Below are 56,814 nucleotides of genomic sequence, written 5' to 3'. Positions count from 1 at the left end.
GATAATGCATTTAGCTATTTTAGAATGGGCTATGCTTCGGCAATGGCGTGGATTTTGTTTCTCATTATTCTAGTACTAACGAGTCTTGTCTTCTGGAGTTCAAAAAAATGGGTTCACTATCAAGGTGATTGAGGAGGAATGAGAAGTGGAAGCAACTGCAAAGAAGCGTTTTAAAAAGATTTATGCACATACTGTTTTAATAATCGCGTCCATCATCTTTCTCGTTCCATTTATTTGGATGGTGTCAACGTCGTTTAAACCGATCACACAAGTATTTAGTTTTCCACCTGAATTTATCCCTCGTCCTTTTCAATGGGAAAATTATATAGAAGCGACTCAATACATCCCATTTTGGACGTACACATATAACACCGCAGTGATCACAGGATTAAGCACATTAGGCGTAGTCATTTCTTGCCCAATTGTTGCTTATAGCTTCGCAAAGTTACGCTGGCGTGGACGCAACGTGATGTTCGCCATTACCATTGCTGTCATGATGATACCAGCTCAAGTAACAATGATTCCGTTATTCTTACTTTTTAATCAATTCGGTTGGGTAGGAACGAATTTACCTCTTATTGTGCCAGCATTTTTTGGGGTTCCGTTCTCTATTTTCCTTTTACGTCAGTTTTTTAAAGGATTGCCAGATACATTAAGAGAAGCAGCAAAGATTGATGGAGCAAGTGAGTGGCGAATTTACTGGCAGATTATGTTTCCGTTAGCGAAACCAGCCATTCTAGCTATTGCGTTGTTTCAATTCATGGCTTCATGGACAGATTTTCTTGGACCGCTCATTTATTTAACAGAAGAAGCATCTTACACACTATCATTAGGTTTACAACAATTTCAAAACCAACAAGGGTCTCAATGGCATCTAATGATGGCGGTTTCCACCATGATGACATTACCGATTATCGTTCTTTTCTTCTTTATGCAAAAAACGTTTATTAATGGCATTACCTTTACAGGAATAAAAGGATAGTAAAAAATAAAAGACGAATGCCCAAGATTTAATAAGTTCCTTCCAGTGTCTCACTTTTTTACGTGTCGACTAGATAGGAAACTGTTCATGGGAATCATTCGTCTTTTTGTTGTATTCTAAGCATTTGATTTACTTTGTTTTAAAGCTTAAGAAGCCATCGTCAACCGGAATGGTTTGACCGTTTACAGCATTGGCTGCGTCTGTAAATAAAAACGTAACGACATTTGCGACTTGCTCAGGTTTAATTAATTGTTGTCGCATGTGTAGTTGGGCAAGTTGTTCTTTCGCCTCATCTGAGTCACCTAAAATGGGGGTATCAATAAATCCTGGTGCAACGCCAACAGAACGAATGCCATAATCAGAAAGTTCTAAGGCTGCTGATTTTGTCATCATCACAACGGCTGCTTTCGCTGCATTGTAATTAAAACTGCCTAAGGCAGCAATAGAGCCGTAAATGGATGCTGTATTCACAATTGTTCCTTTTACACCTAATTCAACCATTTTCTTCGCAGTATAGTAAATACCGTAATAAACACTATGCTGATCAACGTCTATGACTTTATGATAAGATGCAGGATCTAGTTCAAGCAGTGGCTTTACAAGCCCGATACCGGCATTGTTAAAAATACCATTAATTGTATTGAATTTTTCTACGGTCCAATGAACCATTGCTTCTACTTCTTCTGCTTTTGAGACGTCGACTTTATAAGAAACAACTTTATCTGCAAGATCCATTTCTGTTGCGAGTGATGCTGCCGCTTCACTGTTAAAATCAGCAATCACAACTGACGCTCCCTTAGCTGCAAGTTGTTTAACGGTTTCTTTACCAATACCACTCGCGCCACCTGTTACGATAATTGCTTGTCCTTCCATTTCCATAAGAATCCCTCCTATATCGTTAGCGATTGCACGCTTTACTAAGCTTACCTTGATTGAAGCTCATTATACGCTTTCCAATTTAAGCCGCAAGTAGGCACCTTCATGTGACTTAGTAGCATGAAGGATAGTGAGCATAAGAAAATAGGGTCGTTATAAATATGAAGCATAAAGCTGTACAAATCTTTTTCTTTTTATTATAGTTATTAAAGAGTTATTATATCTATTATTTAGGGGGATAAAAAATGAACAATCGGATCCAACGTAAAATAGCAAATTTAGAAGGGTTACAACGGTTTCCTGCTGAAGACTTATTTTCGTACTTTACAATTAATAAAAAGGATACGATTTTGGATGTTGGTACCGGAACAGGCTATGTGGCTCGTGCCGTGGCAACTAAAGTCGACAAAGTGTACGCACTTGATTCAGACAAAGACATTTTAGCGTATCTCATGAAAACAAGTGACGAAAGCGGCATTCATAACATTGAACCTATTGTTGGAGATTTTAAAACAATACCAATTCCCAAAGATCATGTCGATACAGCGATTGCCTCTATTTCTTTACATGAAGTGAAGCCGTTATCTGTTGTGTTAGACCAAATTCGATCAACTCTAAAGCAAGGTGGAGTATTTGTCTGCATTGATATAGAGAAAACGGAAAACGTGTCAGGACCAAGAGTCTTCTCTGGAGAAATGGAACAGGAAATGATGAATGCTGGGTTTACCATTGTTACTAAATCATTTCCTGCAATGAAGCTAGGTAAGGAGCCACTTTATGTAATTGTAGGCAGAAAATGAAGAAGAAATGCATGTAAGCGTGGTGGGCTTCATAACGAATCCACTTCGCTGTTTACATTCAATGAAGGGCATTGGAAAACGGAAGTGGATTAACGGGTACAGTAGCTTCTTTTGTCATGGTACAATGAAAAAAAAGGAGGAGATGCTTGATGAATTTGCCAAGTTGTTGGTCGTGTCAATATACTTACTCCTATAAACAAGCGTACGTATGTACATTTGCAAAAACTAAATGCCCATCCTGCGGAGAGAAGCAGTACCAGTCAAAGCGAAGTAAGCTAAATTTTGGTTTGATCTTTCTTATGGCATTTATTCCTTTGTTTATTGTTAGGACGTTTACCGCTATTTCATTTCTAGCGTATATAGGTATGATGTTGCTCTTGTTTGTCGTTGTTTCTTTTCTTTTGCCTTTTTGTTATCGCTTTACAGAGGAGCAGAAAAGTTATTTTTAGAATGGAACGGGCTGCTTGACTGGAAGCGTTTTATTAGAGGAGACGTTGCGAATGAAATATATTGAGTGTGGGTGGGGGAATCGTTGGTTGTTGCGAACCGAAGTCGAGTATAGAGATGGAACCGAAATGGAATATAGGGGCTGAAAAGGCCCGGTATCGGTTCGCTCTCTCTATTTGCGACTATGGGTTGGTCACACCATTCTCATCCTAGATAGCAAAGAAGGGGTAAAGAAGCAACAAAAGACGCAATCGCGATTTAAATGTGTAGTTGGACTTGTGAGTGAGTAGAAGAATTTAAATAGAACCCTTGTGGTTCTATTAGTACATTTAATGACCGGTATCAGCTTTAGAATGTGCGTCTATAGGAGCATCAACAAGCTCACCGATACTTGTGGTTGAGGAAAAAGAAAAGAACAATATGGTTAGTAAGGCTATGGGAGCCCATTTTTTCATATTAATCAACCCCTAATTTTAATAGGTTTTTCTTTGAAGAATAAGCTTCGCGTAAATATTTTAGAGAGAGATCAGTTTGCTTCTGTTTTTCAAAATAGATCGCTAATTCATCTGCCATTTCTTCAATTTCGAAGTGTAGGTCATGGTCTTTTAACATTTGGAGAGACCGGTCAATGAGATAATGGTTCTCGTCAACGTACAAGCCCTTTAATATGGAACAATTTGCAATGAATTCTGTCATATTAAAATGCTTTGCCTCTTGTAATCCTTCTTTTAAGAAAATAACTGCGGTTTCCATTTCATTAAGCTTGAATAGCGTTAAAGCTAAATTATATTTTGTTTTTGTGATGAGTGGGTTTGTTTGTGTCCCCATCTTTTCTAAGACCTTCTCATAATATCCTCTTGCGGCAGAATAGTTTTTGTAACGATATTCATTAATACCGAGCATACGAAGAACAATGACTTCAGCAACGGGGTAGTTACGTGCACTTACAAGATTTTCTTGCAAGATGTCATGTGCTTTTTCGTAATTATCTGTTTCAGAAAATAAACCAGCTAACAAGTTATAACTGAAAATGGTTTTTTCTGTGTACTGAAGACGTTTGAACGTAACAATTGCATCTTCTAAGTATGAGCTAGCAAATACATATTGATTTATTCTGTATAAACTTGACCCCATGTAATAATGAAATTCTGCCTCTTCTGCGTCATCTTTTACATATTCTAGCAACCGCTCTGCTTTACGAAATAATTTAATTGCACTGCGATAATGCTCTTGAAGAAATTCATGCTGACCACTAATAAAATAATAGTAATAATGTAGGAGATTATCCATGGAGCTTTTTACAATAGGGTCAATGCGATTAAACATTTCGTCGCCTGCTTCTCTATCTGTTGTTTGATCCATCATCATGTTAAAGCGGTACTCGACAAGGGAGTAATAAGCAAGAATTTGGTCACTTTCCTCCATTTTTTTAAGCATGTCCTTAATTTCAGCTTGCAGATGAATCGCTTGATCAACGGATCGAGCAATAATGCAACTGTACCATTCTACAATCTTCGCCCCGACAATTTCTGAGCGAATGAAGTCCGACATATGTAACCCCCTCCTTTCTTCGTATATGGTTTATTTTACTAATAAAAGGGAATTCATGTAAGAACTATTTGATATTTCCCAATACGCTATTTGTTTATTTTTAGGTAACGTGTATTCATAAAAATACACCACCAGTAACTGCTCGACAGCTACCGATGGTGTTAGACGCGTTGTTCAGACATTCGTAGTGATTTTCTCATATACAGCCGATCTAGCAACCCAATGATGTGAGGCTTGTTCAACCAATTCATGATCTGCCTCTTCTTCAATAAAGGGTAATGGCAGCGTCGGAACTGGCTCATAGCGACGCAGGCTAGGATTGGTAATCGGTATGGCAGCCAACAAATTTTTTGTGTAAGGGTGGTGGGGGTGTTCGAAAATCCTTTTTGTCGATCCCATTTCGACTATTCTCCCCTTGTACATAACAGCGACGCGATCGCAAAATTGCTGGACCATCGAGAGATCATGGGCAATAAAGAGATATGTTAGCCCAAGCTTCTGTTGAAGGTCTTTGAGTAGCTCGATCATTTGGGTCTGAATGGATGCATCGAGTGCAGAAAGAATTTCATCACACACAATAAGCTTTGGTTGAACTGCCAGTGCCCGCGCAATGCCAATTCGTTGTCGTTGCCCACCTGAGAATTCGTGAGGGTAGCGATAAGCCATGTCACGGTCTAAGCCTACTAATGTCAGGAGTTCAACGACACGGGTGTAACGCTCTTGCTTCGTCTGTACTAATTGATGCAAATCAAGTGCTTCGCCAATACTATCAATAATTTTCAGGCGTGGATCTAATGAGGCATATGGGTCCTGAAAGATAATTTGAATATGGCGACGCATGTGTTTTAATTCGTTTGGTGTCAGATGCCCTAGGTCAAAGCCTTCATATAGAACTTCTCCACTAGTCGGTTTATGCAAATGAAGCAGCGAACGACCAGTTGTTGATTTTCCAGATCCAGATTCACCGACAAATCCAAATGACTCGCCTTCATAAATGGTAAAGGAAACATCGTTGACTGCTTTCGTTACATGCCCTTTTGCTAATTGAAAATACTGTTTTAAGTTGCGAACTTGAAGCAGCGGCTTGTTATCTGAAAAAGTAGGTTCTTCTTTATCCGTCATCATCTTAGGAAAAGCATCCAGTAAGCGCTTCGTATAAGGATGTTGTGGGTAATCAAAGATGTCTGTTGCCTGATTTTCCTCTACAATTTCTCCTTCTTTCATTACGATTACTCGATCACACAGTTCTGCTACGACACCGAAGTCGTGTGTAATAAGCAAAATGGATGTACCTGTCTCAGCTTGAATGTCTTTTAATAAATCTAATAGTTGAGCTTGCACCGTTACATCGAGTGCGGTAGTTGGTTCATCTGCAATAAGGAGGCGAGGTTTGCATGCAAGAGCGATGGCAATAACGATGCGCTGCCTCATTCCGCCTGAAAATTCATGAGGGTACTGTTTAAATCGCTGTTCAACTTCTGCAATGCCGACTTTTTCCATTAGTACCAATGCTTCTTGTTTAGCTTTATGAGGGGGAAGCTTCTGATGTTTCCGAATGCTTTCTGTTATTTGTTTGCCAACTGTCTTAGTCGGATTTAAAGATGTCATTGGATCTTGGAACACCATTCCAATTTCTTTACCACGAATACGCTGCATCTTTTTCTCAGGTAAATCTAGTAAATTAGTTGATAAGAATTCAATTTGACTGTCATCACCATAGACAGCAGAAGGAGAAAGTAGTTGCATAATCGCTTTCGCTGTGACGCTCTTGCCACTACCTGATTCTCCAACGATGCCAAGGGTTTCTCCTTTATTAATTGTGAAACTTATCTGTTTGACCGCTTCAATATAATCATCACCATTTATAAAGCCAACTGATAAGTCTGAGATGCGCATTAATTGCTCCATTGAAAATCCTCCGTTTACGTTCTTTTTCTTATCATAAAATTAAATCCCGATTAAATCAATATACTTAATTGACTTAACAGACAAGCGATGCTATATTCATACATACATTTATAGATTTTTTTATAGTTGGAGGTGATGAGAGATTGTCCACGTTGCGAGTCACAGCCTTTATCGCTTCTCAATATGATAAAGCGATGCAGCAACCATCGTATCGTTTTTTACTGTTGTTGCTCGGATTACCACTACATATCATTCGGTTGGTCGTTGTGCTAGTACAACCTTCGACAACAACTGTTTTTGCGGAATCCGAACGTCGACGGCAAGAATTAGTTGATCAAGAAAAGAAAAAACAAGCTTTTTTTAAGCAAGAGAAATCAGTACAAGTAACAAGCCAAATTGTGGATGCACGACTTAAACAAGAATTAAGTGGCCAAAACGAAGGAGAGCTGCTTCAACGACTACGAAGAGATGTGTCAACTTTTTTAACAAAGCCAATTGGCTTTACAGTAGGACTTGTTCTTGCATTGCCTATGTACGTACTGCTTATGATTTATGCGAATCCATACGTTAAATACATTGCTGAGTGCTTGCTAATGATGGTGTACGTCGTCTTCGGCGTAACCGCACTCGTATTTACGATCCTTTATTTATCACCATTTGATCCAGCAATAAATTTATTAGGGGAGCAAGCATCACGAGAGCAAATTGAAGCATTTAATCGGGTTTATGGGCTTGATCAATCATACTTTACTCAGCTGTGGCAAGCGGTTCAAGGCGTATGGACATTTGATTTAGGCCAGTCGTACGAAGGAAATGAAGAGGTTGTTCAAACCATTTTTCGCAGGTTTCCGGTGACGTTACAATTAACACTTCTATCCCTTATTTTAGCCATTGTAATTGCGGTACCTGCTGGTATCTATGCAGCCGTAAAACGACATTCGTTTTATGATCAGTTCTTTATGTTTGTGGCATTAATTGGACTTTCAATTCCTAGTTTTTGGCTAGGTCTAGTCATGATATTGCAGTTTTCGATTCAACTAGGCTGGCTCCCGGCAACATATAGTAGCACAAACAATCTTTCGTTGCTCATGCCAGCAATTGTGCTTGGAACGAGTTTAACAGCTGCGGTTGCGCGAATGACACGTTCCTCAACACTGGATGTCATACAGGAAGATTATATGTTGCTAGCAAAAGCAAAGGGACTGTCTGGCTGGACGGTTATCGTAAAGCACGCAGTACCGAATGCGTTAATTCCTGTTGTCACCATCATTGGTCTTCAATTTGGTGGAATGCTTGGTGGTGCTGCCGTTGTGGAGAAGGTCTTCAACATTAGTGGATTAGGTAGTTATATTGTGGATAAACAATTTATTCCTGATATACCAGCTGTACTTGGCGGTGTTATTTATATAGCGATTGTGATTTCGATTATTAATTTATTGGTTGATTTACTTTATGCATTCCTTGATCCACGGATACGAGCAAAAATGAAAGAATACTAGTTAGGAGGTGAGCGTGTGGATCGAGCTAGAAAACAGTTTACATTTCGTCAGGTTCGCTTCTTCTTCTTTTTATCGACTGGATTTTTTCTTCTGTTAACGTTAGTGAATCTAAACGGTAGGGGCGAATATGGTGGCTTCTTTCTTTATACATCTATTCAATTTATCATACTGATGTTACACGGCTTCCTTCTTTTTCTTGTTCATAAACGTCGCTATAAAGACAATGAAAGAGATGGCGTTAGCAAAGGCTTAGCGTGGGTACTGTTATTCGGTGTTTTTACAGGGAATGTCTTTGCGTCATTAGCTGCATTCTATGTCGTGAAAGAAAAACGAACTGCAACGACGATTCTTGCCTTTTATATGATTCTTGCAGATGTGCTCGTCATTCTTGTGTCGTTAGTGAATTTATTTAAGCCCTACGTGGCAAATACATTTATCCCATCTATGATTCTTTTATTTAGTGTATTGCTTATACACCTGTTGTTCTTTTTTGCACTTCCATTCATTCAGAAGTCAACGAGGAATAGAAAGCGGGGTCTAGGTATTCTCCTGTTACTAACAGTTGTAACAGGAAATCTATTCGTCTTAATCGTTCTCTATACAATGTTCATTCAAGAACAACAGAAGAGAGGGCTACTAGAAAAATTAATTTCTTACCCAGCGCCGATGATTGGATTATTTTTCATTCTATTTTTATTTATGATATCTGTTAGTAGTTATGGTGTTTTTGATTACGGAGATGCTATTACCAATAATTACAGTACGATTCTAGCTGAACCAAGCCTTGCCCATCCGTTCGGCACAGATAATTATGGTCGTGATGTATTTTCACGCGTCATATTTGGGGCACGGATTTCTTTAATTGTAGGGTTTGTTGCAACCCTTGTTCCGTTTGTCATTGGAGGGATTTTAGGAGCTATTTCCGGTTATTTCGGCCGTCGTTCAGATAATGTGATTATGCGTTCTCTCGACGTTTTGTATGCTATTCCTGATATCCTGCTTGCGATTACCATCATAGCGGCATTCGGTGCAAGTACAGTCAATTTAATTTTGGCTTTAAGTGTAGGGGCCATTCCCGGTTATGCACGAACGATGCGTGCCAATGTATTACAAGTATCCAATCTTGAATATGTTGAATCTGCACGTGCTTTAGGAGCAAATCATGTAAAGGTTTTAGTGAAGCATGTCATTCCAAATGCCATGTCTCCAATGATAATTCGGTCGACATTAACAGTTGGCACCGCGGTTTTGGCAACAAGCAGCTTAAGCTACCTTGGTTTAGGCGTTGAACCACATATACCAGAATGGGGCAATATTTTAAGACTAGGAAGCTCCTATTTAGAAAGCCAGCCTCATCTTGCTTTATTTCCAGGTCTAGCAATCATTTTACTCGTATTGTCGTTTAATTTTTTAGGAGACGGCTTACGAGACGCAACCGATCCACGTTTATCGTAAAACAAATCTAAGGGGGATGTAACATGAAGAAACAATGGGGACTAACACTCGCGGCTTTTGCTTTGGTGGCACTAAGTGCTTGTAATGTCACAACACGTGACGATGTGGAGGGAGAGGCATCAGACGTTGAACCGCCAGCAGAAGCAGTTGACATAGAATTACTGGCAATGAGTAGCAACGAACAAGATATTAACATCTTACGTGATCAGTTAACGTCTAATGGATTTACGGTTTCAATTAACCAACAGCCTGATTATGGCAGCTTTGTTTCGCAGCGAGATGCTGGCAATTATGATATTGCTATCTCTAGCTGGACGACAGTGACAGGAAACCCAGATTATGCGATTCGTTCATTATTTAAATCAGATGGTGACAATAGTTTAATAGACGATGCCGATATTGATGCACTTATTGAACAAGGTTCAACCGAATCACCAGAAGAGTATACCGATACGTATCGTGAATTAGAAGAAACTCTAGTAACCGAGAATGCCTATATCGTTCCACTCTATACGTCTATGAAAAACCAGGCGTTTAATCAAGATGTGCTACAAGAGGAATCGGTTCGTCTATCAAAATCACGCGCATTTGCTTGGGACAGTGTTCGATATGTAAATGAAGAAGAGCAAGGAGAAAGACCGCTAGTACTGACTCAAGCGATATCAGAATTAACATCTCTTGACCCAATTAAAGGGAATGACGGTTCCATTAATCAACTGAACACGAATATGTATGTTCGCTTAGTGAATCTAACCGATGATGATGCTATTACAGCGGATGCCTCTCTTTCATATGAATACGCCATTGCAGAGGGAAATGAGGATTACTATTTCGTTTTACGAGATGATCTCTTCTTTGCGGCGGTAGAGGGAGAAGATGTGGTAGAAACAGAGGAGCGTGTTGGAATTGAGGACGTTATTTTCTCTTTAGAGAGAGCGTCTGATCGCGATTCTGTGCCAGATCATCGGACGTATACCCTTCATGAACATATCGGTGAGGTGACGGCTGTCTCCGATCTAACTGAATTAGAAAACGCGACATTGGCTGGAAGCTCAGATTCAATTCTTGAACAGTTGGAATCTGGTCTTGATCAATCGATTGATTCCCTTGTCACAGACAAGGATGCTGCGAATTCAGAGGAGGGGGCTTATCAAGTTGTGAAATTGACGACAACTGAGCCGTTCCCTCAAGTATTAAATTACTTAGCTCATCAATCAGCTGGCATTGTATCGAAGTCACAAGTCGAATCAGTGAACACCTATAACGTTGAAGAGTTTGATGTTAATACAGACATTCCTTATGGCGATCAGCGTTTAGTGACAGAAGGCAGTGGTTTAGAGAATAGTTTGTATGCAAGCGGTCCGTATATCATGACGCATAAGAACGACTATGAAGCAGTATTTTTGAAGAACCCAGGTTATCAAGCAGGAACAGAGTATGAGCCAGCAATTGAAGAAGTACGGGTTCGATTTATAAGTGACTCTGATTCAGCACTTTCGGCTTTACGTAGTGGGGAAATTGATATGTATTATGGCGTACCGGAAAATAAAATGGATCTTGTTGAAGGTGATGAAAAGCTTCAACTACAAAGTATTCCAAGTAACGGTGTAACGTATCTCGCGTTCAACACTTCTAACCGCGATGTAGCAGAAAGCGTTGATTTACGAAAAGCGGTTCTTTATGCAATTAATCAGGATGAAATTATTCAAGTATACAATAATGATAAATTGCCAGCGTACTCAACGCTCAGCCCACTCGTTGATACAGGGAATAAGCTTGAAGCAGATCAAAACAAAGTCTATGAGCATTTAAATGCTTATCTTGAAAGCAAGGATGAATAAAAAAACGAGCCTTTCAGTCGGTAAAGATGAAGTGCTAAAGCGTAAAAGAGGCTGGGACATAACGAAAAGTAGTAGTTGAAAAGACGAATAGTCTAAACTATGCTGAGTAGCACCGCTACAGGAGAATCCTTCGCTTTCCGGGGACACGGCCTCAGCCTCCTCCGTGGAAAACCGCCACTCCAGAGTCTTCAGACACGTGCTGATCCCCCAGGAGTTTTCGGATTCTCCTTCCGCTAATGTTCATAGAAAACAAACGACGAACGTTCCTATTTTCAGGAATGTTCGTCATTTTGGTCTTTCTATCTACTTATGTCCCAGCCTCTATTTTTTAAAAATTCTTTAGGACTTTAGATGCAACGATAACCTTGTTTTACCAATATGCTTATGGTATGTTTTAATGTGTGGGAATATTATGATTGTTTTTAAAAAAATATTCATTTAATCGTTTTAAAAGAATTAATTTAGATGAATGTACAGAACTATACAAACTAATAGGGGGCAACGATCTTACAAATGAAGTATACGAAATTACTGAACACAACATTGGAAAAATATAAAACAAATGGAGCGGAAGACGCCTATCACTATATTTCTAAACATGCGAATGAGGTTGAAGGAAACCATGCTCAAATTTACAACTTTCAGTACGCTTTGGCTGCTGCATCTGGACACGAAGATGAAGCCTTAGCAATAATGAAAGAGGCGATCATTGAGAACGGTCATTGGTATTCTTATACCTACCTTTTGGAAGATGAGGACTTGGATTCCCTTCGTAAGAACGAGGAATTTCAATACATGATTGATCTATGTAGAAATAGAGAAGAAGAAGCGAAAAAAAATGCTGAATCGACATTGGAAGTGATTGTTCCAGATAAAGGTCGTACGAAAGAGGGTTTATTCATCGCCCTGCATGGAAACCAAGAAAACAATTCGTTTACAAAAGTCAATTGGCAAACGGTTACATCAAATGGTTTCGTATTAGGATTGCCACAGTCTTCTCAGATAGAATTCTCAGGTGGTTATAATTGGGATGATTTAGAAAAAGGATCAATGGAGTTGCAAACTCATTATGAAACAATGAAACAGAATGTTCAGGTGAATCATGGACCTATCATTCTTGGAGGCTTCTCTGCTGGGGCAGGTGTTATTTTAAACACCATCTTAAAACGTGATATTCCAGTACAAGGGTTTATTTTTGTGGGACCTTGGTTACCAGATCTTGAGCAGTATGCTGATGAATTAGCTATGATGGCAGACAAAGGCATAAAAGGGTACATTATCTGTGGTGATCAAGATGAAGATTCTCTTGACTGTACGAATACGTTTATTAAATTGCTAGAGAAAAAGAACGTAAAGCATGTGTTTGAATTAGTAAACGAATTAGACCATGATTATCCTGAACATTTTGATCGGTTCTTGAACAAAGCGATTGACTATTTAACAAACCATCACTAAATCTTCGAGAAAAACAACAAGCAACTTGGAGCTGGCATAAGGAAAAAGCCAATTCCTCGTAAGCCATTTTCGTTTTGGACTTTATTGACTAAAACCCCAACGATAAGCTGGTTAGCGTTGGGGTTTTATCTTAGGTCTAAGAGCTTTGAAGCAAGGGTACCGTTCATTAGGATTTCGATGTTTCCGTAATTTCAACATGTGTGACATTTTCAGAGCGCACGAGTACTTCGTCTTCTTTCATGACTCCGAATGAAACAATCTTGTTTTCTGTTAGTGCACCATCAATCGATTTAGCTGCTTTATTCACGTCTCCATCATCCCTTATTGATTCATAAATGGGCTGTTCTCTACCTATAACATAGACTTTGATGTGATACGGCATGTACATTCTCCCCTCAATTCATTAGAAATGTCTACTACAGAAAAGATAACCGTTAAGGCTAGATGTAAAACTAAAATACGAAGAATTTTTCCGGGAAACTTGATAAGAGTCAGCCTGTGAAGAGAAACACGAAAAACACTCTCGTTCATGAGAGTGCTTTTGCTTCTTACACGACGCCAATAATAATAGCGATTACGACCATGACAATACTGAAACCCCAAAACCAGAAGAAGGAGTAACGAATGTATTTACCCATATCGATCCCTGCAAGTCCAACAGCTAGCCAGACAGCCGGAGCTAATGGGCTTACAAATGTACCAACCACGTTTCCGATCATCATCGCGTACGCCGTAGAGGCACTAGCCACGCCGACTTCAGATGTAATACTCTCTACAATTGGCATAAGAGCAAAATAGTAAGCATCCGTGCTCGTGATGATATCAAACGGGACTCCAAACAAACCTACTATGATATGAAGAACGGGTAGAACGGCAGCAGGTAAAATTGCAATGCTGTCAACTGCGATCGATTCTAACATACCGGATCCATCTAATACCCCTAAAAATGTACCCGCGGACAAAATGACCGCAGCCATTAACAATGCACTAGGAGAGTGTTCTTTAATACGATCCATTTGTGTTTGAACATTGGGATAGTTAATCATAAGTGCTAACACAAGTCCAATCATAAAGATATAGGCAGATGGAAGAGGGTTCCAAATTAATACACTAAGCAATGAAACAAATAAAAGTGCATTTGGCCAAATAAGATGATAGCGCTTTAATTTAGGATCTCCAGAATTACTGATCGAATCCAGTGCTTCTTTCATATCCGCATCGGTCATGGCTGTTGCCGCGGCTTCAGAATGAGCAGTTCTTTGAATTCGTTTCTTCTCTCTTACTCCTAAGATATATCCGAGAATCAACACGAGAACAACGCCAATGATTTGCATTGGAATAAGTGGTAGCCATACATCAACGGGATCACCGCCAATCACACTAGCTACTCGACCTGTGGGACCAGCCCAAGGAACCATATTCATAATACCTGCACTTATACCAACAAGCATCACGAGTAAATAGGGACTCATACCAAGACGCTTGTACAACGGTAGTAATGCTGGAATAGTTAATAGAAAAGTCGTTGCACCGGCACCATCGAGATGAGCAATTGTACCAATTGCAGCTGTCCCAACCGCGACAGTAACGACGTTCCCTTTAGTCAGTCGAACCATCCCACGAATAATAGGCTCAAAAAAACCAGTATCTTGTAAAACACCGAAGAACAGAATCGCGAAGATGAACATAATGGCTACACTGAGTACCCGGTCAATTCCTATCTCAAAGAACTCCGTAATTTCAGTAAATCCAAAACCTGCAACAAGTGCACCAACAAGGGGCACAATAATCATGGCAACAATTGGACTTGCTTTTCCCCATATAAGTAAAGCAACAGTAATAAGAATAATGGATATACCAATAATACTTAACAAGCTAAACCCTCCTGATGTAAAAAGAAAATGTTTACGCTTACATAATCTTATATTTTGATAAGCCTATCACAATAACTTAGTCAACGGAGGTTTTGGTGATAAAGAAAATTACGTTCATATTGTTCATAGAGATAAGGTGGAGTAGAGAAATGCGTAAAAGAAATAGAGTGGGAGAGATAGTGACAACTGTGCAGGAGTCTTGAATAAAGCAGAAATAGACTCAGCCCCTTTTTATTATAGAGGCTGTTCGTCTTCTTTCAATTCAGCAATAATCGTTTGAATAGGGATAAAGGTAAGGTGACTAGGTTTCGCTTGTTTTAAGTATTGGATTTTCGTTTCATCTCGATAGACAAGAACATATTCCCATTCGACATTGGGAATATGTTTTTCTCGTGCTGCTCGTTTTTTAAAAGAAGTATACGTCCGATTCATCCAGTGTTCAATTTGGTTGGAAATCGTAGAACGGTGATCACTGCTCTCATGGTGATCTGAAAAGTTTGGGTGTTCATCAGGTTGAATACAAATCTCGCAATGAATATAGCGCCATGAAGCGTCTTGTTGATGCTGAATAGCTAGAAGGTCGTATTGATTCTTTTCACCTTTCATAGTAAAAAAGCCTTGCTGATTATACCAATATTCAACTAATTTATTTGTAGGTAAAGTCATTACATCCCCTCCCTAGAAGCTTTTGAACTCTTTTATTATAGCAATCATTTCATAAATAAACGAACAATTAGATGTAGGAAAAAAGAAATTATCCCTTTCATAAAGCGAATCATAGGATGATCGGTTTATGAATCGGTGAATCCAAATTTAACTAGTCTTTGCCGTCGTTTCATTTGGAAAGATATGATACGCTCAATTAAAAAGTTCCGTTATGTGGTTTTATTAACCGATTAGTGGAACTGTAGGAGTCGATCAGATGAGTTTATCGAACGGACCGCTAACAGGTATTCGTCTTGTTGATGCTTCAACTGTGTTAGCGGCCCCTTTTGCGGCAAGTTTGTTAGGGGATATGGGGGCAGAGGTGATTATACCGATTGGGTTATTCAAAAGAACGTATTACTAAGCTGAAAGAAAGCGGGGTCGTGTAAATGGAAAGACGGTATCTAGAAGAAGTGACGATATGGGAAGTATTACCGAGAGATGGATTCCAAATGGAAACATGGGTGGAAATCGAGACAAAAATTAAGCTCATCAAAGCTTTGGCAGCATGTGGTATTCGTCATATCGAAGCGACTTCTTTTGTTCACCCACGGGCTATTCCTCAACTGAAAGATGCAGAAGCGGTTGTAAAGGGCATCCAAAGCTTAACAGACGTTTCATTTCGAGCGCTCGTACCAAATCTGAAAGGAGCTGAGCGTGCAATCGGTGTTGGGATCAATCAAATAAAATTGCTTTTATCAGCAACGGATTCCCATTCATTAGCGAATTCAAATTGTACCCGTGAAGAAGCAGTGGAGAAACTGCTCCCTGTTGTAGAGCTTGCTAACCAAAAAAATGTGTATGTTGGCGGCGCATTAACGGTGTCATTTGGGTGTCCCTATGAAGGCGAAGTGAACGAAGAAGAACTGATTAAGCGTTTCTAACGGGTGCGATTTATTATGAAAGCGATGTAATTATTGAGGGAGGGATAGTATGAAACCGCGATTACCCATTTCTTTGGCATTGTTTATGTTGGTACTAGTTGTCGTTGGTTTTAGTAATGAGGGGACGGTGGATACTGAATCAACAGAATGGAAGCCTGAGAAACTAGTTGAAATGGTGGCGCCTGCTTCTGCTGGAGGTGGGTGGGATACATTCGCCAGAGTTGTATCGAACGCGATTATGGAACATGGTTAATGGATCAAACGATTGGAGTGGTTAATAAGCCTGGTGGAACAGGGGCTGTAGGATGGGCGTACATACAAAATGTAAACGATCCCCATCATATTTTTTCAACATCAACGACAATGGTTTTTTCAATTGCTTGCCGGTAATTCTGATTACAACTGGGATGATATGACTCCTATCGCTAATCTTGCAGCTGACTATGGCATTATCGCTGTTCGTGCAGATGCTCCGTGGGAAACATTAGATGAGTTTTTACAAGATTATAAAGAGAACCCTGAATCTAATACGATAGTTAGCGGGAATACGCCAGGTGGCTTTGGATGTCACTCATCCTCATCATCTTTTTAGCGGCTACATGGAATATCTGCAATATGTAAGAAAATTACCTGCTTTAGGTATTGATAAAACCGTTCCTTTTTTCGATCTCATGGTTCAGGAGTTCCGGGTGCATCGATTTAAGTATGTAGAGCATTTACACTCAATGATTAATTTAAGAGGCTAGAAAAGAAAAAAACAAAAGCTCTTCCAAAACGGTTGAATTTTTTATAAAAGAGGCGACTTTTTTACAAACAACTCAATTGTTTTAAGTCAACATCTTCAATCCCCGAATTGATTCCGTTCCCCTAAAAGGAAAAGAATATAAGAAATACCAGATCAATCCTTTCAATGCCGCTCTGAGTTTAAGGAGAGAGTAAGAAGAAGTCAATCAGCTCGATGAAACCCTTTTCTTTTTTTTATGAAAACGGTTGACAAAAGTGTGAACGGTTGATAAGATCCGTAATAGATATAACATAGATCTAAGATAGATTCATGGTGGTGAAGGAAAATGAGTAGATTAACGTTAGGGTTTTATGGTGATGATTTTACTGGTTCAACGGATGCGATGGAAGCGCTTGACCAGTATGGTTTAAAGACTATTTTATTTTTAAGAATTCCAGATAAAGAAATGCTAGCAAGATTTGAAGGTGTCGATTGTATTGGTGTAGCTGGTACAGCGCGTGCGAAAGGAAAAGTAGGGATGAAAGCAGAGCTTGAGCCTGTGTTTTCCTTCTTACAAGAAATGAATCCGTATTTTGTCCATTACAAAGTATGTTCGACTTTTGATTCTTCTCCAGAAACAGGGAGTATCGGGTTTGCAAGTGATCTTGCAAGACAATACTTTATGACAGGAAGTTACCCGCTTTTAGTCGCTGCACCGAAGTTAGGCAGATTTACAGTGTTTGGTAGCCATTTTGCAAAATTCAAAGAGGATGTTTATCGTCTTGATCAGCATCCGGTTATGTCGAAGCACCCTGTAACGCCAATGAACGAAGCCAATTTGGCAACTCATTTACAAAAGCAAACGAAACAGACGATCGGTAACGTGACGGTACAGTCGCTAGATAGCCAATCAGCAGCTACGATCATAGAGGAAGAACCTGAGAGCGATATTGTCGTTTATGATGCGCTACAAGCGAGTCATATGGAAAAGGTGTCTGAAGTTCTGTGGGCTAAAAGAAAAGAAGAGACACAATTTCTCTTAGGGTCTTCTGGTGTAGAATATGCAATTGGTGACGCGATGAAGCGTGAAGGGCTAGTAGACAGAAAAGAGCGAGAGAAAAAGTCAACACAAGTAGACCAAATCTTTGCTGTTTCTGGAAGTGTATCTGAAGTGACGAAAAGTCAGCTCATCGCCGCGGAAGATGCAGGCTTTCATTCAATTAAGATTTCTGTCGACTTGTTTACCGATGAGCAAAAAGCAGAAGCTTTCTTAAGAGAAACTATGGAACAATTGAAATTAAAAAAGAAAGTGGTTATTTATACTGCGAAAGGTGCCGATGATCCTGCGATTCAAGAAACGAGAGATCATTTAGCACAGGCAGGAATAGAGAAAGAGAATATCGGTATTTTCATTGGTGAGAAATTAGGAGCATGGACAAAACACATCCTTGATCATACAAATCTAAGACGTGTCATCATTTCAGGAGGAGATACATCAGGCTTTGTTACCTCGAATCTTGATATTTATGGTTTAGAAGTTCTAGATTCTGTTGCACCTGGGGCTCCTTTATGTTTAGGATATTCTGAGAGTGCGAAATATGATGGACTGGAACTTGCCTTAAAGAGTGGTCAGCTAGGTGGCGAGCATTTCTTCGAGAAGGTCTATCAATCCGGCGCTAAATAAACTAAAGGAATGGTAGAGAGCATGTTATTGAAAGATGTGGCGTATGAAAAGATCAAAAGTAAGATTTTAGAAGAGCACTATGAGCCGGGGCAGTTCTTGTCCGAGCGAACGCTAATAGACGAGCTAGGGATGAGTAAGACTCCAATAAAAAATGCGTTGGTGCGCCTAGAATCAGAAGGGTTTGTCACCGTATCTTCCAAACAAGGCATCATTGTCATTGATATTTCGATTGAGCGAATTAATGATATTTATAATCTTCGAATTGCGCTGGAGACTTACAGTTGTCAAGAGATTTACCAGCGCATCACCGAAGAACAAATTAAAGAGTTAGAAGAAAATATAGAGGCAACGAAAGTAGCAGCCATGAACAAAGATGTAAAAGCGTTTGCGACACTCGATCATGAGTTTCATTTAGCGATTAGTGAGTTTGCTGGAAATAGCGAAATTACAAAGATTTTATTGAACTATCAAGATCATCTTCGCCGTATTACATTACGTCACTTAAAGAAAGACCCAAATCGAGTACAGAAATTCTATGCTGAACATGTAGACATCTTAGAAGCTTTAAAGAATAAAGATGGAGACTGCTCAAGCTTAATGAAAAAACACCTCTATGAATCAAAGATGATGTATTTCCAATGATTTGTAGTGTGTAAGGGGAGAGGACATCCATGAAAGCGGTTTTTGTAGAAGTAGCAGAATCAATTAATGTAAAAGAAATTGACGTACCAGCGTTAAAAGCAGATGAGGTCTTAATTAAAGTAGCAGCAGCGGGAATTTGTGGCTCAGATATTCATACGTATAAGGGGTTACATCCGTTTCGCAAACCACCTGTGGTGATTGGTCATGAAGTAGCTGGAGAAGTTGTAGAAATTGGTAGTAATGTACAGCATGTCCAAGTCGGGGACCGCGTTACGGTGGAGCCACAAATCGGTACGGGTGAAACAGAAGGTGTGATGACAGGCCAGTCGAATCTATCGGATAAGCGTTTGGCGCCAGGAATGGGCGACTGGCTTGGAACAATGGCAGAATATTTTACCTCTCCAGAGTCACAAGTCATCCAACTTCCGGATCATGTTAGTTATGATCAAGGTGTGCTTGTTGAACCGCTTGCTGTAGGTGTGCATGCCGCACGTAAAGGAGATATTCAGCCTGGTGATCGTGTAGCGATCCTTGGAGCAGGTCCGATTGGCTTACTGACATTAATTGCTGCGAAAGCAAAAGGAGCAACCGACATCGTCGTCACGGATGTGCTCGATTATTCCTTAGATTATGCGAAGAAAATGGGAGCCACTTCAACGCTTAATATCAGAAACAACCCGGATTGGATTCAAGAAGCGAAAGCGAAAGTCGGTCGTTCTTTTGATAAAGTCTTTATTACGGCTGGCGTCCCGGGAATTATTAATGATTCTTTGAATCTATTAAAAAAAGGTGGACGTGTTGTGACCGTCGCCATGTTTCATGGACAGCAAGACTTTGACGTAGAACAGCTGCAACAGAATGAAAAAGAAATCGTCGGTTGCATGACCTATAATCGCCCGGATACAGAAGAAGCGTTAGAGATTATTGCAAAAGGTGAACTGCCAGTAGATGTCGTTATTTCCCATACGCTTTCTTATGAAGAGGCTAATCGTGGCTTTGAAATGGTAGACAAGAAGCAGGATGAATCAGTGAAAGTCATTGTCACTTTCAATCAGGAGGGCTAATAGATGAGATTAAAACATACATGGATACCTGTTTCAGCCATGATGGTTGCTTTAGCTGGCTGTAGTTTTGGCGAAGGCGCGGAAGATGAACCAAAATTATTGCGTCTAGGTCATATTCAAAGTGAATCGAATGCTTGGCATCAAGCTTCAGTTGAATTTGCTCATTTAGTTCATGAAAAAACAGACGGAAGTGTCAAGGTAGAGGTTTATCCAAGCTCTACTCTTGGCGCTGATCGCGATCTAGTAGAAGGAATGCAAATTGGTTCGGTTGACTTTGCTTTAGTAGCAGGGGTAATGTCCAATTTTTATGACCCATATGCGGTGCTTGAGCTTCCGTACTTATTCGAAAATTTGGATCATTTGGAAGATTTTCTCTATGGAGAAGATGGAAAGCGGTTGCAGGAAGATACTTTAGAAGCAACTGGTGTGAGAGGGCTGGAATTCTGGCTACGTGGCGCAAGGCAATTAACAACGAATCGATTGGTGGAGAGCCCAGCTGATTTACGAGGAGTGAAGATTCGTGTACCCAATATTGAAGCTTCTGTAGATGGTTGGCAAGCGATGGGAGCAAGTCCAACACCGATGAATTTCGGTGAAGTTTACTCTTCTCTGCAGACAGGCGTGATTGACGCGCAAGAGAACCCGATTGAATTTACAGCGAGTGCTCGAATTCATGAAGTACAAGATTATCTAGTTATGACCGACCATGTCTTCGGTTATGTACAGTTGCTTATGAGTGACTTAACGTTTGAAGAGTTAACCGAATTGGAGCAACAAGCGGTTCTAGAAGCAGCGGAAGAAGCACGTATTTTCCAAAATGAAATCGTTGCCACGCAAGAAGAAAATGCGTTGCAGATGATGCTTGATGAAGGTGTCGAGCAAATTGAGGTAGATCAAGAGCCATTTCGTGAGGCGGTCCAAGATGTGAACGAACGTTTAGCGGACAAGTACGGAAGAGAGCTATACGACACGATTCAAGGGATGAGGGAGTAGAGCTTATGAATGCATACATTCGATTTATTGACTCAGTAAATACAGGCGTTAAATATATCGTTTCTATTATGCTAGCTGTTTTGGCTATCCTGGTTGTCTTGCAAGTAACGACTCGTTTTGTCATTAATGTGCCGCTTGCATGGACAGAGGAGATTGCCCGTTACTTAATGATTTATGTTGTCTTTTTAGGATCTGGATTAGCGATGCGCTATAACCAGCATATTGCAATTGATTTTCTAATCGACGTTATGAAAAATGTGAAGAACAAAGCAAGATTACAAACTGTTGTACTATTGATAAGCGCCGTGTTCTGTTTGTTGCTTGCTTACTACGGAACACAATTAACGTTTATTGTTGTTGATCAATCGACACCAACCCTTGGTTATTCAATGTCATGGGCATATGCAGCGGTTCCGTTCGGTGCCTTGCTCATGCTATTTAACATTATTGCCTTACTAATCCAACAGAAAAAAATAGAAGATAGTATTGATAGAATAGTTGGTGAGAACGAATGATTACGATTTTACTTGTATCATTAATTGCATTGTTCTTTATTGGTGTACCAGTAGCGATTGCTCTTGGCTTATCTACAAGTCTGGCGATGCTTCTGGCAGGAGATATTACCTTATTAACATTAGCGCAACGAGCGTTTGTATCACTTGATTCCTTTCCATTGTTGGCAATCCCATTATTCATCTTAGCTGGTGTTATTATGGAATACGGTGGAATCTCCCAACGTTTAATTAATTTAGCCAACTCGTTAACGGGTCATTTAGTCGGTGGATTAGCGATCGTTACGGTTGTGACAACGATGTTTTTCGCAGCCATTTCAGGTTCAAGTGTTGCAGCAACAGCAGCATTAGGAGCGATTTTAATTCCAGCGATGATCAATAGAGGGTATGAAAAAGAATTTGCTGGAGGAGTACAAGCGGTCTCTGGAACTCTTGGTATTATTATGCCACCAAGTATTCCGTTAATTTTATACGGAACAGCAGTTGGGGCTTCAATCGGAGATTTATTTATCGCTGGTATGGTGCCGGGAATATTAATTGGTATTGCTTTAATTGTGACGGTGGTTATTATTGCGAAAAAACGTAACTACCCGAAAGAAGAAAAGAAAAGTGGTAAAGAAATTGGCGAAGCCTTTGTTAAAGCGATTCCAGCCCTTATTATGCCTGTTATTATTTTAGGTGGTATTTATTCTGGTATATTTACAGCAACAGAAGCTGCCGGTGTAGCAGTTGCCTATGCCTTTATCGTTGGTGTCTTTGTTTACCGAGCAATTAATTTTACGAAACTGAAAACGATTCTTTCTCAAGCGTCTATTACAACAGCAACGATTATGTTAATTCTTGCAACGGCTGGCTTGTTTAGTTGGTTACTAACGATCGAAAATGTTCCACAACAAGTCGCAAGCTTCATTACATCTATTTCAGAAAATCCTTGGGTTTTCTTAGGTATTGTGATGGTCTTATTACTCCTTGTCGGTATGTTTATGGAAACAAACGCATCGATTATTATTTTGGCACCAATTCTTGTACCGGTAGCATCTCAACTAGGTATTGATCCAGTTCACTTCGGGATTGTGATGATCGTTACGCTTGCAATTGGTATGGTGACGCCACCAATGGGTCTGAACTTGTTTGTCGTTTCGAAAATTGGTAAGTTACGATTAGATAAATTAACGTATAGCTTAATTCCATTTTATATTGCAATTTTAATTGTCCTTGTAATTATCGCATTTATCCCAACAATTACGACCACATTTGTAGAATGGGTAAAATAAAGGAGGGGTCCTAATGGCCAAAGAAATCATCTTACAAGACTTACAAAAAACAGGTAAGTACATGATGGATAAAGATCTTGCTTGGGGAACCGCAGGTAATATAAGCGCTCGCTGTGAAGAAGGGTATTTTATTTCAGCAACAGGCACGTATTTAGGTGAACTAGAAGTAGAAGACTTTTCTTATTGTGAGAAGGGCGAACACCTTGTGGGGAAGAAACCGTCGAAGGAATTCTTGATGCATGAAGGCATTTATGAGGAGCGCGAGGAGATTGGAGCGGTGCTTCACTCCTCCCCTTTTTACAGTACGTTGATTGCGAATACAAGTCTTGATCTGCCGTCTAACTACTTTGTTGAAGCCATGTATTATCTGGAGAAAGTCGTGCGTATTCCTTATTACCATCCAGGCAGTAAAGAGCTGGCTCAAGCGGTGAAAAGCAAGGCGAAGGAAGGAAATGTATTTCTTTTAGAAAATCATGGCGTAATCGTTTGTGATGTCAATATTAAAGAAGCAAGAACGGCGCTACAAACATTGGAATACACAGCAAAAATGTTTATAACAGCCATGGAAAAAGGAATTCAAATCAATGGTCTTGATGAGAAGACCGTTTATTCCTTCCTCCACGAAGCTGGTTACAAACCTGTACGCCAGTGGAAGAAATAAGAATGAAAAACCCACTTGAAATCCATCTCGATAATGAGCGTATTACCTCAAAGAGATACAATCCTAATAGCCAATACATGGTCATAAGCGAGGCCTACGTCAGAATATCAGTCTTAACAACGGAGAAATTGTTTTAAGGAAGGTTCAGCGGAAGTACTTTGCCAATTGCAATTGATACACTATGTAAAAAAGGAAGAGGCTGTTAATCCTCTTATTTTTGACGGCTAATACTAAAAGGAGAGCACCAATTCGCTCTCCTTATCCTGAATCCCTTTTATTAAATTTAATAAAATTTATCACTGTTATCTCGGATTTATTATTTGGCTTTCAAAAGCAGTATTCCACCAATCAAATGTCAAAAAAAATGAATGTGTAGTGAGTCGCCCTCTTCTTTTAATAGGTGCGAACCCGAAGCGAACAGTAAATCTTTAGTAGACCCGCACCACTTTTTTGGATGAATGTGTGAAAATATGTAACGGATATGGAGCGTGGGTTCTTTTTCTTAATCAATTTGTGGTACTATTTAATAGGAAAAGGTAGTTTTGAGCCCTTTTTCGCTGTCGCACTCTATGTGAGTGCGTGGATTATAGACTGCACGAATTAGAATGATGACCATATCATCTTAGAAAATCGGACTATGTATCCCTCTCGATATGTCTGTACTTGTAAATGTCTAGACAAAAACCCCCACTTGTAAAGTAGGGGTTTTCAAGTTTACAATCCAAACACAATTGGCATCCAGAAGTACACGGCTCCGGTAATGACGATAATAGAGACGATGTTGAGCCATACACCAGCTTTCGCCATGTCACCGACAGCGAGATAGCCTGCGCTAAATACAGCTGTATTCGGAGGTGTGGCGACTGGGAGCATATAACAGGAACCAGCAGCTAGTGCAGCGGCAGCCATAAGAGGTAGAGGATCAACACCTAAGGCAATACCGAGTCCGACAGTAAGTGGTAGAATTAAATTTGAAACGGCTGTATTCGAGAGAATTTCAGTAATCCCGAGTACAAATACGACTAAAAGCAATAGGACAAAAATGTATTCCATCCCTTGAAGCATTTGTAGTAAATCTCCAATCGATTCATTCAGCCCAGATTCTCCAAAAGCGGCTGCGATGGACATCCCTCCGCCAAATAGAATGAGAATTCCCCATGGGAGGTCTTTCATATCTGTCCATTCGAGCACCCGCTCACCTTTTCTCGAACTAGGAAGAAAGAATAGTAAGACAGCACCAAATACGGAAATGGTGGCATCATTGAGATTGTCGAAAAACTCACCAACATGACCAGGAATAAACCCAAGGGCGGAAACAAATGGAGACAATGTCCATAGTAAGACTGTAATGCCGAATACAACAGCCACTTTTTTCTCATCGGATGTAAAGTTTCCTAGTTTCGTTATTTCTTCTTTAATAAAGGCCATTGTACTTTCTGTGTCTTCATCATTTGAATCTACTTTGAATTGTATTTTTGTTAAATAAAAGTAAACAACAATTAGTAAGATGATGGCTACTGGACTCGCGAATAATAACCATTCAGCAAACGTTACGGTACGATCAAGCTGAGAGGATGCGATCCCTGCAAGTAGGGCATTCGGGACTGCTGCAACAAGGGTTGCAAGTCCACCGATTGTAGCTGCATAGGCGACTGCCAGTAGTATGCCTTTTGAGAAATAGTCGAAATTCTTACCTTTAAGGATGTTTTTATCTTTCACTTCGTTAATTAAAGCGATTGCAACGGGAAGCATCATCAATGCGGTAGCAGCATTTGATACGAACATGGAAATGGCAGCGGTTGCGATTAAGATACCGAGAATGATTCGGTTGCTTTTCGTTCCGATCATCTTAATAATATTTAACGCGATGCGTCTATGTAAATTCCATTTTTGAATGGCAAGGGCGATGACAAAACCACCACCGTACATGAAAATTACGGAGCTGCCGTATGCTGGTGCAATTGAACCGATCTCGACTCCGTTAAATGCAGGAAATAAAACAAGAGGAAGTAGAGACGTTACTGCCATATGGATCGGCTCTGTTACCCAGTATGTTGCAACGAGGAGGGTTACCCCTAATACGATTTTTGGTTCATGGGATAAAACGCTTTCAGGAATGAGGAAATAAACTAAGGCAAAGAATAGAGGACCTAAGAATAGCCCGACTAAGTTGCGCGTTGTGTACTGCTTGTTGTTATCTGTCTCTTTGTTTGCCTCCATAAAATAAGACTCCTTTTTCAAAATATATTCCGAAAAACTAGTATAATGTTTCGATCCGTAGATTGTCAAAACGATAGAGAGAATGCTAAGGGGAAATCCTAGCAATAATAATAAGAGACGGAAGAAGAACTCTTCCTGTCTCTTATGTCTTCATTATGATGTAATAGACGCAAAACGTAGCTTCGCCATTCTCTGAATCGCTTCTTCTAATCGATCTTCCTCTGCGAGTAAACCAATTCGAACGTAGCCTTCGCCATATTGACCGAATCCATTTCCAGGTGCTACAACGAGATGTGCTTCTTTTAGTAAATAGTCAGCGAACGATTCGGATGTGAACCCTTGTGGAACAGGCATCCACACAAAGAAGGAGCCTTTTGGTGCTTCCACTTCTAAACCGATGCGTTTTAATCCGTTAACAAAGACATTTCGTCGTTTTTCATAACGGGCAACTAGTTCTTTTACTTCGTTTTGATCGGATAAGAGTGCGGTTGCTGCAGCTTGTTGAATGGCACCGAACAGGCTGACGTACAGGTGATCTTGTAGCAAATTAATAGACTTTATAACCGACGCATTTCCAACCGCGAAACCAACACGCCAGCCAGCCATATTATATGTTTTTGAGAGAGTGTACATCTCGACGCCGGTTTCTTTTGCGCCAGCTGCTTGTAAAAAGCTCGGCGGTTTCACACCATCATAACCAATCGCACCGTAGGCAAGATCGTGAACAACACAAATGTTATTCGCTGATGCAAACCGGACCGTTTCTTCGAAGAAATCGTGTGTGGCGACGCCAGCAGTTGGGTTATTTGGATAATTTAAAAACAAGAGCTTAGCTCGTTCGGCTGTTTCTTTTGAGATGGACTTGTAGTCTGGTAAAAAGTCATTTTCCGCAAGCAACGGAAAGAGTGATGCTTGAGCTTGTGCCAATGCAATACCGGACGTGTAATCAGGATAGCCTGGATCTGGTAGAAGCGCTACATCTCCTGGATTTAGCAAGCATTGACTAATTTCTACAAGTCCTGTTTTGGCACCGAAAAGAACGGCGACTTCCGTTTCTGGATCGATGGTGACGTTGTATTCACGTTTATAAAATGTGGCAACAGCTTCTTTTAAAAAAAGATGACCACTAAAAGGAGAATATTGCTGAAATTGTGGCTCGCTTGCCGCTTGCTGAAGCGTTTCAACAATAAAGTCTGGTGTCGGTAAATCAGGATTGCCCTGACCTAAATTAATGATGTCGTGACCTTGTGCTAGGTGTTTTCTTACAGTCGCTGTTAAACGGGCAAAAAATTGATCGGGAAGACCTTGCAAAAGTGCTGATTGTTCAAATTGGGTCATCATTTCCCCTCCAAAAAATAGGGCTTAGGACAAAGGTGCCATAAGCCTGAATACAACGATTATCGTTCGTTAGAGTTACTAAAGGCAGGATCATCATACTTGTGCGCAACCCAACCTTCGGAATCAATGAAAAGGCGCACTGCAACAACTTGACGTTCGTCAGAAAGAGTGAAGAAGTGAGGTGTATCTACAGGAACGCTAATCACATCACCTGGCTCTAGCTGGACATCGAAGTACCCAACGTCAGCCCCTTTTATCACAAAGCTTCCTGAGCCTGCGGTAATAGCACGAACTTCGTCTTCGGTATGGGTATGAACCTGTTCAAACTTTTTCAGGAGCGCATCTAAATCAGGTGTATGTTCGTTTAATGCGATAACGTCCCAATTTTTGTAGCCGCGGCGTTCAGCAAGGGACCGAATATCGGCATCATACGTAGTTAAAATCTGTTCTTTGTCCTCATCACTGATTTGGCAGTTTCCTTGTAGACTACTCGGTAATTTTGCCGGGTCCCACTGTTCATATAGTACGTCTTGACTGTCTAGAAAAGCTTGTACTGCTTCTTGTCCTTTAATGGTTTCCTCTGTGTCTCGAATAACGATTGTTGCCATTGTCCATTCCTCCTCAAGATACTAGGCGACGTAGTTAACGTGCCAACAGCTCTTTTTTTAGTTGATATGAAAATAAAAATTCAAAGGCTTCTAAATGTTTTTTAGCTTCAAACCCATTTCGGCCCCACGCAGTAATGCCATGGTTACGAATTAACACCCCATAAATACCAGGGTGTATTCGATTGGCAACGGCATCTGCAAGCTTAGTAAGATCGGCGTAATTTTCAACGATCGGAACCGTTAATGCACCGTCTTCCTCCCAAATTTGAAAGGCTTTAATAAGCTCTTGGTTTCGAAAGACAATTTCACCTTTGTCCCCGTAAAGATCGGAAATAAGGTTGTTATCAACTGTGTGGATGTGAAGGGAGCACCCTGCATCTGTTTGCTCATAAATGCGTTGGTGAAGCACCGTTTCAGCGGATGGTTTTAGTAAAGTTGTTTCAACTGGCTGGCTATCTCTTCCAACAAGAAGAAAGTCTTCAGATGTTCGCTTACGTTTGTCTTTGCCACTAGCTGTCACAAGAAAAGTGAGGGGATCAGTGGATACTTTGATGGATAAATTTCCACTTGTACCAGGAAACCAATCCCGTTCAGCAAGCTCATCTTTAATGGCTGCTAATTCATCCCATTTTTGTGTAAGAGAAAGTTGTCCAGTAGTCATCGCGTCACTCCTAACGTTTGTAAGGCATCTACAACGGTATGGAACTGTTCAAAGCGCGTATAAGGGAGCCGAAGAGCTTTGCATTTGTCTTCCAGATAGTCTCCACATACAAAAACATAGTCGGCGATTTTTGCTGCTTCAAGATCGGTTATGGAATCCCCAATAACAATTCGATAATAGGAATCTTCTGGGTACTGACGTAAAATAGATGGTTTGCAGCAACCACAGTCATTTCCGCAATGTTGGTCACAGGCATGGGGCCATGTAATGTGAATTGTGTCACCACTAAAATCGCTGCCATTGCAATAAAGTTCCCCGTTTAATGAATACCCCCTCAACATCGGTTCTACAAAAAAATCAATTCCGCCGCTGACAATGTGAAGGGGAATGTTTTGACGGTTGGTTTCATCGACAAAGGCGGCAAATCCAGAACGAATGGTTGCTTGTTGAACGAATGCACGAATCTCTTCTTTTTTTGAAGAAGGAATTAAATGAAACATGTCGCCAACACCAGAGCGAATGGAACGCTTTTGCGCGAGTATGTCATCTTTTATCTTTTCCCATTCTGGTGGAGCAAAAGCAGCCATAATGGCCATGATGTTGTCTTTCGTTGTTATGGTTCCATCAAAATCACAGAATAAGACAGGTTGGCGTTGCGTCATCCTTTTCCTCCCCACTGTTCAAGAGCTGCCGCGAGTTCAGTTTTTTCATAGGCGGCATCCGTTAACTGGGTTTTGGTTAAGACTGCATCAATGGCTTGGCGAAAAGCTGTTGCACCAGCGGCTGCTCCTTGAGGATGCCCGTGAACACCGCCTCCAGCATTAATAACAGATTCTTTTCCGAAATCTTCAACCAATTGAGGAACAAGCCCTGGATGAATTCCTGCGGATGGAACAGGAAAAGAAGGGCGATAAACAGCTGATTCAGTTAATGCAGATGCAATTGCGGTTGTCTCGTTTTTCTTTAGGGCAACATTTCCGTATGGGGATGGAAATAGGACAAGGTCAGCGCCTGCCGCCCGTAACAGTGTACCTAGTAATACTTTGTTAGAAATGCCGTACTGATCTGAAGCCGTTAACGCTCCAGATACTGCTGGATGAGCCATAATCGGTAGTTGAATGTCAGGATCTTCTGCGAGGGCTTGCAGCACATCTAGTCCATACGCGAACACATTAAGCAAGAGTGCTGATGCACCAAGCTGCTTAGCTTGACGTGCTTTTTCTCGTAACTCATAGGTACGGCCACTTAGATTAACAGCGTATAATACCCGCTTGCCGGTTTCCTGTTCAACTTGGTCGAGTATGCGTTTTCCTCGTTTAACACGCTCTTCAAACGGCGTAAGAGGGTTATCAAACAAAATTTCATCATCTTTAACAAGGTCAACGCCACCACAGGCTTGCGCATAAAGCTGTTGTTCAAATTCATCAAGCCCCTTGCCGATCATTCCTTTAAAAATACTCATGACGAGCGGACGGTCATAAACACCAATTAGCTCACGAATACCTTCTATTCCAAAGGATGGTCCGGGGAATTGGCGAGCAACATCTTCGCTAAACGAGAGATCAATGAGCTTAATGGTGCCATCTAATGACAGTTTCCCAAAAACGGTTGTTAATATAGCGGGAATGTCATCGCTAAAATTGGCTGAGGGGTAACGCACTGTAAGAATTCCACTTTTACCGTCGTCTTGAACATCTACAACCACACCTTTATGCTTGTGAAGTTGTTGCTTTTCAAGTGTTGGCAAGTTCGTCCATGAACCAACCGTTAGTCCAAGAGCAATGTTTTCTGCTTTTTTATGTAAATCTCCACCACTTGGAACAAGGTAAGTCGCTGTCACATCGCTCATCGAAGTAGCCCCTTTCGTTATGTTTACAAATAAAAACGTCCCCTTCGTATGAGGAAGAGGACGTGTGCGTGTATACAACAAAAGTCGTGTCCTCTTATCTGCCACGCACAATGCGCGAGAGAATTAGCACCTTGAATCAGTCTAGGGACTGAAACAGGTTGCCGGGCTTCAACGGGCTCGTCCCTCCACCTGCTCTTTATAAGAGTTGTATCTTTCATTCAATTATGAATCGTTGGAATAGATTATGACAGGGTTCTTGTGGCACGTCAATCTTTTTTTCTTCTTTATTAAGATTCCAACAGACGGTTCTTTTGTAAACCGTTTGTATTTTTTTGAAAAAAGAGTATTGACAAATAACGGAGCTGCATTTTATGATTACTCCCAACACAATAAAATATTGCTCTTATCGAGAGTTGGCTGAGGGATTTGGCCCTTTGACGCCCAGCAACCGACCTTCCGTATATTATTTTATGGAAACCTCTTAGAAGGTTCAAGGCACGGTGCTACATCCAACAGGTTATCACCTGAGAGATAAGAGACGGATCAAGTATGCTACCGCCTCTTTCTTGTACATGAAAGAGGCTTTTTATATGAAATGATGGCGCTAGGTGCAAGGAGAGTTGATACAAGCAAACAAATGAGGAGGAAAAAAGATGACCAAACAAGAATGGCCGGCAGCCATTATGACAGAAACAGAAGTGGTTACGTATGTAAAAGAAGCGTTTGGTTTTTTTAATAAGGATGCTCGCCTTGTCTGCAAGGAAATTGGAGATGGTAACTTAAATTATGTGTTTCGTGTGCATGATGAAGAGAGTAAGCAGTCATTAATTGTTAAGCAAGCAGGACCCGTTTCGCGTCTTTCGGATGAATTCGTCGTCTCTCCAGATCGCAATCGAATTGAGACGGATATTCTTCGGTTGCAAGGAGAGCTTGCTCCTGGCTTTGTTCCGAAAGTATACCACTATGATCGGGACAAGAACTGTGTTGTTATGGAGGATTTATCGGATTATACAATATTACGAACCGCTTTATTAAACAGGCAACAATTCCCTCAGCTCGCTGAACACCTCTCAACGTTTCTTGTGGAAACCCTTGTGTCGACGTCTGATCTTGTTCTTGATCACAAAGCGAAAAAAGAGCTAGTGAAATCTTATACAAATCCAGAATTATGCGAAATTACAGAAGATCTTGTTTACACGGAACCATTTTTTCCACATCCCCGAAACGATGTTTTTCAAGAAACAAAGTCTTTTGTTGAAAAAGAAATTTGGGGAGATCGACAATTAGCTCTGGAAACAGCGAAGCTTAAATTTCAGTTCCTGACGAATGCGCAAGCGTTACTCCATGGTGATTTACATACAGGCTCTATATTTGTTACATCATCAGAAACAAAAGTCATTGACCCTGAATTTGCTTTTTATGGACCAGCTGGCTATGACGTTGGCAACATTATCGCAAACTTCATTTTTGCGTATACGAATAGTGTCTACACAAGTGAAGGAGAAGAAGCATTTCAACACTATCTTTTAGACACAATTGAAACATTAGTTGATCAATTTAAAAAGAAGTTTATTACGGCGTTTCAGGAGAAAACAACAGAAAGAGTGGCTCACTATGAAGGGTTTCTAGAACATTACTTACAAAGTGTTTTAGAAGATGCGGTAGCGGTTGTTGGTTTGGAACTATGTCGCCGAATCATTGGCATTGCAAAAGTCGTTGACATAACAAGTATCTCAGACAGTCAAGCCCGTAGTGAAGCTGAAATCGCATGCTTAACTCTAGGAAAGACGTTTATTTTGAATCGTAGCGATTATCAAACAGGCCATGGGGTTGTCGAAGCGATTAGAGGAGTCGGAAGCTATGTCAGCCATTGAATCAGTGAAGCTAACGAGTGAAGATACACTCGTCATCCTTGATCAAACGCTTCTGCCAGGTGAAATCGTGTATCGAACATTAACAACACAAGAAGATGTTTGGCAAGCCATTGTTGCCTTGCAAGTGAGAGGAGCACCAGCCATCGGGATTGCCGCGGCTTATGGTGCCTACGTGGAACTTGTCCGGCATCCTTACGTTACAGTGGCTGAGCTTCGTCAGACATTTGCTAATGTTAAAGCGTATCTCCTTTCATCTCGTCCAACTGCGGTCAATTTAGCATGGGCGTTAGAGCGCTTGGAGAAGATTGTTCAGCAGCCAAGGGCAAATGTAGAAGATGTACTACAAGCGGTGCGTACAGAAGCGGAAGCCATTCGTACAGAAGACGCACAGGTTTGCGAAGCAATAGGCAGGCATGCCCTAACATTACTTAAAAAAGAAGATGGGATCTTAACCCACTGTAATGCAGGCGGCATTGCAACAGCAAAATATGGAACTGCCCTTGCACCACTTTTTCTTGGAAATGAACAAGGCTATTCCTTTCGTGTATATGCTGATGAAACAAGGCCACTTCTGCAAGGCGCAAGGCTCACCGCCTGGGAGCTTCAGCAAGCGAGCATTGATGTTACATTAATTTGTGATAATATGGCGTCGATTGTTATGCAGCAAGGCAAGATTGATGCTGTACTTGTTGGCTGTGACCGAGTTGCTGCCAACGGGGACACAGCGAATAAGATCGGCACGTCAGGTTTAGCGATCCTTGCCAATCATTACGGCATCCCGTTTTACGTCTGTGCACCAACATCCACCATTGATTGGAGCTGTCAAACAGGAGCAGACATTGAAATTGAAGAGCGTTCAGGTAAAGAGATAACCGACTCTTGGTATGAACAGCCGATGGCGCCACCGGCTGTAAAGACATACAACCCAGCTTTTGACGTAACAGACAATGCTCTTATTACCGCGATTATTACAGAGCATGGTATTGTTCGACCAGCATATAAAGAAAACCTTGCCGAACACCTTCAATTGACCTGATAGGGTGTATAAAAAAGAAAAAGCAAAAAAATACGTAGCACTCTGAAAATGGTGCGGGCCCGAAGCGAACATGCCTAGGAGACCTGCACCATTTTTTTCGACTCAACATGTAACAATGTGTAATAGGTATTTTGAAAAGCCTTTCTGGAAAATGAATATATGGTAATATTTAGGGATATGAAGGTGGCGTTAGCTTTTTTTCAGAAGTGCGTGGATTCAGATAAGAAAAAAGATTTTCAAGGAGTCGAGCAGAATGGATAAAAGCAAGCTATTGCTGGTGGTTGTTCTTGCCTTGCTGGTAGGAGGATGTGGGCAAATGGATAGCTTACCAGATGAAGAAACAGAAAAAACACCAGCGGAAATGGATCCGACAGATTTGCCGCAAATTGATGCGTTTCAAAGCGAACATTCTCGTGAACTGATGGTGTCGACAGAGCCAGTAGCGGAAGGGTTTTACTTAATGCGTTCAAAAATTGAGGCCTTTACGATTTGGTTTCCAGAAGAGGCTGTGTTTATGGACAATGCTTCTGGTGTGGATGGGGATCATTATGAAAAGCTTAGAATTTCCTATGAAAATAAAAATGAAAATCGAGAGTATACAGGAAATTTTCAATACCAGTATGGAGGAAATGCCAAAAAACCTGAACGCATCTTAGATAATTTAAGGTGGAGATGGGACTTTGAAGATGAATGGAATGAAGTTGAAGAAGAAGAGAGTAGAATATTGTACGGGATAAAAGAAGTGGCTCCAAATGAATATGTTGTAATTGGATATAAGGTTTCTATCAAACAAACCCCCCAAGTCATAGAATTTGTGTACGATGTGGGTTGCGTAAATAAACAGGCTAAAGGATGTGAGATTCATTTAGAAGAGGAAAAACAGTTTGCACTACAGTGGGTGAAGTCGATTCGATTTTCCGGCACTCGTAGCAATGGAGATGAGACCGATGGCGAATAACAAACTATTAAAAAGACAGACCGATAAGAAAGCAGAATCTAGTACTTTTTTCACTCTCTAATCATTTTCTGGTAACGTCCATAGGAAAAGTGATAGCGGAGTATTAAAAGAAGTTCTAAGGAGTCGAGTAGAATGGATAAAAGCAAGCTATTGCTGGTGGTTGTTCTTGCCATGCTGGTAGGGGGATGTGGGCAAATGGATAGCTCACCAGAAGAAACAGAAAAGACACCAGCGGAAATGGACCCGGCAGATTTGCCGCAAATTGATGCGTTTCAAAGCGAACATTCTCGTGAACTGATGGTGTCGACAGAGCCAGTAGCGGAAGGGTTTTACTTAATGCGTTCAAAAATTGACGCCTTTACGATTTGGTTTCCAGAAGAGGCTGTGTTCATGTACAATGCATCTGGTATGGATGGGGACCATTATGAAAAAATGCGTTTTGCTTATGAAAATGAAGAAGAAAATCGAGGATATTTGGTTGACTTCCAATATAATTATAGCGGGTATGCTGAAAGGCCAGATTGGATACTGGATAATTTAAGAAAGCGCTGGGATTATGAAGAAGACTGGAAAGAAGTTGAAGATGAAAATGGTCTCACTTATTTTGGTTCAAAAGTTGAAGAATTGGATGACTACCAGCGATATGTCGTCATAGGCTATAAAGTGTCATCTCAAAAAGAACCTCAAGGGATGGAATTTCTCTATATTGCATCATGTGTGGATAAAGAGTCTGAAAGTTGCCAGATGGATCTTGCAGAGGAAGAAGATTATGTTCTTCATTGGATGAAGTCGATTCAGTTTTCAGGTACTCGTGGCCACGGAGATGAGACAAATGGTGACTGACGAACTATTAAAAAAAGACAGACCGATAAGAAAGCAGAATCTAGCGGCTTTTTCTCTCCAATTGCTTTCTAGTAACCTTAATAGGTATAAACTCACAAGTCTTATGTAGGTGTCGTTATTTTCATAATTATGTTAAGAATGATAAAAAAGCGGTAGTGAGGCCTAAGGAGTCGAGTAGAATGGTCAAAAGAAAGATATTGTTGGCAATTGTTATTGCCTTGATGGTAGGAGGATGTGGCCAAATGGATAGCTCACCAGATGAAGAAACAGAAAGAACACCAGCGGAAATGGATCCGGCAGATTTGCCGCAGATTGATGCGTTTCAAAATGAGTATTCCCGAGAACTGATGGTGTCGACAGAGCCAGTAGCGGAAGGGTATTATTTAATGCGTTCAAAAATCGACGCCTTTACGATTTGGTTTCCAGAAGAGGCTGTGCTTATGGACAACGCATCTGGTGTGGATGGGGACCACTATGAAAAATTGCGTTTTGCTTATGAAAGTGAAGAAGAAAACAGAGGGTATTTAGTTGGTTATCAATATAATTATAGTGGGTATGCAGAGAGGCCAGATATGATACTGGATAATTTAAGAGGCCGTTGGGATTATGAAGAGGAATGGAAAGAAGCTGAAGATGAACATGGTCTCACGTACTTTGGTTCAAAAGTTGAAGATATGGATGGTTACCAGCGATATGTCGTCATAGGCTATAAAGTTTCTTCCAAAGAAGCGCCTCAAGGAATGGAATTTCTCTATATTGCATCATGTGTGGATAAAGAGTCTGAAAGTTGCCAGATGGATCTTGCAGAGGAAGAAGATTATGTACTTCAGTGGGTGAAGTCCATTGAGTTTTCAGGGACCCATAGCAATGGAGATGAGACAAATGGCGACTGACGAACTATTAAAAAAAGACGAAGTTTGGCTTCGTATTACTCAGTTAGAATATAAAATGAAAGATGGAATGTCTAAAGAGGAGTTTGAAAAAGAAGTGCGGCGAATTTATATAGAGGAAACGGGCGAAGAACTTCCAGCAGACATGAAAGTGTACTCTTCAAATGAAAGTAATATAATTAAATCGGATTATGACGGTACAGCAATATATTTTGAAAACGAAGAAAAAGGAATCAACCAACTGTATGTAATTTCACAAGGTTCAAATGATCAGGGTGATTGGTTGTATAATGCTATCGGACTGTTCCAAGGAAAAGACGCGTCTCAGGCAATCGACGTCGACATTTTTGTTGATGAAGCAAAAAGGGCGTTTAATATAAACGATGAAGAGATGTTGACAGTCGGTCTAGGTCACTCGCTCGCCAATAATAATAATTTAACGGCTCAAGTGCTAAATGAAAATTTCGACAAAATTTACGGGATTAATGGTGCGCAAATCAATGCATACCAGCTTTATACGGCTGATGAAGACTTTGCAGAAATAGTAAATAATCAATTTAATCTTTCTATAACAAACAAAAACGCCATCTACACCCTCCCCCCTCATGAATTCGAACAATTTGCCATCGAGTACATAGAAGAAAAAATCGACACCGGTTCTATTTACCAACTTCGTTCGATTAATGACCCCCTTTATGCGTTGATGGAAAATACGCGAGGATTTGTGACGGTTCCGATCGACGCGAAAGAGGGGATTGTAACGAACAAAAATTATGCAGGGCTGTCGCCGCTTTTTGCCAATCTGCCAGATGAGGAAATCGCTAAGTGGCAAACGATTTTTATGCCGGCCGCTGATGCGTATGTAACTGATGGGGTAGATGGTGCACTTGGAGTGCTAGAAGACATGACGGGTCTCAAACGGACGGTGTTTGATGATGTAAGCGAGTTGCAAGCAGATTTTCAAAAGTTGATGGAATCGGAAACGATTGATTTAGATGAGTACCCTGCCTTTATGCGAGGCGAGATGGCTCGTTCCCATGCGCTCGGGCAGGTAGGGGCGAAAATTCCACAAGCTTTTGATTTGTTAAGCAAGGCATTGACAGAGTTTGACCATATAAAACAATTTCAACGGAACATAGGGCCGATCATAGAGACAGTTCAAGGCTTAAACGATTCGGCTGAAGAGGTGTTCGGGTATTTGGTTGAGGCTGGCTACATTGATGAGGCTTCGAAAGACAACATTGTCAAAGAATTGAATGGATTGACCGAGTCTTTGGAAATCCTTAATGATTATGAGCATCTTGAAGATGTGTATAAAGAATATCCGCATTTAATGCGAGATGGAGGAAGTGGGCTATTAGGAAGTGACTTGGCTTTTTTGTTGCTCTTAATTGAACATGGCGAAAAATTATCTGGCCATTGGCAGGCGTTAGAAAAGGAATTGCAGGAAGTCATGAGTGAAATTGGTCATAGCCACAGTATCCATGAATTGTTGAATGCGCTGAATGCAGAAAACGGAGTCTCGTACTCGAACAATGAAATGATCTTGAGCACTCAGCACGGAGGCGAGGAAATCCGTGTTAATTTAAGTACTACTGTCGAAGCGTATTACAACGGTCTAACGATTGTGGAGCAACAACAAGAACAAGTACAAGCGTTTGTGCGTCTGTATGAGAATGAGATCGTAGAGGATGTCGAAACCCGGAAAAAGGTGCTTGTCCAAGCGTTTAATGATATGGAAAGCAATCCTAAGGGCTATCAGCACTTGTTAAATAAAAGCCATGCGCCTGTAGGCAGCCGTATGGAGCGAATTGTCGTGCATGACCAAATTGGCGGAATCGCATTGCCTGAAGGGCCAGTGTGGGAAGCGGCTTTGGTGGAGCAATTGGAAAAGCAGCGCACTTTCCTTGAAAAGATGCGTGAAGGGATCGAAGAGATTTTTGATGAAGAATACAACGTTGCCGCGATTTTTACACTTTCGGGGTAATAGGAAGGAGGATGAGTCATGATTCCTGATGATACAGGAGTGGTTGTGATATCACACCAATTTAAAGAACCACCAAGCTATATGTGGAAACGACTTCAGCTTGAGCTATCGATAAATCAACTTTATTTGCTTCAAGCCACTTTAGGCCAATCCCTTCGTGCCAGTTTAGGTACGAGCAGCGGCGCGTTTATTGACGCCCTTGAAGAGAAGGAAACAGAATTGACAAGAGATATGACAACGCGAATTGAAATGGTTTCTTCTGAAGCAAAACAAGCGACGCAATTAGCTGAGAACTATTTGGAAAATATCTCTACGCAGCGAGTATCCCTCCATTACAGGCGCATGCTTACCGATTAAAAGTGGGTCTTTAAAACACGCTGGTCGTAATCAGGGTGTTTTTGTTTTAAAGCAGTCTTTTTGATGTATGTAGAAGATGCACGTTTGTCTAACTTAATGAGATAAAGCAAATTATTATTATTATCTAGTGAATGTTATAGAATAAAAGTATTACGTCTTACCGTTATAAAAAATGGTCGCTGTTCATCAATTGCGCGCCATATGACCTTTTTTACAATTAGACGAACTCTATTAAATTTATGCAGGAAGATCATTTATCAGGGGTCAAACAATAGATTTTTATTGTATGAAAAAAGGAAATCAGTGAATTTATTAGAACAATTAATAAAGAACCAATTCCAAGTCACAAGTTTAAAGAGACTATCTTCATTTAGGAGAACCTTTTTTGAAAGTAACTTCATAATTGGTGCGAACCCCAAGCGAACATAAAAACCTGGGTGACCCGCACCGCTTTTTTGACTTAATATGTAACAATGTGTAATTGGTTTAGCTAAAAAATCTTACCTGAAGGCTAATTTGTGGTAATATTTAGGGGGAGAAAGGTGCTTTTAAGCGTTCTCCCGCTATCGCACTCTATATGAGTGCGTGGATTGAAATTATTACGATATCTTGTAGTCATCTAACTGAATTTATCGCACTCTATATGAGTGCGTGGATTGAAATCTGCAGCAGTCGGCTACGATTGGGAGCTTACAAAAATCGCACTCTATATGAGTGCGTGGATTGAAATCAAGACCCTCGCCAGTAAATTCACCTATCTCAATATCGCACTCTATATGAGTGCGTGGATTGAAATCGTAAACGTCTTGATTTGACACTCAACGTATCTAGATCGCACAGTGCGTGGATTGAAATAAGATGGGCAATTTATTTTGTTTCGAGATAATCATCGCACTCTATATGAGTGCGTGGATTGAAATTTACCTACTTATATTGTTTACAAAAAAGCAATAAAATCGCACTCTCTAGAAGTGCGTGAATTCATACTACAGGAATTGAGGGAATCTGTTTAAAAAGGGTGGAAGGTATGTCTACAACTGACATGAAAGCAAGTATCAATCAAGATACGTTAGTGAAATGTGTGAGTCTGCAGCTTAAGCGCCCTTTAACAAAAGGAGAGCTTGAATGGAACGTACAAGCTTTATCGGGAGAAGTGAATTTTACAACGCAAGGCATTTACCGTGTTTTTGGCTCAGTCCTTAAAAAGATAAAATGGTCGCTTATAATAAAAGTGATTCAAGAGGTAGAGGATAAACGGAATCCACAGCACCATAATTATTGGAAACGAGAGGCTCTTATCCATCAAACTGGTATTCTTAATCGTTATTCGAATGTCATAAAAAGCCCAACCTGTTATGAGGTCGAGGAAAAAAGTGATGGTACGATTTGGATTTGGATGGAAGAAGTGAATGGAGTTCATAAGCAGTTCTCGAAGGAAGACTTTGCTGTTATAGCGAAATCAATCGGACATTTTAACGGAACGTACGTAAATGGTCCTGCTCACGACGAGGAATGGATTTGTCGGACTTGGATGGCATCTTGGATTAAAAGCAGTCAGAAGTACGCAATGCAGGTGGACGGTTTTGTCGATTCAAATCGATTGAGTGAACAGGTGAACGATAGGTTACGAGCGTACCTCTCATTAACTTCTAACATGGAGAAACAATTGAACATATTGAAAGCGCTTCCTAGAGTGCTTGCCCATCAAGACTTGAGTAAAGGAAATATATTTGTTAATCAGAAGCAAGTGACGCTGATTGACTGGCAGTTTATGAGTCTTTCAGGTGTAGGGGAAGATTTAGGGAAGTTGTTTGGCGTTATGCTGAGCCAAGAAGCTATTCCTATTCAAGAAGCGGAAGAATACCAAGAGCTTCTGCTTCGTTCTTACGTAGATGGATTGGTTGAGACAGGTATTCAGTTAAACGAAGCCTTTATCCGATATGGCTTTTTTACTTCATTTGCTTTGAGATGTGTATGGGAAGTACCGAAACTTGTTGAACTTCACATAAAACAGCACAACAACTGTAGCGAATATGAGCGTTTATTGAACCTAACAAGCTATCAGCTAAAGGTCTATAGAGAGATTATGCAATTTCCTCTAGTCATCTAGTATCGCTGGTGGAAATAGGGTGTAAATGTACATTAACTTCCCTACTTCCTGATAAAGCAATCTGAGGGCTACCAACAATGTTATTAAGGAATAATGGAAAAATGCTTTAGTCCATGCTCAATACCGTTTTCTGATGAGGATTTAGTAATGTAATCGGCAACCTTCTTTATCCCTTGAGAACCGTTTTCCATCGCAACTCCAACAGAAACATAGGATAGCATTTCTATATCATTGTCCCCATCTCCAAAAGCAATTGCACGAGAACGGTCAAGGTGAAAGTAATGTAACACGCTTTCGATAGCCCGTGCTTTACTAATATCTGTTTCCAACACATTTAAGATGTAAGGATGCCAGCGCTTGAACTGTAACAATGGGAATGCTGTTTTGTAGAGCTGTTCAATCCGTTCATCTCCAAATAGACAAAGCAAATGGACAGGTAAAAGAGTATCTTTTTGTCTAATTGGTGGATAGGTCATGAGAGATAGGGTTTCCTGCAAGGCATGGGTGATCTTCTCATTTTGAAAACCATTCATATGAAATGTGTGACTGTAAAACGATAAGGCATGCTGATGTTGCCGTGCAAAGTTTTCGATTGCTTGCACCGTTCTTACGTTCATCGTTTGACTGTAGATGACATTGTCTTGATGTGTGACGAGGCCTCCGTTTGCAGTGATAAACGTTGTGATACCGAGCTTCTTTAACACTTCACACATAGATAATGGTCGACCGGTTGCAGCCACGACGAGTGTCCCTTGATTTAGTAATGCGTGAACTGACCTTTTGGAAGACTCAGGTATGCGTCCGGTTTTATTGTTTGTGAGTGTTCCGTCAACGTCAAAAAAGACGATGTCGTAAGTCATCTAAACCCCCCCAATTTTTTTAATTCAAGAAAACGGTTAACAAAAGGGCTAGCTTTGTCTAGCTCTTTTTGTTCGTGCAAGTAAAGTAGATGGTGGAAAAGTGGTTGAAGTCCATAAAACCGTTTTACTCGTTCAACGATGTCGTGCTTGCATTCATCTGTTTTGTAATAGCGTAATACAGAAAGAACCGTATCAAGACCATATGTCCAATAAAGCCCAGCAAAATCAAATGCTGGATCACTTAATTGTGCGTCTGTAAAATCAATAATCCCCACTAGCTTTTGTTCGCCTTGATTATAAATCATATTAGCCGTTGTAAGATCTCCATGAATCGGTACTGGTTTTCTATTATTTGATGACAATGATTCTAAGAAAGTCTCATAAACAACGTTAATTGCATGGCTGACGTTGGTTTCGAGCTGGGGAAAAATGTTTTGTTGCAATTGAGCATACATAGTATCCCAAAACGAATGACTATGAGTCGCATGTAGATTCGGAAGTTCATCAACAGTAATACGATGTAAAGTTGTTAAAAAATTTCCTAGATGCTGATAATCAATGGTTGAAAGTGTTGTTTGGTTTTCAATGGTCTCGACTGGAACACCAGCAATAAGAGGATAGGAAAGGCCAACTAAAGTCTCTTCTATAAAGAGTGGAGTCAGTCTTGGAACAGACAAACTAGTTTGTCTTGCTTGTAAAGCGCGGTTTAATTCTAACTCCTTATGCAGTGCCATCTCAAAACCTCTTTTTTTAGGAAAACGAAACACAAGAGTGTCATTTACAAACAAGATGGTATGATCCCAACCTGAATGGATCATTTCAAGCTTATGAATACGTAAAGTAGAATCGAATTGGCTTATGCGTTCGATCCATATGGATTCAGTCATTTTTAATGGTCTCTCCTAGTCTTCTACTAATCCTTATTGGTCTTTTCCCGTTATGATTGGGGGATAACATAATAGTTCTTCTCTCTCATTAAAGAGACAGCAACAACTCCTGAGTTTCATAAAATACCTCTCCTTAGAAGAACTTTCGACAATGATCCAGCAAATCCTTGTTTTTTACTGAAAAAATGGACTGTATAAAACCGTTGACATTGTATATAAAGTATATGTACAATAAATACAAAGATAACAATTGCGAGGTACCTATGAATATTATCTTATCGAATGCGTCTCAAGAACCAATCTATGTGCAGATTAAAAATCAAATTAAACAAAGCATATTGAGAGGGGAGTTGATGGAAGGCGACCCGCTACCTTCAATGCGAAAACTAGCTAAAGAATTACAAATTAGCGTCATCACGACAAAGCGCGCATACGAAGAATTAGAGCGAGACGGCTTCATTATTTCGTATGTTGGGAAAGGGTCTTTTATAGCAGGACAAAATCAAGATCTCATTCAAGAGAGGCGTTTGCAAATGGTTGAACAGGGCTTGGCGGAAATTGTAAAAGAAAGTAAAAACCTAAATATTTCCCTTCATCAACTTCAAGAATTAGTAGTAATGCTATATGAGGAGGAAGAATAATGGAAGAGGTTGTTTCATTTCATCATGTTCATAAAACGTATAAAAACTTTTTGTTAAGAGATGTCTCTTTCTCCGTTAAAAAAGGGTTTATTACGGGTTTTATTGGGCCCAATGGTGCAGGGAAAACAACAACGATTAAACTGATGCTTGATTTAGTGAAACCAGATTCAGGCGAAATCAACTTGTTTAATCAGACGTATCAGTCTAATAGGGAGGAAATTAAGCAGCGGGTAGGGGTTGTTTTCTCTGAGCACCATCTTTACCAGCATCTGACCATTGAAAAAATGAAAAACGTTGTCTCCAATTTCTATTCTAAATGGGATGATGATCGATTTGAGCATTATTTAAACCAGTTCAACTTGCGTCCCGATCAAAAAATTGGTCAATTGTCTAAGGGGATGGGAATGAAGCTTTCCATTGCGATTGCGTTATCCCATCACGCTGATTTGATTGTGTTAGATGAACCAACGTCAGCTCTTGATCCAATAAGTCGTAGAGAGATTTTGCAGTTGTTAATGGACGTCATTCAGGATGAAGAAAAAGCTGTATTTTTTTCGACGCATATTACGACTGACTTAGAGCAAATCGCTGATTATATTCTGTTTCTCCATAATGGAACAGTCCTTTTACATGATGAGAAAGACGCGATTCTCGATCAGCATTTTATTGTCAGAGGTGCTACTGACTTGCTTGATTCAGATACGCGAAAGCTATTTTTACAAGTGAAAGAGACATCGTTTGGGTTTGAAGCGTTAACGAATCAAGCTAGCCTTGTAAGACGTCTAATGGGAGATGAAGTGGTAATGGAGAAGGCGTCTTTAGAAGAGATAATGGTGTACACGATCGGTGATCGATCGGAAATAAGGTAAACGGTTGAGGTAAAGGAGGGTGCGAGTGTGAATGCTTTAGTGGAAGTAAGCGAACTTAACAAAACATTTAAACAAGGTGGTTTTGGTTTAAAAAATGTTTCCTTTACCATTAAGCCAGGATCGATTGTTGGCTTTATTGGGGAAAATGGTGCCGGTAAATCAACAACCATTGGTTCTATCATTGGTTCCATTCGCAAGGATCAAGGTACTGTCCGCGTGTTTGGTCAGGAAATGCAAGACGGAAAAGACTTTGTAAAAGAAGAGATTGGGGTTGTATTTGATACCGTTCAACTTCCTGAAGAATTAACTATTGTGAAGTTAGAACGTGTGTTTAATGGAATTTATCGCAATTGGGATAAAGAGATGTTTTACTCATATGTCGAACAATTCTCTTTACCAAGAAAAAAGAAAATAGGGTCTTTTTCAAGAGGCATGTCGATGAAGGTATCGGTAGCTGTGGCACTCTCCCATGATGCGAAGCTGCTTCTGTTAGATGAAGCAACGGCAGGGCTTGATCCGAGTGGGCGTGATGATCTTTTGAGTGTATTACGCACATTTGTCAGCGATGGAAAGCGATCCATTCTTCTTTCTTCTCATATAACGAGTGATATTGAAAAGATTGCCGATTCGCTTATTTTCATTAAAGATGGCAGGATTCTATTTGATATTGAGAAAGAATCATTGCTATCGACTTACCGCATACGATCGTGTACGACGAAGGAATTTCACTCTTTAACAAAAGAAACAATTGTCGCCTATCGAGTACAGGAGGAGCTTGTTTCTGTTCTTGTTAAAGGGAAAGAAGGCAAGGCAGCATCTTTAGATGAAATGACAGTATTACTCATGAGAGGTGTTCATGTATGAAAGGGTTGCTATTAAATCAATATTATAGTGTGCAAAAATCAATATGGGTGTATGCGTTGCTTGCATTCGTTATTCCGGTTGTGATCCTCATATTTTTTGAAGGGAGTATGCTTGATCGATTAGCGGCTTTTGTTGCGATTGGTTTTATGGTTTCACCAGCGTTAGAAGTGTTAAAGCATGAAGGAAAATCTGGATGGAGTAAATATATGGCTACACTCCCAATAAGTCGAGCCAAAGTTGTCCAAAGTCACTATTTATTCTTTGTATTGTTACTTCTAGTTGGGGTTGGTTTTGCTGGAGCCGCTTATTTTATCGCAACTCACTTATTTAACCAAGTGCCTACAGATTATTTCTTTGTTGGAATCTTGTCGATCATTGGCATTGTGCTAACCTCGGGAGTCATTACGTACCCCCTAACCTATATCCTTGGAGCCGAAAAGAGTGATATGATTTTGGTTTTAGGAATGGGTGGCTCAATCGGTGTTTATTTATTGACTTATACGATTTTTTCAATGGTATTTAATGAAGAGGGAACCTATTTTGGATCAGACGCCGATTTATTCTTTGGCTTACTGTTTATTGGCATCACTCTCATCGTGTTTGTCCTTTCCTATATCGTGTCACTCATTCTATACAAGCGAAAAGAATTTTAAAGGAGACGCATCTAAAGCAGGTGCGTTTTTTTATGTGAAATGGGTATACAAAAGATTATAATGCTGGATGTGAGGAGGCGAACGAATTGAAGGTACTAGTATTTTGTGATAAGTGCGGAAACCCGAAGGCCCTATCGAACTATGTATTAAAAGCATATATCGCGACTGCTCATTATGTTTATTGCGACGTGTGTCAGCATGAAAACAACGTTACATCAACCTTAAGACGGTATGCGTTTCAATTAAGAAGAAAGCAAGGGTATTAATTCGTTCAGAGCCTAATAGGCTTTTTTATTTTGCCTATCGTTCATGATAGAGTAAGGGTGAGTGAATAGAAAGGGAGGGAAAATTGGAGTGGGAAAAGTAGTATTTTCAGAAGCGGAATTCGATTTAGCAGAAGTGGTTTATGAAGATTGGAAAGCCATTCATCGTTATGCGTCACTTCCAATCGTTAGTCAATACCAACCATGGGAGACAATGAGAGAGAAAGATACGACCGATTATGTGAAAGGAATTGTAGAGGCTGCTCAGCAGGTGCCACGTATCCGTTTTGCGTATGCTATTCAAAAAGATAGGCGAACGATTGGCGTTACAGAATTAAATGTGCGAGATAAAACAAATGGCGAGATTTCGTACATTTTACATCCTGATTATTGGGGACAAGGTTTAGCAACAAAAGCAGCAAAAAAGATGCTTCTATATGGATTTGAAGAATTAGAGTTACATCGTATTTATGGAACATGCGATCCGAATAATGGTGCCTCGGCAAGGGTACTACAGCGTCTTGGCATGCGAGAAGAAGGAAGATTACGCGAAAACCTCTGGTCAAAAGACCATTGGCGGGATTCATTATTATTTAGCGTGCTTGTTCATGAATGTGGATAACCATCACAGACAATCAAAATTGATGATCAAAGAGGTTAATATGTGTATAAAAAATGTAGATAAGTCGGAAAACTGTGGAAAATGAATTCGTTTTCGAAGTGTTATCCACAAATATTTCAAAAACGAACAGCCTTCCGAATGCTCGTAAGGCTGTTATGTTCAGCTACTATACGTTCGTATGAGCAAGCACATGCTGTTGCGCGTCCGATAACTGGCTACGAAGTGAGTCAAGATTACTGAATAACAGCTGACCGTGTCGTTTAACGGCCTTACCAGCAACGAATACAGAATCAACATTGCCTGGATGTGCAGTTTGGACGACAGCGCCGATTGGATCGGTAATCGGACTTAAGTTTAGATCACACGTATTTAGTAAAATAATGTCAGCTTCTTTTCCTACTTCAAGACTACCAATCTTGTCGTCAAGTAAGAGTGCTTTAGCTCCTTCAATAGTTGCGCATTCTAGGATTTGATTGGCAGAGAGATGGAGGTCTGGTCCGGGCATTATGCCTTCATCAAGAAGCTTTTCATTGACTCGCGCTCTCTCTGCTTGTAAGGCAAACTTCATTTGAGCAAACATATCGCCACCTGTAGACGTCACGACATCGACACCGAGAGTAGGCTTGACACCATTTTCAAGAGCGAGGCCTGTAGCTGGGTAGCCATGGCCCATCATCATTTCGACTTCTGGTGTGACAGACACACTCCCACCCTTAGCGGCAATTCGTTTCATGGCCTCATCGGTTACGCGGTTCATATGCGTAAAGTTCAAGTCCTTTCCAAGAAGGTGTTGCTCGTCAAGGCGTTCGATGGAATGGGCTGTACGTCCCCAAGTACCAAATCCTAAATGCATGGTAGCCAAAATTCCCATTTCTCGAGCGGTGTTTATTTCGTTTACAGCTGTATCCCATGCACTGAATTCAGGGCCGCGAATAGCAAGACCTAATGTAAGCAGCTGGTTTGGGGATTGGAAGTAAGCCGATTGAATGGTTTTCGCATCGTCTGTATGCGTTAATGTACTGTCATTGTTCCAAAATGCCTCATCTCCAGGTGCACCATATGCAAATACAGCTCGAATTCCAGCATCTTGTAATCCACGAATGCTTTCTTCAGCATGTTCAATGGAATTAATCATTGTCCAATCGAGGATGGTTGTTACACCAGCGTCTAATGCTTCTAACGCGCCAAACAAATTGCCGATGTAATCGTCTTGAGGTCTACGCTTTGAACCTATCCCACCATAATAGAGTTTACTCAAGTAGGTTTGTAAGGACCAATCAGCACCAATATTCCGAATCATAGATTCCCAAGTGTGACGGTGACTGTCAACAAAGCCAGGCATCACAATCCTATTACTCGCATTAATGATGTCGGCCTCTTCATCGTGGATAGAAGGTTCAATTTTACTTATTTTTGTCCCCTCTATTAAAATATCAGCTTTTATGTAAGTAGTTTGATCTGTTACGGGTATGACAGTCCCGCCTTTAATAAGTGTCTTCTTCATAAGGATCATCCTTTCCCATTTAGTTTTTTTTCCATTTCAATGAGGGTGACTGGATAACCAAAAAAATCTCCCGTACGCTCTCCAGTTCGCTCAAACCCTTCATTTGTGTAAAAATCAACGCTTTTATTCCCTTTATAAACGATCAGACGGCAGTGGTCTGGTTGTTCAAATCGTCTCAGTCCTGTATGAAGCAAAGATCTCCCAATACCTTGACCTTGCTGATCTGGATCTACATAGAGTGATTCAAGGTAAGCGTTATGCTCAGAATATTTCTCCCGGGAAAAAAACGCATATCCATGAATACGACCATGTTCCTCGGCAACAAGTGTAATAGAAGAACGAAAACGACGATTCATCTCGTGGGAGGAATAAGCATCTCGAATGACTTTTTTCTGAATCTCATCTGGAATTTGCGGTGTATAGGTTGCCTTCCACGTCTTAGTAGCGAGTGCTCGGATGGCATGGATGTCACGCTTTTTCATATCTCGTATGTGCATCAAACATTCCTCCTTTATGAAGGCTTTAGATGGTTATTACTGTTAGCTTACCAAATAGTTGCAGAAAAGCGAAAAACAATGCTTACATAGATTCAGAGAGGTGATGAAATGAGAGAAGATGTAGTTAAATACGAAAAGCGAGGCCTGACGATTACTGTTCGCGAAGCCAAAATAGAAGATGCCACTACACTTGGTAGATTGCGAGCAATCTTAGATGGCGAAACAGACCATTTCGATCGAGTATATGGAGAAGATGTATTAACGGAAGAAGGTTTTTGAAGCATTATGGATTGGTACTTATACATGTATTGAGGAGGTGTATTATGAACTAGCAATTTTTAATTGGCGGTGACGCCTGTGGAAGAAGGGACGTGTTGAGACATAGCAGCTAGGTCTGCGTTGGCTCAACCGTTCCTCCACGGCAAGCTTCCGCCAATTAAGAAAGTAAATTGCTAATATGTGACTAATTAATTTAAAAATAAAGTACAGATTCCTCCTTAAAAAAGTACGGTTGACAAAGCGATAACACCAGTAACTGTAAGGCAGCTAAAAAGTGTTGTATACAAAACAACTTGTGCATGTAATTCAGGTTCAATATTGTATTGCAGTGCAAGTGTTGCCGTATTCCTTGAGGTTGGAAAAGAGCTAGCAATAAAGAGAGATTGCGCAACAATACCATCAAGATTCAAAAGTACGATAATACCTAATGCGACGGATGGTCCAACGAGTAACCGTCCAATAATAGAAAAAAGAACAACACGATGAAACAAACCAAATTGAATAGTCGCTAATTGGGCCCCTAAAAGGATGAGCGCAAGTGCAATGAACCCATTTGCAAGATAACTCAGAGGTGTTTCAATAAAACTAGGAAGTGGAATCCGAAACAATTGAAAAAGCAGTCCTAGAATAAGGGCATGAATAATCGGCATTTTTAAGAATGAGAGAAGAATGCCTTTAAAGGATTTTGTCGCCGATAAGAGGTTATACAATCCATACGAATAGGTAAGTAAATTTTGAAAAATGAGTACAAAGATTTGAATCGTAACGCCAAGGGGATTAGCGCTGAAGATCATTTGACTGACAGGTAAACCATAGTTTCCTGAATTCATTAGTGAGACACTGTTTTTTAAAACGGCTGCTTCGCTACCTGAAAGGTGAAGTATTTTAGTAATCGCTGTACTAAATAGGATCATCACCAGTGTAAATAAAAGAAGGTAGCCAAGGATTTGTGATAGAACAATTAGATCAATGTCGACGTAATAGAGATTTAAAAAAATCGATGCTGGCATAAAACATACAGTTAATAAAGTAGAAAACGGTTTTAATTTAAACTCATACTGGCGTTGTAACAAGAGGCCTAACGCCATAAGGACAAGAATTGGAAAAATGACTTCAAGGAAGATAGCACCAAACATATGGAATCACTCCATTCGTAATGAGAATCGATCTTTATTGTATCGCGAAAGTAGTAATGAACATAATACCCCTTTTTAATCCTCTATGATAAGAAATTCGAATCATATTAAAAAAGGGGTGGTGTATCTTCCATTTTTCACACGTACCGCATACGTCGTTTAAAGGTAAAGACGGCCATTACACTCATACCGATTGCGTAAAGAAACACCCATCCTACGTGAGGAAGTGTATCGATGAGATGACCAGATAATGCCTCTCTGCTTGCTTCAACAGCATGAACAAATGGGAGGGAATAGGCAACAGCTTCAAACCAGCCGCCAATTAAAGAGACATCAAACCAAGCACCACTAAGCCATGCACATAGGTTCGTCAAAACGGCTCCGCAAATGCCTCCAACTTGTTTAGTAGTACAAACACTACCAGCTAGTAACCCAATCGCAATAAAGAGCAAAGCCGCTGGAAGGAGAGTTAGGATTGACCAAAAGATGTTAATAGATAGTGGGAGACCAAGGAAGAAAGCGATAAGATAGCAAAAAGTCATTTGTACGAGTGCTAATAAAAAAAGGGGTAGTGCGTAACCAAGGATGAAGTGCTGTGAACGTAAAGGCGTTGTAAATAATCTGAGCAAAAAAGAATACTCACGATCGCTTGCTATCAACATTCCTGCGAACAGAGAAATAAAGGATAAGCTGAACAGAGCGATACCTGGCGTCAGTTGTTCAATGTGAAAAGGTTCATTCGGAATGTTCGATTGTATAAGAGTGAGTAAGAAAAGAAGCAGGGAAGGGAAAGCAAACCCGAACAGTAGGGTGAGCCATTCTCGCGTCATTTCCTTATAATTTCGAGATGCGAATGCCATCGTCTTCAAGAGGGTACCTCCTCTGTTTGCACAAAGGATACGAATGCATCCTCTAAAGAGTCTGTATGCTTCTGCTTTTTTAAGTTTGCAGGGGTACCTGTTTTAATAAGGAATCCATTTGCCATAATACCAATCCGGTCAGCAAGTGCGTCTGCTTCTTCCATGTGATGGGTTGTTAAAACAATCGTCATACTCCCTTTTAATTCCTTGATAACATTCCAAAGCTCTCTACGAGCAACAACATCAACTCCTACAGTTGGTTCATCAAGAAAAAGGACGTTTGGTTTTGTGACGAGCGCCATGCCTATACTTAATCGCCTCATCATGCCGCCAGATAAATGCTTCGCTTTTTTAGTTTTCTCATGTTGTAAATTCAATTGCAAGAGAGTGTGTTTACACTGTTTTTTTGCTTCTAATTTTGATGCTCCATAAATAGTCGCCATTAGAAGAATATTTTCTTCCACGGTTAAATGAGGAGCAACAGCACTTTCTTGTGGAGAAACTCCAATGAGTGATTTTATTTGTTGAGGCTTTTTCTGTATGGAAAGGTGATGTATCGTAGCTTCACCACTTGTTGGCGCAAGTATAGTGGTGAGCATATTGATCAACGTTGTTTTCCCTGCCCCGTTTAAACCAAGCAACGCGAAAAGTTCGCCTTCTCTAATGGAAAGATTAAGCTGATTCACAGCTTTGTGCGTAGCATACTGTTTTGTTAAATCAAGCGTCTCAATTGCTTTCATTCGACGTTGTCACTTTCATTTTGGGCAGCGAAGATGTCACCGGCTAATGTTAAAAAATGCTCATTCTTTACAAGAGCTAATCCTTGTTCTTCATCACCGAGAATTAATAGCTTATCCCCAGCTCGCAATTGAAAAAGATCGCGAGCTTTTTTGGGAATCACAATGTGTCCCCGTTCGCTAATCGTTGTGACTCCAAAAATATGCTTGCCTTTGGGTCCGATACCGTATTGGGACTCTTCTCCTGAAGCCAGATCGTCTAAACGAACGTTAAACAGGCGGGCAAGAGCAATCGCATGGTTCATATCAGGAACCGTATCGCCACTTTCCCACTTTGCAACGGCTTGCCGGGAAACCTGTAGTTGCTCTGCAACGTTTTCTTGTGTGAGTTTGTTTTTCTTTCTTAGTTTCTTTAAATGCTCATTCATCCTATTTTTCATCCTCCTTTTCTTTCATTATAGCGGGATTAACGAGCTTTTCTACCAACTAAAGGTAACGTAAGATGTTAACGACTGTTAACATTTTAAACAAAAAAGAAAAGGAATCCATAAAGTGTGGACATTGAATCGATGGAAAGTCAAGGGAGGTTCCAATTTGTTTTGTTTTTGTCGTTCAACCTAATGCTATAATGCGTTAAAAGGGGTTGGGCTTGTGAATGGTAGACGAATTATTTACCGACAGTTTGGTTCTCCTGCGTCTGTTTTATCTGTTGAAGAAAGTCCGTCTCGGGCATTAAAGAAGGATGACGTACTTGTAAAAATGACGATGATGCCAATTAATCCGTCTGATCTTATTCCAATACGTGGGGCATATGCTCATCGCATTTCACTGCCTGCTGTACCTGGATATGAAGGTGTAGGTATTGTTGAAGAGGTAGGGAGCAATGTGTCATCTACTCTTATTGGAAAGCGTGTTCTTCCGTTAAGAGGAGAAGGGACTTGGCAAGATGTTGTTCAAACAAAAGCAGCTCATGTAGTGACAATTCCTTCAACACTAAATGACCGAACTGCTGCACAACTTTATATTAATCCGTTAACAGCATTTGTGCTTTGTACAGACATTTTGAACCTTAGGCCTAGAGATGTTGTTGTGATGAATGCGGCTAGCTCGGCACTGGGAAAATTAATTGCACAAATGTCAAAATTAAGAGGGTTCTCGTTCATTGCCGTCGTTCGAAATGACGTTTATAAAGAAGAACTTCTGCAATTAGGCGCAACAACTGTTGTGAACAATGGCGATGAATCCGTGTACGATGAAGTGCTAGCATATACAGCAGGAGCTGGTGCAACGGTAGCAATTGATTCCATTGGTGGTGAAGCAGGGAACAGGCTTGGTGCTTGCGTGCAAAGAAATGGGGTGTTTTTGGCTGTTGGCTTGCTATCAGGACAACAGGTAAATTGGCAAGGATTATCAAGTCGTTTGCAAACAACGCTTTTCCATTTAAGGCAGTGGAACAAGACTGTTACTGACACTCACTGGCATCAAGCATTCAATACACTGATTTCACATGTAAGTGAAGGCATACTAACTATTAGTAATGATGGTACGGCATATGAATTAGCGAATGTTCAACAAGCGGTCAAGCAAGCAGAACAAGCGTCAAATTTCAATGGGAAAGTGTTTTTACTAGGTCAAAAATAGCGATAGAGCAAGGGGAGAAATGGACTGATAATCAATAGTCCAATAAGAACCGGAATAGAGAATAGTAAACTGAAGAGAAAAAGATCTTGTAAAAATGGATGGTCAATAAATAGGAATGTGAGCACTGAGAAGATGATAAAGAGAATGAGAGAAAGGGTTATTCCTTTTATATGTCCTTTTAAAAAAGAATTGAGGGTAGAAAAAACTTCTTTCCTGGGATTGTTAATATGAAAAACCCCCTGTCCACCAAACGCTACCTGATGGAGGGGATCTTATTTTATTTATAAGTAACACCTATATATGGAGCGCCTGTCTTCGAAATTCTTTCGCTATACCATGTTTTGACATGCTTACCTCCTGGAGTTCTCTCTACATGCTTATGTTTTACATAAAATAAATCACTTCTAACACCTAATCTATTATAACGCCTTGGATCAGCAGGGTATGAAACTGATACTGTCGTACTGTGTGTAACGCTGATAGTTGCAGTAATTCCCTTGTATTTATAATTACCAGTCATTGTATAACTTTTACCGTTAGTTATAGTATAGTTATCAGCATAACTCCACGCTGGTGTAAACTTGTGGTAATTAATCCATACTCTGCTGAAATCTTTTCTTTCTACTACAGTTGAAGTGGTTCTATTACCTGAAACGAAAGTTCTTATAGTGTCTGATTCATAAGCATCCATATCTTCTTTATTTTCAAAGATTGTAACACTACCATCTTCTTCGGTGTATTGGTATGGAGCATCCACTTTTATGTCAACTTCTGCCCCCTCCATTTCTAACCATTCTTCAGTGTTCTTCCCTAAATCGATTAGTTGTTCGTCTTGAGCGTTAACAGTTTTCCCTTCTGTTATTAAAAAAGTGAATAGAGTAACAACTGATAAGAATATTACCGCAAATTTTGAATTTACATTGATCATTTTAAATCTCCTTTTTTAAAAATTTTCTAATGTATTTTTTTCATTAGATTTAGTATAATGGGGAAAGAAACCAAAAATTTTAAAAAGGTGGAATTTTTGTTGTATTTATTAACTGGAGTCATAAGCTTAATTTTTACATTTATTTTTATAACTTACCTTTATGGTTTAAATCAGATTTATTCTTCGATGTTTTCCCCTGGGTTAGTTATCTTTCCAGTTGTTTTACTTACTATAGCCTGTTATTCTCTATATCGTTATTACACGAAGGAAATGAAAAAATAGTTTTGTAAGAAGCTGTGCTTAGCAAAGCTTCTTTTTTCTACTATTCACTATTATTACTATTACTGGATTTATTTGTTTTAATTGTAACTCGTATTGGAAATTTAACAATGCTTTATGTGATTATTTTATAAAAAATTTAGAATTAGGTTTATTAAAGTAAGAATAGTTAATAAACAAGCTAGCTTGCTTTTCTTGCTTATATTCTTAATATTAGAAGCTATTTTTGAGTTTTTATTAAGGACTCAAAAGCTACCAATTTTATGGCAGGACAAACAGGATAAAGAATAAGAGGGAGATTAAGAGGAAAAGAATAGAAGGTTACGCCAACAAACTGTGTAAGAAGAAAGCGCACTTTGATCTAATTATTGATCGTTTTTCTTAAGTTCATTTCCTATATCTGATTTAGGAAGCAAAACAAATGATGTTGCCGGCGCATTCTGATTGTTTGATTGCATTCGCAGAAGGATTTCCTTTTTAAGAATGAGAATGAAATCTTCTGGTAAAGCTAGCGTGAGAGCATGGGTGTACGCTTCTAAAAGGCATTGATTCGGTAAGCTTTTTAATGACATAAATGCACTCCTTATCGACAGTATTTCACTTATATCCCTTAATTTCTAGAATAACGTTGCAAATCCCTACACAAATTGTCTTTTTTTCTATAAAATTTGTAGAAAAGAGAGTTGGCGAAGATGTGTGGAGAGGTGAGAAGATGGCAGAGCCATTAAAAAATATGTATAGTAGACCACTATTAGAGGATTTGGCTACGCGAATAAGCGCTAAAGATGATCATTTCGATAAGGTGAAATTCATTGAAGCCATCTTTAGTGGACAGTGGGAATCATTGTCTTTAAAAGAACGAATGCGAAAGATTACACTGGCTCTTGGTCAAACCCTTCCTAAGGATTATCGGAAGGCACTTTGTATTTTACAGTCATTAGGAAATGATGCTCAAAAAGGGCTGTTTGTACTATTTCCTGATTTTGTGGAAGTGTATGGACTAGAGCATTGGAAAGAGTCCATACACGCTCTTGAATATTTTACGAAGGGTTCAACAAGTGAGTTTGCCGTGCGACCATTTATTAAGAAAGACCCTGACCGTATGATGGAACAAATGAAGAGATGGGCAACGGATAAGGACGAGCATGTTAGACGTTTGGCAAGTGAAGGCTGTCGTCCTCGCTTACCGTGGGGAGAGGCATTGACGGACTTCAAGCGCGATCCAAGCCCAGTTTTAGAAGTGTTAGAGCTCTTGAAAAAAGACCCTTCCAAATACGTCCGAAAAAGTGTTGCCAACAATTTAAATGATCTTTCAAAAGACCATCCTGCTATTGTACTAGCCGTTGCCAATCGATGGAAAGGACAGCATGAATATACGGATTGGATTATTCGTCATGGTTGCAGAGGGTTATTAAGACTAGATGTACCTGAAGCTTATGCGCTATTCAATTATGTGAACAGTACAGAATGTTCCCACATTCTTGAAAATGCACACTTAGAGGCTTCGGCAACTACCATTAAAATTGGTGACTCTGTTACGCTATCTTGGGATGTAGCGATTAAAGAGCCTGTTAAGGGCAGAATTCGCTTTGAATATGCCATCGATTTTATGAAAGCTAACGGAAAAAGTTCACGAAAAAAATTCCTTCTTTTAGATCGAGCATTTTCGGAAAAAGAGACATTAACGCGTCACCGGATGCATCATTTTGCGGATCTATCCACCAGGAAGCACTACCCAGGTGATCATACTGTTTCCTTACTAGCAAATGGTGTGACGCTGGCACAAACGACAATAACTGTAACGGAATAGATGCAAAACAAACAGCTGAAGAATAGGCTAATGTTCCTGTTTTTTGCCTTTTTTAACAAATTGATTTTCATTCTCAAGTCATTTGTACTATAGTGAAGATACTAGGCAAAAGGAGGGTATTAGTATTTATTCTTCAGACGTTTTACAGAGACTAATTGATGATTTTGAAAACGGTCTCAATCGTCCCCTGTTAGAGGAAGAACGGGTTTTCTTACAACATATACTTACGGAAATGGATGATAAAGAGATATCAATGCCATAAATTGCTTTTACTTGATAGTAAACCTCATATAAAGTTAGACGAAAGGAGCCTACTCGGAATGAAGGGCTTCTTTTTTTATACGTAAAATGGCTTTTAGTCGGGCTTTATTGTCTTGACCATGACACTTATCATAGTCTGTGAATGACAGATGTGTCTTACGTATGCAAGTATCAACCATTACAATAACGATTGAGGTGGTTGGAGATGAGTAGGGAAAAACAACGAGCGTTAAAACAAAGTGTTGCACCGTATGCTAAATCGAATACAAAGATTGGCGTCTTTCAATTAATAAACACACTAGTACCTTTTTTAATTATGTGGTTCTTAGCTTATCAGAGCTTAACTATTTCTGTGGTATTAAGTCTTGTTTGTTCCGTTATCGCAGCAGGATTTGTCGTTCGAACGTTTATTATTTTTCATGATTGTACTCATGGAAGCTTTTTGAAGTCACCTAAATGGAATCGACTAATAGGAAATGTAACGGGTGTGCTTACTCATTTTCCGTTTGAAAAGTGGAAGCATAGTCATTCAATCCATCATGCAACGAGTGGGAATCTAGACAAACGTGGCACAGGTGATATTTGGGTAATGACTGTAGATGAATATAAAGAAGCATCATCATTCGAACGTTTAAAGTATCGCTTGTACAGAAATCCGTTG

General features: G+C 40.1%; 62 protein-coding genes, 1 pseudogene and 2 riboswitches (2 of these 65 only partly in view). Of the genes and pseudogenes, 40 read left to right on the top strand and 23 right to left on the bottom strand.

Translation table 11 applies throughout. The annotated features are described in order from the left end of the window. Positions 1 to 132, top strand: the final stretch of a protein-coding gene (locus BK583_RS17430) for a carbohydrate ABC transporter permease (protein WP_055737235.1). 795 nt of this gene lie to the left of the window's left edge; the window shows 132 of its 927 coding nt (coding positions 796–927); the start codon falls outside the window, past its left edge; the stop codon is at positions 130 to 132. A 13-nt stretch (positions 133 to 145) separates the two neighbouring features. After that, positions 146 to 982 carry a carbohydrate ABC transporter permease gene (locus BK583_RS17425; RefSeq protein WP_038476961.1) on the top strand — a complete coding sequence of 279 codons (837 nt, stop codon included), beginning with the start codon at positions 146 to 148 and terminating at the stop codon, positions 980 to 982. A 129-nt stretch (positions 983 to 1,111) separates the two neighbouring features. Here BK583_RS17425 and BK583_RS17420 read toward each other — a convergent pair whose 3' ends face one another. Next, positions 1,112 to 1,861, bottom strand: coding sequence for an SDR family NAD(P)-dependent oxidoreductase (locus BK583_RS17420; protein WP_038476964.1), 750 nt, complete (start codon positions 1,859 to 1,861; stop codon positions 1,112 to 1,114). A gap of 242 nt (positions 1,862 to 2,103) precedes the next feature. Here BK583_RS17420 and BK583_RS17415 point away from each other — a divergent pair, with 242 nt between their 5' ends. From BK583_RS17415 to BK583_RS17405, 3 genes and pseudogenes are all read left to right on the top strand, one after another. Then, positions 2,104 to 2,658 carry a class I SAM-dependent methyltransferase gene (locus BK583_RS17415; RefSeq protein ID WP_055737236.1) on the top strand — a complete coding sequence of 185 codons (555 nt, stop codon included), beginning with the start codon at positions 2,104 to 2,106 and terminating at the stop codon, positions 2,656 to 2,658. Between the two features lie 149 nt (positions 2,659 to 2,807). Next, positions 2,808 to 3,107, top strand: a complete 300-nt coding sequence (locus BK583_RS17410) for a TIGR04104 family putative zinc finger protein (protein ID WP_055737237.1) — start codon at positions 2,808 to 2,810, stop codon at positions 3,105 to 3,107. A gap of 51 nt (positions 3,108 to 3,158) precedes the next feature. Continuing rightward, positions 3,159 to 3,395: pseudogene (locus BK583_RS17405) on the top strand (DUF3977 family protein). 39 nt (positions 3,396 to 3,434) lie between these two features. On the opposite strand, the gene BK583_RS21320 reads toward BK583_RS17405, so the two are convergent. The 3 genes from BK583_RS21320 to BK583_RS17395 all read right to left on the bottom strand — a co-directional run bounded on the left by BK583_RS21320 (position 3,435) and on the right by BK583_RS17395 (position 6,564). Then, complete coding sequence (locus tag BK583_RS21320) at positions 3,435 to 3,560, bottom strand: hypothetical protein (protein WP_269083180.1); 126 nt, start codon at positions 3,558 to 3,560, stop codon at positions 3,435 to 3,437. A gap of 1 nt (position 3,561) precedes the next feature. Beyond that, entirely contained in the window at positions 3,562 to 4,656 is a 1,095-nt protein-coding gene (locus tag BK583_RS17400; protein WP_055737238.1) for a response regulator aspartate phosphatase, read from the bottom strand. Between the two features lie 174 nt (positions 4,657 to 4,830). Further along, a complete protein-coding gene (locus tag BK583_RS17395; protein WP_055737239.1) occupies positions 4,831 to 6,564 on the bottom strand; it encodes an ABC transporter ATP-binding protein in 1,734 nt (577 codons plus the stop codon). A 143-nt stretch (positions 6,565 to 6,707) separates the two neighbouring features. Between BK583_RS17395 and BK583_RS17390 the strand changes: the two genes are divergently transcribed. From BK583_RS17390 to BK583_RS17375, 4 genes are all read left to right on the top strand, one after another. Beyond that, positions 6,708 to 8,063, top strand: coding sequence for an ABC transporter permease (locus BK583_RS17390; protein ID WP_236702459.1), 1,356 nt, complete (start codon positions 6,708 to 6,710; stop codon positions 8,061 to 8,063). A gap of 15 nt (positions 8,064 to 8,078) precedes the next feature. Next, positions 8,079 to 9,518, top strand: coding sequence for an ABC transporter permease (locus BK583_RS17385; protein WP_055737241.1), 1,440 nt, complete (start codon positions 8,079 to 8,081; stop codon positions 9,516 to 9,518). 23 nt (positions 9,519 to 9,541) lie between these two features. Beyond that, entirely contained in the window at positions 9,542 to 11,359 is a 1,818-nt protein-coding gene (locus tag BK583_RS17380) for an ABC transporter substrate-binding protein (RefSeq protein WP_055737242.1), read from the top strand. Positions 11,360 to 11,872: 513 nt separating this feature from the next. Beyond that, positions 11,873 to 12,814: an alpha/beta hydrolase gene (locus BK583_RS17375; RefSeq protein ID WP_055737243.1), complete on the top strand. Its 942-nt coding sequence runs from the start codon at positions 11,873 to 11,875 to the stop codon at positions 12,812 to 12,814. Between the two features lie 166 nt (positions 12,815 to 12,980). On the opposite strand, the gene BK583_RS17370 is transcribed toward BK583_RS17375, so the two are convergent. From BK583_RS17370 to BK583_RS17360, 3 genes are all read right to left on the bottom strand, one after another. Then, positions 12,981 to 13,196: a hypothetical protein gene (locus BK583_RS17370; RefSeq protein ID WP_038476988.1), complete on the bottom strand. Its 216-nt coding sequence runs from the start codon at positions 13,194 to 13,196 to the stop codon at positions 12,981 to 12,983. Between the two features lie 166 nt (positions 13,197 to 13,362). After that, on the bottom strand, positions 13,363 to 14,688 hold the full coding sequence (locus BK583_RS17365; RefSeq protein WP_055737244.1) for a CitMHS family transporter: 1,326 nt from the start codon (positions 14,686 to 14,688) through the stop codon (positions 13,363 to 13,365). 234 nt (positions 14,689 to 14,922) lie between these two features. Beyond that, on the bottom strand, positions 14,923 to 15,354 hold the full coding sequence (locus BK583_RS17360; RefSeq protein ID WP_055737245.1) for a hypothetical protein: 432 nt from the start codon (positions 15,352 to 15,354) through the stop codon (positions 14,923 to 14,925). A gap of 256 nt (positions 15,355 to 15,610) precedes the next feature. On the opposite strand from BK583_RS17360, the gene BK583_RS20515 reads away from it, so the two are divergent. From BK583_RS20515 to BK583_RS17310, 12 genes are all read left to right on the top strand, one after another. Then, positions 15,611 to 15,757 (top strand): CoA transferase, encoded by a 147-nt coding sequence (locus BK583_RS20515; RefSeq protein WP_139366207.1) that lies wholly within the window; start codon positions 15,611 to 15,613, stop codon positions 15,755 to 15,757. A 25-nt stretch (positions 15,758 to 15,782) separates the two neighbouring features. Further along, on the top strand, positions 15,783 to 16,277 hold the full coding sequence (locus BK583_RS17355) for a hydroxymethylglutaryl-CoA lyase-like TIM-barrel protein (protein WP_055737246.1): 495 nt from the start codon (positions 15,783 to 15,785) through the stop codon (positions 16,275 to 16,277). A gap of 49 nt (positions 16,278 to 16,326) precedes the next feature. Then, a complete protein-coding gene (locus BK583_RS17350) occupies positions 16,327 to 16,530 on the top strand; it encodes a hypothetical protein (RefSeq protein WP_055737247.1) in 204 nt (67 codons plus the stop codon). After that, complete coding sequence (locus tag BK583_RS20880; protein ID WP_160319312.1) at positions 16,530 to 16,667, top strand: hypothetical protein; 138 nt, start codon at positions 16,530 to 16,532, stop codon at positions 16,665 to 16,667. Before BK583_RS17350 ends, BK583_RS20880 begins: the two co-directional genes overlap by 1 nt. After that, on the top strand, positions 16,654 to 16,869 hold the full coding sequence (locus tag BK583_RS17345; RefSeq protein ID WP_139366206.1) for a hypothetical protein: 216 nt from the start codon (positions 16,654 to 16,656) through the stop codon (positions 16,867 to 16,869). The genes BK583_RS20880 and BK583_RS17345 overlap by 14 nt, the downstream gene beginning before the upstream one ends. A gap of 478 nt (positions 16,870 to 17,347) precedes the next feature. After that, complete coding sequence (locus BK583_RS17340; protein WP_055737249.1) at positions 17,348 to 18,685, top strand: four-carbon acid sugar kinase family protein; 1,338 nt, start codon at positions 17,348 to 17,350, stop codon at positions 18,683 to 18,685. Positions 18,686 to 18,706: 21 nt separating this feature from the next. Beyond that, positions 18,707 to 19,327, top strand: a complete 621-nt coding sequence (locus BK583_RS17335; RefSeq protein ID WP_055737250.1) for a GntR family transcriptional regulator — start codon at positions 18,707 to 18,709, stop codon at positions 19,325 to 19,327. A 29-nt stretch (positions 19,328 to 19,356) separates the two neighbouring features. Further along, positions 19,357 to 20,391 (top strand): zinc-dependent alcohol dehydrogenase, encoded by a 1,035-nt coding sequence (locus tag BK583_RS17330; RefSeq protein WP_055737251.1) that lies wholly within the window; start codon positions 19,357 to 19,359, stop codon positions 20,389 to 20,391. Positions 20,392 to 20,394: 3 nt separating this feature from the next. Further along, a complete protein-coding gene (locus BK583_RS17325; protein WP_055737252.1) occupies positions 20,395 to 21,384 on the top strand; it encodes a TRAP transporter substrate-binding protein in 990 nt (329 codons plus the stop codon). A gap of 5 nt (positions 21,385 to 21,389) precedes the next feature. Then, positions 21,390 to 21,899: a TRAP transporter small permease gene (locus BK583_RS17320; RefSeq protein WP_055737253.1), complete on the top strand. Its 510-nt coding sequence runs from the start codon at positions 21,390 to 21,392 to the stop codon at positions 21,897 to 21,899. Then, entirely contained in the window at positions 21,896 to 23,170 is a 1,275-nt protein-coding gene (locus BK583_RS17315; RefSeq protein ID WP_055737254.1) for a TRAP transporter large permease, read from the top strand. Before BK583_RS17320 ends, BK583_RS17315 begins: the two co-directional genes overlap by 4 nt. A gap of 13 nt (positions 23,171 to 23,183) precedes the next feature. Continuing rightward, a complete protein-coding gene (locus BK583_RS17310) occupies positions 23,184 to 23,831 on the top strand; it encodes a class II aldolase/adducin family protein (protein WP_055737255.1) in 648 nt (215 codons plus the stop codon). A gap of 714 nt (positions 23,832 to 24,545) precedes the next feature. Here the strand turns inward: BK583_RS17310 and BK583_RS17305 are convergent. The 6 genes from BK583_RS17305 to BK583_RS17280 all read right to left on the bottom strand — a co-directional run bounded on the left by BK583_RS17305 (position 24,546) and on the right by BK583_RS17280 (position 30,507). Continuing rightward, a complete protein-coding gene (locus tag BK583_RS17305) occupies positions 24,546 to 26,051 on the bottom strand; it encodes an SLC13 family permease (protein WP_055737256.1) in 1,506 nt (501 codons plus the stop codon). Positions 26,052 to 26,204: 153 nt separating this feature from the next. Further along, entirely contained in the window at positions 26,205 to 27,389 is a 1,185-nt protein-coding gene (locus BK583_RS17300) for a pyridoxal phosphate-dependent aminotransferase (RefSeq protein WP_055737257.1), read from the bottom strand. A gap of 59 nt (positions 27,390 to 27,448) precedes the next feature. Beyond that, a complete protein-coding gene (locus BK583_RS17295; RefSeq protein WP_055737258.1) occupies positions 27,449 to 27,997 on the bottom strand; it encodes an AraC family ligand binding domain-containing protein in 549 nt (182 codons plus the stop codon). 34 nt (positions 27,998 to 28,031) lie between these two features. After that, positions 28,032 to 28,658, bottom strand: a complete 627-nt coding sequence (locus BK583_RS17290) for a methylthioribulose 1-phosphate dehydratase (protein ID WP_038477031.1) — start codon at positions 28,656 to 28,658, stop codon at positions 28,032 to 28,034. Next, entirely contained in the window at positions 28,655 to 29,320 is a 666-nt protein-coding gene (locus BK583_RS17285; RefSeq protein ID WP_055737259.1) for a 2-hydroxy-3-keto-5-methylthiopentenyl-1-phosphate phosphatase, read from the bottom strand. The genes BK583_RS17290 and BK583_RS17285 overlap by 4 nt, the downstream gene beginning before the upstream one ends. Continuing rightward, positions 29,317 to 30,507 (bottom strand): 2,3-diketo-5-methylthiopentyl-1-phosphate enolase, encoded by a 1,191-nt coding sequence (locus tag BK583_RS17280; protein WP_055737281.1) that lies wholly within the window; start codon positions 30,505 to 30,507, stop codon positions 29,317 to 29,319. The genes BK583_RS17285 and BK583_RS17280 overlap by 4 nt, the downstream gene beginning before the upstream one ends. Positions 30,508 to 30,598: 91 nt before the next feature. Next, a riboswitch (SAM riboswitch) is annotated at positions 30,599 to 30,712 on the bottom strand. A gap of 195 nt (positions 30,713 to 30,907) precedes the next feature. Beyond that, positions 30,908 to 31,045: riboswitch (SAM riboswitch) on the top strand. 115 nt (positions 31,046 to 31,160) lie between these two features. Here BK583_RS17280 and mtnK point away from each other — a divergent pair. The 9 genes from mtnK (at position 31,161) to BK583_RS17240 (ending at position 40,562) form a co-directional block, all read left to right on the top strand. Next, the gene (gene mtnK / locus BK583_RS17275; protein ID WP_055737260.1) at positions 31,161 to 32,381 is read left to right on the top strand and encodes an S-methyl-5-thioribose kinase; all 1,221 of its coding nucleotides are present in this window, start codon (positions 31,161 to 31,163) and stop codon (positions 32,379 to 32,381) included. Beyond that, complete coding sequence (gene mtnA / locus BK583_RS17270) at positions 32,368 to 33,417, top strand: S-methyl-5-thioribose-1-phosphate isomerase (RefSeq protein WP_139366205.1); 1,050 nt, start codon at positions 32,368 to 32,370, stop codon at positions 33,415 to 33,417. The genes mtnK and mtnA overlap by 14 nt, the downstream gene beginning before the upstream one ends. 253 nt (positions 33,418 to 33,670) lie before the next feature. Further along, entirely contained in the window at positions 33,671 to 34,375 is a 705-nt protein-coding gene (locus BK583_RS17265) for a YvcA-related protein (RefSeq protein ID WP_055737262.1), read from the top strand. 132 nt (positions 34,376 to 34,507) lie between these two features. Further along, positions 34,508 to 35,218 carry a YvcA-related protein gene (locus BK583_RS17260; RefSeq protein ID WP_055737263.1) on the top strand — a complete coding sequence of 237 codons (711 nt, stop codon included), beginning with the start codon at positions 34,508 to 34,510 and terminating at the stop codon, positions 35,216 to 35,218. Positions 35,219 to 35,397: 179 nt separating this feature from the next. Further along, entirely contained in the window at positions 35,398 to 36,111 is a 714-nt protein-coding gene (locus BK583_RS17255; RefSeq protein WP_055737264.1) for a YvcA-related protein, read from the top strand. Then, entirely contained in the window at positions 36,101 to 38,095 is a 1,995-nt protein-coding gene (locus BK583_RS17250) for a DUF6792 domain-containing protein (RefSeq protein WP_055737265.1), read from the top strand. Before BK583_RS17255 ends, BK583_RS17250 begins: the two co-directional genes overlap by 11 nt. Positions 38,096 to 38,113: 18 nt before the next feature. Further along, positions 38,114 to 38,452, top strand: a complete 339-nt coding sequence (locus BK583_RS17245; RefSeq protein WP_038477055.1) for a hypothetical protein — start codon at positions 38,114 to 38,116, stop codon at positions 38,450 to 38,452. 656 nt (positions 38,453 to 39,108) lie between these two features. Next, positions 39,109 to 39,267 carry a hypothetical protein gene (locus BK583_RS21455; RefSeq protein WP_160319313.1) on the top strand — a complete coding sequence of 53 codons (159 nt, stop codon included), beginning with the start codon at positions 39,109 to 39,111 and terminating at the stop codon, positions 39,265 to 39,267. 212 nt (positions 39,268 to 39,479) lie between these two features. Continuing rightward, positions 39,480 to 40,562, top strand: coding sequence for an oxidoreductase family protein (locus BK583_RS17240; protein ID WP_055737266.1), 1,083 nt, complete (start codon positions 39,480 to 39,482; stop codon positions 40,560 to 40,562). 83 nt (positions 40,563 to 40,645) lie between these two features. Here the strand turns inward: BK583_RS17240 and BK583_RS17235 are convergent, their stop codons facing one another. Together BK583_RS17235 and BK583_RS17230 are read right to left on the bottom strand one after the other, a co-directional pair. Next, entirely contained in the window at positions 40,646 to 41,422 is a 777-nt protein-coding gene (locus BK583_RS17235) for a Cof-type HAD-IIB family hydrolase (protein ID WP_055737267.1), read from the bottom strand. Continuing rightward, positions 41,419 to 42,309 (bottom strand): aminoglycoside phosphotransferase family protein, encoded by an 891-nt coding sequence (locus BK583_RS17230; protein WP_055737268.1) that lies wholly within the window; start codon positions 42,307 to 42,309, stop codon positions 41,419 to 41,421. Before BK583_RS17230 ends, BK583_RS17235 begins: the two co-directional genes overlap by 4 nt. A 263-nt stretch (positions 42,310 to 42,572) precedes the next feature. On the opposite strand from BK583_RS17230, the gene BK583_RS17225 reads away from it, so the two are divergent. From BK583_RS17225 to BK583_RS17205, 6 genes are all read left to right on the top strand, one after another. Continuing rightward, positions 42,573 to 42,950 carry a GntR family transcriptional regulator gene (locus BK583_RS17225; RefSeq protein ID WP_038477067.1) on the top strand — a complete coding sequence of 126 codons (378 nt, stop codon included), beginning with the start codon at positions 42,573 to 42,575 and terminating at the stop codon, positions 42,948 to 42,950. Next, positions 42,950 to 43,819, top strand: coding sequence for an ABC transporter ATP-binding protein (locus tag BK583_RS17220; RefSeq protein ID WP_055737269.1), 870 nt, complete (start codon positions 42,950 to 42,952; stop codon positions 43,817 to 43,819). The genes BK583_RS17225 and BK583_RS17220 overlap by 1 nt, the downstream gene beginning before the upstream one ends. 27 nt (positions 43,820 to 43,846) lie before the next feature. After that, a complete protein-coding gene (locus tag BK583_RS17215) occupies positions 43,847 to 44,683 on the top strand; it encodes an ABC transporter ATP-binding protein (protein ID WP_055737270.1) in 837 nt (278 codons plus the stop codon). Beyond that, on the top strand, positions 44,680 to 45,336 hold the full coding sequence (locus BK583_RS17210) for an ABC-2 transporter permease (RefSeq protein WP_055737271.1): 657 nt from the start codon (positions 44,680 to 44,682) through the stop codon (positions 45,334 to 45,336). Before BK583_RS17215 ends, BK583_RS17210 begins: the two co-directional genes overlap by 4 nt. Before the next feature lie 86 nt (positions 45,337 to 45,422). Next, complete coding sequence (locus BK583_RS20510) at positions 45,423 to 45,602, top strand: hypothetical protein (RefSeq protein ID WP_139366204.1); 180 nt, start codon at positions 45,423 to 45,425, stop codon at positions 45,600 to 45,602. Between the two features lie 88 nt (positions 45,603 to 45,690). Then, complete coding sequence (locus BK583_RS17205) at positions 45,691 to 46,221, top strand: GNAT family N-acetyltransferase (RefSeq protein ID WP_055737272.1); 531 nt, start codon at positions 45,691 to 45,693, stop codon at positions 46,219 to 46,221. A 166-nt stretch (positions 46,222 to 46,387) separates the two neighbouring features. Here the strand turns inward: BK583_RS17205 and BK583_RS17200 are convergent, their stop codons facing one another. Then, entirely contained in the window at positions 46,388 to 47,725 is a 1,338-nt protein-coding gene (locus BK583_RS17200; protein WP_055737273.1) for an amidohydrolase family protein, read from the bottom strand. Between the two features lie 5 nt (positions 47,726 to 47,730). After that, complete coding sequence (locus BK583_RS17195) at positions 47,731 to 48,222, bottom strand: GNAT family N-acetyltransferase (protein WP_055737274.1); 492 nt, start codon at positions 48,220 to 48,222, stop codon at positions 47,731 to 47,733. A 108-nt stretch (positions 48,223 to 48,330) separates the two neighbouring features. Between BK583_RS17195 and BK583_RS20875 the strand changes: the two genes are divergently transcribed. Then, positions 48,331 to 48,501, top strand: coding sequence for a hypothetical protein (locus tag BK583_RS20875; RefSeq protein ID WP_160319314.1), 171 nt, complete (start codon positions 48,331 to 48,333; stop codon positions 48,499 to 48,501). Positions 48,502 to 48,719: 218 nt separating this feature from the next. Here the strand turns inward: BK583_RS20875 and BK583_RS17190 are convergent, their stop codons facing one another. The 4 genes from BK583_RS17190 to BK583_RS17175 all read right to left on the bottom strand — a co-directional run bounded on the left by BK583_RS17190 (position 48,720) and on the right by BK583_RS17175 (position 51,662). Beyond that, positions 48,720 to 49,637, bottom strand: a complete 918-nt coding sequence (locus tag BK583_RS17190) for an AEC family transporter (RefSeq protein WP_038477085.1) — start codon at positions 49,635 to 49,637, stop codon at positions 48,720 to 48,722. Between the two features lie 137 nt (positions 49,638 to 49,774). After that, positions 49,775 to 50,497, bottom strand: coding sequence for an ABC transporter permease (locus BK583_RS17185; RefSeq protein WP_236702460.1), 723 nt, complete (start codon positions 50,495 to 50,497; stop codon positions 49,775 to 49,777). 5 nt (positions 50,498 to 50,502) lie between these two features. After that, positions 50,503 to 51,237 carry an ABC transporter ATP-binding protein gene (locus tag BK583_RS17180; protein ID WP_055737276.1) on the bottom strand — a complete coding sequence of 245 codons (735 nt, stop codon included), beginning with the start codon at positions 51,235 to 51,237 and terminating at the stop codon, positions 50,503 to 50,505. Then, positions 51,234 to 51,662 (bottom strand): helix-turn-helix domain-containing protein, encoded by a 429-nt coding sequence (locus tag BK583_RS17175; protein ID WP_201785153.1) that lies wholly within the window; start codon positions 51,660 to 51,662, stop codon positions 51,234 to 51,236. The genes BK583_RS17180 and BK583_RS17175 overlap by 4 nt, the downstream gene beginning before the upstream one ends. A gap of 223 nt (positions 51,663 to 51,885) precedes the next feature. On the opposite strand from BK583_RS17175, the gene BK583_RS17170 reads away from it, so the two are divergent. After that, positions 51,886 to 52,875, top strand: a complete 990-nt coding sequence (locus tag BK583_RS17170) for a zinc-dependent alcohol dehydrogenase family protein (protein ID WP_055737278.1) — start codon at positions 51,886 to 51,888, stop codon at positions 52,873 to 52,875. A 277-nt stretch (positions 52,876 to 53,152) separates the two neighbouring features. Here the strand turns inward: BK583_RS17170 and BK583_RS17165 are convergent, their stop codons facing one another. Together BK583_RS17165 and sda are read right to left on the bottom strand one after the other, a co-directional pair. Next, on the bottom strand, positions 53,153 to 53,803 hold the full coding sequence (locus BK583_RS17165) for a hypothetical protein (RefSeq protein ID WP_055737279.1): 651 nt from the start codon (positions 53,801 to 53,803) through the stop codon (positions 53,153 to 53,155). 644 nt (positions 53,804 to 54,447) lie between these two features. Continuing rightward, positions 54,448 to 54,654 (bottom strand): sporulation histidine kinase inhibitor Sda, encoded by a 207-nt coding sequence (sda, locus tag BK583_RS17155; RefSeq protein WP_055736656.1) that lies wholly within the window; start codon positions 54,652 to 54,654, stop codon positions 54,448 to 54,450. A gap of 140 nt (positions 54,655 to 54,794) precedes the next feature. Here sda and BK583_RS17150 point away from each other — a divergent pair, with 140 nt between their 5' ends. Together BK583_RS17150 and desA are read left to right on the top strand one after the other, a co-directional pair. Further along, a complete protein-coding gene (locus BK583_RS17150; protein ID WP_055736657.1) occupies positions 54,795 to 55,892 on the top strand; it encodes a DNA alkylation repair protein in 1,098 nt (365 codons plus the stop codon). 466 nt (positions 55,893 to 56,358) lie between these two features. After that, positions 56,359 to 56,814: the start of a Delta(5) desaturase DesA gene (gene desA / locus BK583_RS17145; RefSeq protein WP_038477109.1), read on the top strand. The gene runs 588 nt beyond the window's last position; only the first 456 of its 1,044 coding nucleotides appear in the window; the start codon lies at positions 56,359 to 56,361; the stop codon falls past the right edge of the window.

Origin of the sequence: Shouchella oshimensis (genome assembly GCF_002019765.1) — a bacterium.
Lineage (GTDB): Bacteria > Bacillota > Bacilli > Bacillales > Bacillaceae_D > Shouchella > Shouchella oshimensis.
The sequence above is the reverse complement of the archived record's forward strand: the minus strand, read 5'-3'. Positions and strand labels throughout refer to the sequence as shown.

Bases quoted from the DNA above. Each gene is read 5' to 3' on its own strand.
- BK583_RS17420 (WP_038476964.1), bottom strand. From the start codon at position 1,861: ATGGAAATGGAAGGACAAGCAATTATCGTAACAGGTGGCGCGAGTGGT.
- BK583_RS17415 (WP_055737236.1), top strand. From the start codon at position 2,104: ATGAACAATCGGATCCAACGTAAAATAGCAAATTTAGAAGGGTTACAA.
- BK583_RS17410 (WP_055737237.1), top strand. From the start codon at position 2,808: ATGAATTTGCCAAGTTGTTGGTCGTGTCAATATACTTACTCCTATAAA.
- BK583_RS21320 (WP_269083180.1), bottom strand. From the start codon at position 3,560: ATGAAAAAATGGGCTCCCATAGCCTTACTAACCATATTGTTCTTTTCT.
- BK583_RS17400 (WP_055737238.1), bottom strand. From the start codon at position 4,656: ATGTCGGACTTCATTCGCTCAGAAATTGTCGGGGCGAAGATTGTAGAA.
- BK583_RS17395 (WP_055737239.1), bottom strand. From the start codon at position 6,564: ATGGAGCAATTAATGCGCATCTCAGACTTATCAGTTGGCTTTATAAAT.
- BK583_RS17380 (WP_055737242.1), top strand. From the start codon at position 9,542: ATGAAGAAACAATGGGGACTAACACTCGCGGCTTTTGCTTTGGTGGCA.
- BK583_RS17375 (WP_055737243.1), top strand. From the start codon at position 11,873: ATGAAGTATACGAAATTACTGAACACAACATTGGAAAAATATAAAACA.
- BK583_RS17370 (WP_038476988.1), bottom strand. From the start codon at position 13,196: ATGCCGTATCACATCAAAGTCTATGTTATAGGTAGAGAACAGCCCATT.
- BK583_RS17360 (WP_055737245.1), bottom strand. From the start codon at position 15,354: ATGACTTTACCTACAAATAAATTAGTTGAATATTGGTATAATCAGCAA.
- BK583_RS20515 (WP_139366207.1), top strand. From the start codon at position 15,611: ATGAGTTTATCGAACGGACCGCTAACAGGTATTCGTCTTGTTGATGCT.
- BK583_RS17355 (WP_055737246.1), top strand. From the start codon at position 15,783: ATGGAAAGACGGTATCTAGAAGAAGTGACGATATGGGAAGTATTACCG.
- BK583_RS17350 (WP_055737247.1), top strand. From the start codon at position 16,327: ATGAAACCGCGATTACCCATTTCTTTGGCATTGTTTATGTTGGTACTA.
- BK583_RS20880 (WP_160319312.1), top strand. From the start codon at position 16,530: ATGGATCAAACGATTGGAGTGGTTAATAAGCCTGGTGGAACAGGGGCT.
- BK583_RS17340 (WP_055737249.1), top strand. From the start codon at position 17,348: ATGAGTAGATTAACGTTAGGGTTTTATGGTGATGATTTTACTGGTTCA.
- BK583_RS17335 (WP_055737250.1), top strand. From the start codon at position 18,707: ATGTTATTGAAAGATGTGGCGTATGAAAAGATCAAAAGTAAGATTTTA.
- BK583_RS17330 (WP_055737251.1), top strand. From the start codon at position 19,357: ATGAAAGCGGTTTTTGTAGAAGTAGCAGAATCAATTAATGTAAAAGAA.
- BK583_RS17325 (WP_055737252.1), top strand. From the start codon at position 20,395: ATGAGATTAAAACATACATGGATACCTGTTTCAGCCATGATGGTTGCT.
- BK583_RS17320 (WP_055737253.1), top strand. From the start codon at position 21,390: ATGAATGCATACATTCGATTTATTGACTCAGTAAATACAGGCGTTAAA.
- BK583_RS17315 (WP_055737254.1), top strand. From the start codon at position 21,896: ATGATTACGATTTTACTTGTATCATTAATTGCATTGTTCTTTATTGGT.
- BK583_RS17310 (WP_055737255.1), top strand. From the start codon at position 23,184: ATGGCCAAAGAAATCATCTTACAAGACTTACAAAAAACAGGTAAGTAC.
- BK583_RS17305 (WP_055737256.1), bottom strand. From the start codon at position 26,051: ATGGAGGCAAACAAAGAGACAGATAACAACAAGCAGTACACAACGCGC.
- BK583_RS17300 (WP_055737257.1), bottom strand. From the start codon at position 27,389: ATGACCCAATTTGAACAATCAGCACTTTTGCAAGGTCTTCCCGATCAA.
- BK583_RS17295 (WP_055737258.1), bottom strand. From the start codon at position 27,997: ATGGCAACAATCGTTATTCGAGACACAGAGGAAACCATTAAAGGACAA.
- BK583_RS17290 (WP_038477031.1), bottom strand. From the start codon at position 28,658: ATGACTACTGGACAACTTTCTCTTACACAAAAATGGGATGAATTAGCA.
- BK583_RS17285 (WP_055737259.1), bottom strand. From the start codon at position 29,320: ATGACGCAACGCCAACCTGTCTTATTCTGTGATTTTGATGGAACCATA.
- BK583_RS17280 (WP_055737281.1), bottom strand. From the start codon at position 30,507: ATGAGCGATGTGACAGCGACTTACCTTGTTCCAAGTGGTGGAGATTTA.
- mtnK (WP_055737260.1), top strand. From the start codon at position 31,161: ATGACCAAACAAGAATGGCCGGCAGCCATTATGACAGAAACAGAAGTG.
- mtnA (WP_139366205.1), top strand. From the start codon at position 32,368: ATGTCAGCCATTGAATCAGTGAAGCTAACGAGTGAAGATACACTCGTC.
- BK583_RS17265 (WP_055737262.1), top strand. From the start codon at position 33,671: ATGGATAAAAGCAAGCTATTGCTGGTGGTTGTTCTTGCCTTGCTGGTA.
- BK583_RS17260 (WP_055737263.1), top strand. From the start codon at position 34,508: ATGGATAAAAGCAAGCTATTGCTGGTGGTTGTTCTTGCCATGCTGGTA.
- BK583_RS17255 (WP_055737264.1), top strand. From the start codon at position 35,398: ATGGTCAAAAGAAAGATATTGTTGGCAATTGTTATTGCCTTGATGGTA.
- BK583_RS17250 (WP_055737265.1), top strand. From the start codon at position 36,101: ATGGCGACTGACGAACTATTAAAAAAAGACGAAGTTTGGCTTCGTATT.
- BK583_RS17245 (WP_038477055.1), top strand. From the start codon at position 38,114: ATGATTCCTGATGATACAGGAGTGGTTGTGATATCACACCAATTTAAA.
- BK583_RS17240 (WP_055737266.1), top strand. From the start codon at position 39,480: ATGTCTACAACTGACATGAAAGCAAGTATCAATCAAGATACGTTAGTG.
- BK583_RS17235 (WP_055737267.1), bottom strand. From the start codon at position 41,422: ATGACTTACGACATCGTCTTTTTTGACGTTGACGGAACACTCACAAAC.
- BK583_RS17230 (WP_055737268.1), bottom strand. From the start codon at position 42,309: ATGACTGAATCCATATGGATCGAACGCATAAGCCAATTCGATTCTACT.
- BK583_RS17225 (WP_038477067.1), top strand. From the start codon at position 42,573: ATGAATATTATCTTATCGAATGCGTCTCAAGAACCAATCTATGTGCAG.
- BK583_RS17220 (WP_055737269.1), top strand. From the start codon at position 42,950: ATGGAAGAGGTTGTTTCATTTCATCATGTTCATAAAACGTATAAAAAC.
- BK583_RS17210 (WP_055737271.1), top strand. From the start codon at position 44,680: ATGAAAGGGTTGCTATTAAATCAATATTATAGTGTGCAAAAATCAATA.
- BK583_RS17200 (WP_055737273.1), bottom strand. From the start codon at position 47,725: ATGAAGAAGACACTTATTAAAGGCGGGACTGTCATACCCGTAACAGAT.
- BK583_RS17195 (WP_055737274.1), bottom strand. From the start codon at position 48,222: ATGCACATACGAGATATGAAAAAGCGTGACATCCATGCCATCCGAGCA.
- BK583_RS20875 (WP_160319314.1), top strand. From the start codon at position 48,331: ATGAGAGAAGATGTAGTTAAATACGAAAAGCGAGGCCTGACGATTACT.
- BK583_RS17190 (WP_038477085.1), bottom strand. From the start codon at position 49,637: ATGTTTGGTGCTATCTTCCTTGAAGTCATTTTTCCAATTCTTGTCCTT.
- BK583_RS17185 (WP_236702460.1), bottom strand. From the start codon at position 50,497: ATGGCATTCGCATCTCGAAATTATAAGGAAATGACGCGAGAATGGCTC.
- BK583_RS17180 (WP_055737276.1), bottom strand. From the start codon at position 51,237: ATGAAAGCAATTGAGACGCTTGATTTAACAAAACAGTATGCTACGCAC.
- BK583_RS17175 (WP_201785153.1), bottom strand. From the start codon at position 51,662: ATGAATGAGCATTTAAAGAAACTAAGAAAGAAAAACAAACTCACACAA.
- BK583_RS17165 (WP_055737279.1), bottom strand. From the start codon at position 53,803: ATGATCAATGTAAATTCAAAATTTGCGGTAATATTCTTATCAGTTGTT.
- sda (WP_055736656.1), bottom strand. From the start codon at position 54,654: ATGTCATTAAAAAGCTTACCGAATCAATGCCTTTTAGAAGCGTACACC.
- BK583_RS17150 (WP_055736657.1), top strand. From the start codon at position 54,795: ATGGCAGAGCCATTAAAAAATATGTATAGTAGACCACTATTAGAGGAT.